At 58.1% G+C, this 55,662-nt stretch carries 60 protein-coding genes (1 of these 60 only partly in view); 26 read left to right on the forward strand and 34 right to left on the reverse strand.

Annotation, left to right across the window (positions count from 1 at the left end):
* Nucleotides 1-334 precede the first annotated feature (334 nt).
* The 5 genes from D9K61_RS09070 to D9K61_RS09090 form a co-directional block, all read right to left on the reverse strand.
* A complete protein-coding gene (locus tag D9K61_RS09070; protein ID WP_120632937.1) occupies nt 335-1,381 on the reverse strand; it encodes a methyltransferase domain-containing protein in 1,047 nt (348 codons plus the stop codon).
* A 105-nt stretch (nt 1,382-1,486) separates the two neighbouring features.
* Nucleotides 1,487-2,599, reverse strand: a complete 1,113-nt coding sequence (locus tag D9K61_RS09075) for a hypothetical protein (RefSeq protein ID WP_120632938.1) — start codon at nt 2,597-2,599, stop codon at nt 1,487-1,489.
* A gap of 2 nt (nt 2,600-2,601) precedes the next feature.
* Nucleotides 2,602-3,381: an SDR family oxidoreductase gene (locus D9K61_RS09080; protein ID WP_120632939.1), complete on the reverse strand. Its 780-nt coding sequence runs from the start codon at nt 3,379-3,381 to the stop codon at nt 2,602-2,604.
* Nucleotides 3,382-3,430: 49 nt separating this feature from the next.
* Nucleotides 3,431-4,273: a hypothetical protein gene (locus D9K61_RS09085; protein WP_120632940.1), complete on the reverse strand. Its 843-nt coding sequence runs from the start codon at nt 4,271-4,273 to the stop codon at nt 3,431-3,433.
* Nucleotides 4,274-4,344: 71 nt separating this feature from the next.
* Complete coding sequence (locus D9K61_RS09090) at nt 4,345-4,710, reverse strand: nuclear transport factor 2 family protein (RefSeq protein ID WP_120632941.1); 366 nt, start codon at nt 4,708-4,710, stop codon at nt 4,345-4,347.
* Between the two features lie 109 nt (nt 4,711-4,819).
* On the opposite strand from D9K61_RS09090, the gene D9K61_RS09095 reads away from it, so the two are divergent.
* The 4 genes from D9K61_RS09095 to D9K61_RS09110 all read left to right on the forward strand — a co-directional run bounded on the left by D9K61_RS09095 (nt 4,820) and on the right by D9K61_RS09110 (nt 9,711).
* A complete protein-coding gene (locus D9K61_RS09095) occupies nt 4,820-6,427 on the forward strand; it encodes a peptide chain release factor 3 (RefSeq protein WP_120632942.1) in 1,608 nt (535 codons plus the stop codon).
* A gap of 49 nt (nt 6,428-6,476) precedes the next feature.
* Nucleotides 6,477-7,232 carry a hypothetical protein gene (locus D9K61_RS09100; RefSeq protein WP_120632943.1) on the forward strand — a complete coding sequence of 252 codons (756 nt, stop codon included), beginning with the start codon at nt 6,477-6,479 and terminating at the stop codon, nt 7,230-7,232.
* Nucleotides 7,229-8,158 carry a glycosyltransferase family 2 protein gene (locus D9K61_RS09105; protein ID WP_254055732.1) on the forward strand — a complete coding sequence of 310 codons (930 nt, stop codon included), beginning with the start codon at nt 7,229-7,231 and terminating at the stop codon, nt 8,156-8,158. The genes D9K61_RS09100 and D9K61_RS09105 overlap by 4 nt, the downstream gene beginning before the upstream one ends.
* Nucleotides 8,159-8,343: 185 nt before the next feature.
* Complete coding sequence (locus D9K61_RS09110; protein ID WP_174235088.1) at nt 8,344-9,711, forward strand: DEAD/DEAH box helicase; 1,368 nt, start codon at nt 8,344-8,346, stop codon at nt 9,709-9,711.
* Nucleotides 9,712-9,743: 32 nt separating this feature from the next.
* Here D9K61_RS09110 and D9K61_RS09115 read toward each other — a convergent pair whose 3' ends face one another.
* The 3 genes from D9K61_RS09115 to D9K61_RS09125 are packed head-to-tail and all read right to left on the reverse strand — an operon-like array spanning nt 9,744 to nt 11,766.
* The gene (locus D9K61_RS09115) at nt 9,744-10,646 is read right to left on the reverse strand and encodes an EamA family transporter (RefSeq protein WP_120632944.1); all 903 of its coding nucleotides are present in this window, start codon (nt 10,644-10,646) and stop codon (nt 9,744-9,746) included.
* A 21-nt stretch (nt 10,647-10,667) separates the two neighbouring features.
* Nucleotides 10,668-11,570, reverse strand: coding sequence for a fatty acid desaturase (locus tag D9K61_RS09120; protein WP_120632945.1), 903 nt, complete (start codon nt 11,568-11,570; stop codon nt 10,668-10,670).
* Nucleotides 11,563-11,766 (reverse strand): DUF2061 domain-containing protein, encoded by a 204-nt coding sequence (locus D9K61_RS09125; RefSeq protein ID WP_120632946.1) that lies wholly within the window; start codon nt 11,764-11,766, stop codon nt 11,563-11,565. Before D9K61_RS09125 ends, D9K61_RS09120 begins: the two co-directional genes overlap by 8 nt.
* Nucleotides 11,767-11,873: 107 nt before the next feature.
* Here D9K61_RS09125 and D9K61_RS09130 point away from each other — a divergent pair, with 107 nt between their 5' ends.
* Together D9K61_RS09130 and D9K61_RS09135 are read left to right on the forward strand one after the other, a co-directional pair.
* Nucleotides 11,874-12,752: a helix-turn-helix domain-containing protein gene (locus tag D9K61_RS09130; protein WP_120632947.1), complete on the forward strand. Its 879-nt coding sequence runs from the start codon at nt 11,874-11,876 to the stop codon at nt 12,750-12,752.
* A 79-nt stretch (nt 12,753-12,831) separates the two neighbouring features.
* Nucleotides 12,832-13,014 (forward strand): hypothetical protein, encoded by a 183-nt coding sequence (locus D9K61_RS09135; RefSeq protein WP_120632948.1) that lies wholly within the window; start codon nt 12,832-12,834, stop codon nt 13,012-13,014.
* A gap of 6 nt (nt 13,015-13,020) precedes the next feature.
* On the opposite strand, the gene D9K61_RS09140 is transcribed toward D9K61_RS09135, so the two are convergent.
* The 4 genes from D9K61_RS09140 to D9K61_RS09155 form a co-directional block, all read right to left on the reverse strand.
* Entirely contained in the window at nt 13,021-13,782 is a 762-nt protein-coding gene (locus tag D9K61_RS09140) for an SDR family oxidoreductase (protein WP_120632949.1), read from the reverse strand.
* Complete coding sequence (locus D9K61_RS09145) at nt 13,779-15,245, reverse strand: carnitine 3-dehydrogenase (RefSeq protein ID WP_120632950.1); 1,467 nt, start codon at nt 15,243-15,245, stop codon at nt 13,779-13,781. Before D9K61_RS09145 ends, D9K61_RS09140 begins: the two co-directional genes overlap by 4 nt.
* Nucleotides 15,246-15,253: 8 nt before the next feature.
* Nucleotides 15,254-15,583 carry a hypothetical protein gene (locus D9K61_RS09150; RefSeq protein ID WP_120632951.1) on the reverse strand — a complete coding sequence of 110 codons (330 nt, stop codon included), beginning with the start codon at nt 15,581-15,583 and terminating at the stop codon, nt 15,254-15,256.
* Between the two features lie 61 nt (nt 15,584-15,644).
* Nucleotides 15,645-16,559: a 3-keto-5-aminohexanoate cleavage protein gene (locus D9K61_RS09155; RefSeq protein WP_120632952.1), complete on the reverse strand. Its 915-nt coding sequence runs from the start codon at nt 16,557-16,559 to the stop codon at nt 15,645-15,647.
* 132 nt (nt 16,560-16,691) lie between these two features.
* On the opposite strand from D9K61_RS09155, the gene D9K61_RS09160 reads away from it, so the two are divergent.
* Complete coding sequence (locus D9K61_RS09160; RefSeq protein WP_120632953.1) at nt 16,692-17,678, forward strand: GlxA family transcriptional regulator; 987 nt, start codon at nt 16,692-16,694, stop codon at nt 17,676-17,678.
* 72 nt (nt 17,679-17,750) lie between these two features.
* Here D9K61_RS09160 and D9K61_RS09165 read toward each other — a convergent pair whose 3' ends face one another.
* The 3 genes from D9K61_RS09165 to D9K61_RS09175 are packed head-to-tail and all read right to left on the reverse strand — an operon-like array spanning nt 17,751 to nt 20,776.
* Entirely contained in the window at nt 17,751-18,797 is a 1,047-nt protein-coding gene (locus D9K61_RS09165; protein WP_120632954.1) for an aldo/keto reductase, read from the reverse strand.
* Between the two features lie 37 nt (nt 18,798-18,834).
* Complete coding sequence (locus D9K61_RS09170) at nt 18,835-19,293, reverse strand: DNA polymerase III subunit chi (protein ID WP_120632955.1); 459 nt, start codon at nt 19,291-19,293, stop codon at nt 18,835-18,837.
* 4 nt (nt 19,294-19,297) lie between these two features.
* Nucleotides 19,298-20,776, reverse strand: a complete 1,479-nt coding sequence (locus D9K61_RS09175; RefSeq protein WP_120632956.1) for a leucyl aminopeptidase — start codon at nt 20,774-20,776, stop codon at nt 19,298-19,300.
* Nucleotides 20,777-21,005: 229 nt separating this feature from the next.
* Here D9K61_RS09175 and lptG point away from each other — a divergent pair, with 229 nt between their 5' ends.
* From lptG to rsmA, 5 genes are all read left to right on the forward strand, one after another.
* Nucleotides 21,006-22,106, forward strand: a complete 1,101-nt coding sequence (gene lptG, locus D9K61_RS09180) for an LPS export ABC transporter permease LptG (RefSeq protein WP_120632957.1) — start codon at nt 21,006-21,008, stop codon at nt 22,104-22,106.
* Nucleotides 22,106-24,262: an LPS-assembly protein LptD gene (locus tag D9K61_RS09185; protein WP_120632958.1), complete on the forward strand. Its 2,157-nt coding sequence runs from the start codon at nt 22,106-22,108 to the stop codon at nt 24,260-24,262. Before lptG ends, D9K61_RS09185 begins: the two co-directional genes overlap by 1 nt.
* Nucleotides 24,253-25,506, forward strand: coding sequence for a peptidylprolyl isomerase (locus D9K61_RS09190; RefSeq protein WP_120632959.1), 1,254 nt, complete (start codon nt 24,253-24,255; stop codon nt 25,504-25,506). The genes D9K61_RS09185 and D9K61_RS09190 overlap by 10 nt, the downstream gene beginning before the upstream one ends.
* Nucleotides 25,503-26,468: a 4-hydroxythreonine-4-phosphate dehydrogenase PdxA gene (gene pdxA / locus D9K61_RS09195; RefSeq protein ID WP_120632960.1), complete on the forward strand. Its 966-nt coding sequence runs from the start codon at nt 25,503-25,505 to the stop codon at nt 26,466-26,468. The genes D9K61_RS09190 and pdxA overlap by 4 nt, the downstream gene beginning before the upstream one ends.
* Nucleotides 26,469-26,552: 84 nt before the next feature.
* A complete protein-coding gene (rsmA, locus tag D9K61_RS09200) occupies nt 26,553-27,395 on the forward strand; it encodes a 16S rRNA (adenine(1518)-N(6)/adenine(1519)-N(6))-dimethyltransferase RsmA (RefSeq protein ID WP_120632961.1) in 843 nt (280 codons plus the stop codon).
* A gap of 65 nt (nt 27,396-27,460) precedes the next feature.
* Here rsmA and D9K61_RS09205 read toward each other — a convergent pair whose 3' ends face one another.
* The 3 genes from D9K61_RS09205 to prfA all read right to left on the reverse strand — a co-directional run bounded on the left by D9K61_RS09205 (nt 27,461) and on the right by prfA (nt 30,184).
* Nucleotides 27,461-28,048 carry a DUF4167 domain-containing protein gene (locus D9K61_RS09205; protein WP_120632962.1) on the reverse strand — a complete coding sequence of 196 codons (588 nt, stop codon included), beginning with the start codon at nt 28,046-28,048 and terminating at the stop codon, nt 27,461-27,463.
* Nucleotides 28,049-28,286: 238 nt separating this feature from the next.
* Complete coding sequence (gene prmC, locus D9K61_RS09210) at nt 28,287-29,132, reverse strand: peptide chain release factor N(5)-glutamine methyltransferase (protein WP_120632963.1); 846 nt, start codon at nt 29,130-29,132, stop codon at nt 28,287-28,289.
* On the reverse strand, nt 29,129-30,184 hold the full coding sequence (gene prfA / locus D9K61_RS09215) for a peptide chain release factor 1 (protein ID WP_120632964.1): 1,056 nt from the start codon (nt 30,182-30,184) through the stop codon (nt 29,129-29,131). The genes prmC and prfA overlap by 4 nt, the downstream gene beginning before the upstream one ends.
* Nucleotides 30,185-30,246: 62 nt before the next feature.
* Between prfA and D9K61_RS09220 the strand changes: the two genes are divergently transcribed.
* Nucleotides 30,247-30,549 carry a hypothetical protein gene (locus D9K61_RS09220; protein WP_120632965.1) on the forward strand — a complete coding sequence of 101 codons (303 nt, stop codon included), beginning with the start codon at nt 30,247-30,249 and terminating at the stop codon, nt 30,547-30,549.
* Here the strand turns inward: D9K61_RS09220 and D9K61_RS09225 are convergent.
* The 4 genes from D9K61_RS09225 to D9K61_RS09240 all read right to left on the reverse strand — a co-directional run bounded on the left by D9K61_RS09225 (nt 30,481) and on the right by D9K61_RS09240 (nt 34,118).
* Nucleotides 30,481-30,879, reverse strand: a complete 399-nt coding sequence (locus tag D9K61_RS09225) for a DUF1499 domain-containing protein (protein ID WP_120632966.1) — start codon at nt 30,877-30,879, stop codon at nt 30,481-30,483. The two genes, D9K61_RS09220 and D9K61_RS09225, sit on opposite strands and share 69 nt — an antisense overlap.
* A gap of 68 nt (nt 30,880-30,947) precedes the next feature.
* Nucleotides 30,948-31,895, reverse strand: coding sequence for an agmatinase (gene speB / locus D9K61_RS09230; protein ID WP_120633001.1), 948 nt, complete (start codon nt 31,893-31,895; stop codon nt 30,948-30,950).
* Nucleotides 31,896-31,965: 70 nt separating this feature from the next.
* Nucleotides 31,966-32,928 (reverse strand): agmatinase, encoded by a 963-nt coding sequence (speB, locus tag D9K61_RS09235; RefSeq protein ID WP_120632967.1) that lies wholly within the window; start codon nt 32,926-32,928, stop codon nt 31,966-31,968.
* A 26-nt stretch (nt 32,929-32,954) separates the two neighbouring features.
* Entirely contained in the window at nt 32,955-34,118 is a 1,164-nt protein-coding gene (locus D9K61_RS09240; RefSeq protein WP_120632968.1) for a M20 aminoacylase family protein, read from the reverse strand.
* Between the two features lie 66 nt (nt 34,119-34,184).
* Between D9K61_RS09240 and mazG the strand changes: the two genes are divergently transcribed.
* The 4 genes from mazG to D9K61_RS09260 all read left to right on the forward strand — a co-directional run bounded on the left by mazG (nt 34,185) and on the right by D9K61_RS09260 (nt 36,947).
* Complete coding sequence (mazG, locus tag D9K61_RS09245) at nt 34,185-35,042, forward strand: nucleoside triphosphate pyrophosphohydrolase (protein ID WP_120632969.1); 858 nt, start codon at nt 34,185-34,187, stop codon at nt 35,040-35,042.
* Between the two features lie 63 nt (nt 35,043-35,105).
* Nucleotides 35,106-36,047 carry a nucleoside hydrolase gene (locus tag D9K61_RS09250; RefSeq protein WP_120632970.1) on the forward strand — a complete coding sequence of 314 codons (942 nt, stop codon included), beginning with the start codon at nt 35,106-35,108 and terminating at the stop codon, nt 36,045-36,047.
* On the forward strand, nt 36,044-36,493 hold the full coding sequence (locus tag D9K61_RS09255) for a GNAT family N-acetyltransferase (RefSeq protein WP_120632971.1): 450 nt from the start codon (nt 36,044-36,046) through the stop codon (nt 36,491-36,493). Before D9K61_RS09250 ends, D9K61_RS09255 begins: the two co-directional genes overlap by 4 nt.
* Before the next feature lie 169 nt (nt 36,494-36,662).
* Complete coding sequence (locus tag D9K61_RS09260) at nt 36,663-36,947, forward strand: hypothetical protein (RefSeq protein ID WP_120632972.1); 285 nt, start codon at nt 36,663-36,665, stop codon at nt 36,945-36,947.
* A gap of 47 nt (nt 36,948-36,994) precedes the next feature.
* Here the strand turns inward: D9K61_RS09260 and D9K61_RS09265 are convergent, their stop codons facing one another.
* The 7 genes from D9K61_RS09265 to D9K61_RS09295 form a co-directional block, all read right to left on the reverse strand.
* Nucleotides 36,995-37,513, reverse strand: coding sequence for a GNAT family N-acetyltransferase (locus D9K61_RS09265; RefSeq protein WP_120633002.1), 519 nt, complete (start codon nt 37,511-37,513; stop codon nt 36,995-36,997).
* A gap of 45 nt (nt 37,514-37,558) precedes the next feature.
* Nucleotides 37,559-38,833 (reverse strand): phosphopyruvate hydratase, encoded by a 1,275-nt coding sequence (gene eno, locus D9K61_RS09270; RefSeq protein WP_120633003.1) that lies wholly within the window; start codon nt 38,831-38,833, stop codon nt 37,559-37,561.
* A 136-nt stretch (nt 38,834-38,969) separates the two neighbouring features.
* The gene (locus tag D9K61_RS09275) at nt 38,970-39,854 is read right to left on the reverse strand and encodes a DMT family transporter (protein ID WP_120633004.1); all 885 of its coding nucleotides are present in this window, start codon (nt 39,852-39,854) and stop codon (nt 38,970-38,972) included.
* A 137-nt stretch (nt 39,855-39,991) separates the two neighbouring features.
* On the reverse strand, nt 39,992-40,405 hold the full coding sequence (locus D9K61_RS09280) for a Fur family transcriptional regulator (RefSeq protein ID WP_120632973.1): 414 nt from the start codon (nt 40,403-40,405) through the stop codon (nt 39,992-39,994).
* Between the two features lie 84 nt (nt 40,406-40,489).
* Entirely contained in the window at nt 40,490-41,194 is a 705-nt protein-coding gene (locus tag D9K61_RS09285) for an endonuclease/exonuclease/phosphatase family protein (RefSeq protein WP_120632974.1), read from the reverse strand.
* Nucleotides 41,195-41,550: 356 nt separating this feature from the next.
* Entirely contained in the window at nt 41,551-42,450 is a 900-nt protein-coding gene (locus D9K61_RS09290) for a type IV pili methyl-accepting chemotaxis transducer N-terminal domain-containing protein (RefSeq protein ID WP_162946820.1), read from the reverse strand.
* A 300-nt stretch (nt 42,451-42,750) separates the two neighbouring features.
* Entirely contained in the window at nt 42,751-44,169 is a 1,419-nt protein-coding gene (locus D9K61_RS09295; RefSeq protein WP_120633005.1) for a YdiU family protein, read from the reverse strand.
* A gap of 83 nt (nt 44,170-44,252) precedes the next feature.
* On the opposite strand from D9K61_RS09295, the gene D9K61_RS09300 reads away from it, so the two are divergent.
* From D9K61_RS09300 to D9K61_RS09310, 3 genes are all read left to right on the forward strand, one after another.
* Nucleotides 44,253-44,681: a cupin domain-containing protein gene (locus tag D9K61_RS09300; protein WP_120632976.1), complete on the forward strand. Its 429-nt coding sequence runs from the start codon at nt 44,253-44,255 to the stop codon at nt 44,679-44,681.
* Between the two features lie 22 nt (nt 44,682-44,703).
* Entirely contained in the window at nt 44,704-45,375 is a 672-nt protein-coding gene (locus tag D9K61_RS09305) for a class I SAM-dependent methyltransferase (protein ID WP_120632977.1), read from the forward strand.
* 97 nt (nt 45,376-45,472) lie between these two features.
* The gene (locus D9K61_RS09310; protein ID WP_120632978.1) at nt 45,473-46,363 is read left to right on the forward strand and encodes a fatty acid desaturase; all 891 of its coding nucleotides are present in this window, start codon (nt 45,473-45,475) and stop codon (nt 46,361-46,363) included.
* A gap of 67 nt (nt 46,364-46,430) precedes the next feature.
* Here the strand turns inward: D9K61_RS09310 and D9K61_RS09315 are convergent, their stop codons facing one another.
* Entirely contained in the window at nt 46,431-47,558 is a 1,128-nt protein-coding gene (locus D9K61_RS09315; protein WP_120633006.1) for an anhydro-N-acetylmuramic acid kinase, read from the reverse strand.
* Between the two features lie 63 nt (nt 47,559-47,621).
* Between D9K61_RS09315 and tyrS the strand changes: the two genes are divergently transcribed.
* Complete coding sequence (gene tyrS, locus D9K61_RS09320; RefSeq protein WP_120632979.1) at nt 47,622-48,872, forward strand: tyrosine--tRNA ligase; 1,251 nt, start codon at nt 47,622-47,624, stop codon at nt 48,870-48,872.
* Nucleotides 48,873-48,958: 86 nt separating this feature from the next.
* On the opposite strand, the gene D9K61_RS09325 is transcribed toward tyrS, so the two are convergent.
* Nucleotides 48,959-49,762, reverse strand: a complete 804-nt coding sequence (locus D9K61_RS09325) for a hypothetical protein (RefSeq protein ID WP_162946821.1) — start codon at nt 49,760-49,762, stop codon at nt 48,959-48,961.
* Between the two features lie 189 nt (nt 49,763-49,951).
* On the opposite strand from D9K61_RS09325, the gene D9K61_RS09330 reads away from it, so the two are divergent.
* Together D9K61_RS09330 and D9K61_RS09335 are read left to right on the forward strand one after the other, a co-directional pair.
* Nucleotides 49,952-50,707: a 3-hydroxyacyl-CoA dehydrogenase gene (locus D9K61_RS09330; protein ID WP_120632981.1), complete on the forward strand. Its 756-nt coding sequence runs from the start codon at nt 49,952-49,954 to the stop codon at nt 50,705-50,707.
* 9 nt (nt 50,708-50,716) lie between these two features.
* Nucleotides 50,717-51,262, forward strand: a complete 546-nt coding sequence (locus tag D9K61_RS09335) for a sugar O-acetyltransferase (protein ID WP_120632982.1) — start codon at nt 50,717-50,719, stop codon at nt 51,260-51,262.
* Nucleotides 51,263-51,335: 73 nt separating this feature from the next.
* Here D9K61_RS09335 and D9K61_RS09340 read toward each other — a convergent pair whose 3' ends face one another.
* The 3 genes from D9K61_RS09340 to D9K61_RS09350 form a co-directional block, all read right to left on the reverse strand.
* Entirely contained in the window at nt 51,336-53,144 is a 1,809-nt protein-coding gene (locus D9K61_RS09340; protein ID WP_120632983.1) for an ABC-F family ATP-binding cassette domain-containing protein, read from the reverse strand.
* A gap of 68 nt (nt 53,145-53,212) precedes the next feature.
* Nucleotides 53,213-53,953 (reverse strand): GNAT family N-acyltransferase, encoded by a 741-nt coding sequence (locus D9K61_RS09345; protein WP_120632984.1) that lies wholly within the window; start codon nt 53,951-53,953, stop codon nt 53,213-53,215.
* A gap of 99 nt (nt 53,954-54,052) precedes the next feature.
* Nucleotides 54,053-54,526 carry an outer membrane protein assembly factor BamE gene (locus D9K61_RS09350; protein WP_120632985.1) on the reverse strand — a complete coding sequence of 158 codons (474 nt, stop codon included), beginning with the start codon at nt 54,524-54,526 and terminating at the stop codon, nt 54,053-54,055.
* Nucleotides 54,527-54,610: 84 nt separating this feature from the next.
* On the opposite strand from D9K61_RS09350, the gene D9K61_RS09355 reads away from it, so the two are divergent.
* The 3 genes from D9K61_RS09355 to plsX form a co-directional block, all read left to right on the forward strand.
* A complete protein-coding gene (locus tag D9K61_RS09355; RefSeq protein ID WP_120632986.1) occupies nt 54,611-55,147 on the forward strand; it encodes a DUF177 domain-containing protein in 537 nt (178 codons plus the stop codon).
* 205 nt (nt 55,148-55,352) lie between these two features.
* Nucleotides 55,353-55,559 carry a 50S ribosomal protein L32 gene (gene rpmF / locus D9K61_RS09360; protein ID WP_037316137.1) on the forward strand — a complete coding sequence of 69 codons (207 nt, stop codon included), beginning with the start codon at nt 55,353-55,355 and terminating at the stop codon, nt 55,557-55,559.
* Nucleotides 55,560-55,583: 24 nt separating this feature from the next.
* On the forward strand, nt 55,584-55,662 hold the 5' end (the start) of the coding sequence (gene plsX / locus D9K61_RS09365) for a phosphate acyltransferase PlsX (RefSeq protein ID WP_120632987.1). 1,010 nt of this gene lie beyond the right edge of the window; only the first 79 of its 1,089 coding nucleotides appear in the window; it begins with the start codon at nt 55,584-55,586; the stop codon falls past the right edge of the window.

Below are 55,662 nucleotides of genomic sequence, written 5' to 3' on the forward strand. Positions count from 1 at the left end.
CGCATCGCCCGCAGGTACATCGTCTGCGTCTTGGGCTGCAGCCCCTTGATCCGCATGTCTTCGAGAAAACGCTGGCGCAGCGCAGGCACATACTGGTCCGTCATCGGAACCTCCTGTCATCAGATTGAGAAGGTCCCAATCGTCAGACAGGCGCGCCCATCTACAAAATCGTAGCGTCCATTTAGTGTGCATCACTCGCCACAAGCGCCAATACCGCGAGAGCGGTTTCGTCCAAGTCCCGCAAAGCGGACACTATGTCAAAAGAACCTGCCAACCTAGTTCGACAGGTCTACCGAAATGCTTCCAGATCGCGCCCTATTAGGTCCGAACAACCTCAGCAACAGCCGCCGGAAGCAACCTCGCCGTTGGCTTCAAACGGGCTTTCCCCGCCGCAGCCTTCGAATATGCCATAATGGGTCGAGAAATCGCCGATGAACTCAAAATGCCGGGCAAAGCGTGTGTCTTTCAACATCATCCATGTATTACCGCAGACCGGAAAGACCTTGCCGGCCTCGATTGCGTGATGATCGTCCAACGCAAACTCATGTGGCGCGTGTGGCGCGGTGCCCTTGTAGATCACGGCTTGGCCATAATCTTCACAGGCCGGTTCCAGCTGGGGCAGTTTGAACAAACGATACGTAGCTGACAGGAAGTTCAAAGGGGCCACGCGCTGTTCCAAAACCGGATTTTCGATTGTCAGCGGACGGTGCGTCACCCGGCGTGGGTCGCCAAAGCCGACAGCGCGCGACATGGACAGGAAGTCGTTCCAATACAGCGCGCCGGATAGACACTCGCCATACAGCACCTCATCTTCGGCCATCGCCTTTGGCACGCGGCGATCGGCATACACATCCGAGAAATACATCTCGCCACCGTCTTTCAACAGGCGGTGCGCGCCCCGCAGAACCGCCTCTTTATCGGTGGCCAGATTGATCACGCAGTTTGACACGATGATATCAAAGGAACCGGGCGCAAGGTCCAACTCTTCCAGCTTTTCGATAAAGCCGTGATGGAACTCCACGTTGCTGCTCGCATGACCAAAGGCCTGCGCGTGATAGTCTTGATGCGCGCGCGCCACGTCCAGCTGTTCGGGGGTCATGTCGACGCCAACAACCCGACCGTTTTCGCCCGCCATCGCGGACAGAGCGTAAACGTCCCGCCCTGCGCCGCATCCGAGATCAAGGATGTGCATCCCTTCAAGATCCAGCGGCGCGATCAATCCGCATCCATAGTAACGGGTCAGAACATCATCATGAATTTGCGACAGAATTGTCTTAAGGTGATCCGGCATGTCATCCGGTGCGCAGCAGGCATTGGTTTGCAGATCGGCACTGCCTTGCAGCACTTCACCATAGTAGTTCTGTACGGATTCATGCTTCATCGTGGGGTTCCTCTGTTCCCGAATGTCTTTCAGCTAATGCAGGTTCGGGTGCCGCGCAATCCGCCGGGACCCGTTTTGACGAAAGCGTGAGGGGCCGGGCTTGGTTTACCCCAGTAATTCGAAATTGACACCTGCACAGATCTTGCCATTCACCTGAACCTCTAACCTGTGGGCGCCGGGCACCAGTTTGAATGTGGTGGCGTCCGCCTTCAGCTTGTGGCGTTTAGTCAGTAATAGCTGCCCGTCCTTCAAGACCGCCTGCTTTAGCTTGTGCACCTTTGCAGTTGTTTTCCCGCCGGGGCGTTGAAAATGAACGATATAGTCAACCAGAACCGGCTGCCCTTCGGCGCCAGTTAAATCGACCGAGAACTCAAGCGCGTCACCAATCCGGGCGAGGCCCTTCACATGAACGCCCACCGCAATCTCAGCATCCGGGTCATAGCCCAACATTTTCATTGCCTGAGGGTGCCCGGATTTCACCAGCCCGCGCAGCGTGTGTGCGGTCATCCAATCCAACTCATCCCGGCGCTGCTGATCCTGTTGCTGCCAAGTCTGTAAGCGGTCCAGAACAAGTTCGGGGTCTTTCTTAGTAATGTCGTTCAGGTGGTTCGCCACCGACCGCGTGACATAGCGCGTGTTGTCCCCATGCAGCCGGTCCAGCAATGGCAGCGGATCGTTCAAACCAAGACCAATCGCCTGCCCCCAGGGCAAACGCGGTCGTGTGCCTTCGCTGACCAGACGGCGCACATGGTAACTGTCATGCAAGCACCACCGTTCCATCCGGTCCATAACCTGTTCGGGATGGTGGTTGAGGAACGGGCGAATGGCCCATTCCATCGAAAAGCGCTGTGTCAGTTCTTCGATCACATCCAGCGCCAGTTCGGGATGATCCAACCCGACCAAAACCACCCAGTCGCCCAAAGGCGCAAAGATGAAATCGCCGAAATCATCATCCGTTTTGGACGGGTCCAACGGCGGCGGCAAAGCGTCCAGAATGATCGGTGCGACATCCGGTAAATCACCAGGAACGGCGTGCTGCAAACACTCGGCGATCCACGCCATACGCTCTTTCAATTCAAGCTCAGGCAGCCGGGACATGACCCGCGTCTCGAACGCATCCGCGTCAAAGGACGGGCCCGCATCAGCGAATAGACCTGCAAGATAGCGAGTCTTTTCGGCGTTAAACAACTGATCCTTCAGTGAAAAACCCTGTGCCATAACTACATCGTCAAATTGGTTGCGCCGCCATCCAGCAGAATGTTCTGCCCGACGACAAACCCAGCATGTTGCGAACACAGGAAGGCACAGGTCGCGCCAAACTCCTGCCGTGTCCCATACCTGCGGGCCGGGATCGTGGCGGCACGTTCAGCGCGCGCCGCGTCCATCGAGATGCCCTTTTGTGCGGCCACCCCACCGTCCAGCGAATTCGCCCGGTCGGTGGCGTGAATCCCCGGCAACAAATTGTTGATCGTCACACCATGCGGCGCGACCTGCCGCGCCGTTCCAGCAACATACCCGGTCAGCCCCGTCCGCGCCGCATTGGACAGCCCCAGAACCGCAATTGGCGCGCGCACCGATTGAGAGGTGATGTTGACCACCCTGCCCCAGCCTTTGTCCATCATGCCCGGCAACAGGGCTTTCATGAAGGCAATCGGCGTCAGCATGTTGGCATCCAGCGCCTTGATGAAATCGTCCCGATCCCAATCCGACCACAAGCCCGGAGGCGGCCCGCCCGCATTGGTCACCAGAATATCCACCCCTTGCGCAGCCTCGATCACCTGCGCCTGTCCTTCGGGGCTGGTCACATCACAAGCACCGGTTTCAACAGACACACCGTGATCCGTGCGAATGCGCGTGGCCTCAGCTTCCAGCGTTTCGGCCCCGCGTGCGTTCATCACCAGATCAACGCCAGCACCCGCCAAAGCCTCGGCACAGCCCAAACCAAGCCCTTTGCTGCTGGCGCAAACCAGCGCGCGTTTTCCCCGAATTCCAAGATCCATTCTGGTTTTCCTGCCTATGTTGCCAATCGTTATTCAGAGTCTCATTGCACTACGTCCCGTGAAACTCACGATACTGATTGATGATACTATCGAGGTCACCTATCGCTTGTTCAAGGGCCCATAGGATCGTCGACTGCGACGGGTCATCCTCACGATGGCGCCGGATAAGTGATTTCTCTTTCTGCCCAAAATAATAGCGAACACCGAACTTTGCCGTGGTATCATCGCTTTCATCGTACGAAACGCTCGTATAAAGACTGGTGTTCCGAGAGCTGCCGTTTTCCACCGCCCACTCTGCTTCAACAGAAACAGAGTGCGTCTCGACCAAATATCGGTGCCCGACAGATAACCCCAGGTTATCAATCGGATAATAAATCAAAAACACCGATGAAAAGAAATTTGTCCCTAGGTCAAATTCGCCGATCTCAGAACTTACAAACCGGCCATCTTCAACACCGATCAAAGCGGTCAGTGTAATCCGATCAAGATAGGCCTCAGCTTCAAGCCCAATCGCACGAAAATTCGCACTCTCCGTCAGGTCAGTTGACGCATAATGCCCATATAGCCCCAACAAACCCCTGTCGGGATCGCGCCAGAATACATGTGCACCTGCACCATAGGCCACAGCGTTTCCCAGTGCTTCTGTATCCAACTGCGAAACAAGACCATCCAACTGAAAGCCGAAACGATGCCCCAACGGTAGCGAAACGCTGCCATCAACGCCGTAGAAGCGACCGAAACCACTGGTATTTCCGAAACCGGATACCTTGCCATTCAGACCATCCACCGCAGCGGCCTGATGGTCACGCCGATCCTCTGACGACGCTGCGACAGAGGCCAAAGCCACCAATGCTCCGGTCAGGCACAATGCTGTGAACCGATTCAAGCCCATTCTGGTCCTCCTTAGCCTTGCCAAACACTTAGCACCGGCCAGACAGCGAAGACCAGAACAGCAATGGTGACTCAGTAAAAGAACTCCTCGCGCACGATTTTGCCATTAGCGACGTGATAAACCGCCACTTCGCGCATCTCAAAGTTCTCGCCGCTTTCTTTCACCTTGCCCTGCACTTCAAAGATCACAGCGAAACGATCCTCGCCATGCGCAAACGGGTCACTGACCGATGCGCCAGAGACGTCATGCGCGCCTTCCCACCACTCGTGCTTGCCGCGGATCGCATCCACGCCATGTGCCTCGCGCCCCATCGTGCCGCTAGCGTCAACCGCCTCGACCGAGACGGCATCAGCAGCATAGAGCTTGTCTAGATTTTCCTTAGCTCGACCCTCACGACACCCAGCCACCAGTTCTTGCGCGATTTCCTTCAAATTCATTGGTCCACTCCATTATTTGTTCACTATATGTTCTTATTGCCATATCGATCCGATTCGGAACAAGCCCTTTGTCTTGCCTCGGCAGGTTTCCCCGCCTATACGCGCGCTCATGCTTGATACCGCCACGAACCAACCTGTATTGCCGCCCGAGATCGCCCGGCGCCGGACATTCGCCATCATTTCGCATCCGGATGCGGGCAAGACGACCCTGACGGAAAAGTTCCTGCTGTACGGGGGCGCGATCCAGATGGCGGGTCAGGTGCGCGCTAAAGGTGAAGCACGCCGGACCCGGTCTGACTTCATGCAGATGGAGAAGGATCGCGGGATTTCCGTTTCCGCCTCGGCCATGTCGTTTGATTATGGCAACTTCCGGTTCAATCTCGTGGACACGCCCGGCCACTCGGACTTTTCAGAAGACACCTATCGCACATTGACTGCTGTGGATGCCGCGGTGATGGTGATCGACGGCGCGAAGGGTGTGGAAAGCCAGACACAGAAACTGTTCGAAGTCTGCCGCCTGCGCGATCTGCCAATCCTGACCTTCTGTAACAAAATGGACCGTGAAAGCCGCGACACGTTCGAGATCATCGACGAAATCCAGGAAATGCTGGCCATTGATGTCGCGCCCGCATCGTGGCCCATCGGCGTGGGTCGCGATTTCATCGGCTGCTATGACATGCTGCGTGACCGGCTGGAACTGATGGACCGTGCCGACCGTAACAAGATTGCAGAGAGCATTGAAATCAACGGCCTGGACGATCCGAAACTGGCCGAGCATGTCCCGGCAGAGTTACTGGAGCAATTGCTGGAAGAGGTTGAGATGGCGCGCGAATTGCTGCCCAAGCTCGACCCTCAAGCGATTCTTGAAGGGCATATGACCCCGATCTGGTTCGGTTCGGCCATCAACTCGTTCGGCGTTAAGGAGTTGATGGAAGGCATCGGTGCTTACGGCCCGCAGCCACAGGTGCAATCGGCAGAACCGCGCCAGATCGCACCCGAAGAGAAGAAGGTCTCAGGATTTGTCTTCAAGGTACAGGCCAATATGGACCCCAAGCATCGCGACCGTGTTGCTTTTGTCCGCATGGCGAGTGGTCATTTCAAACGTGGTATGAAGCTGACCCATGTGCGATCAAAGAAACCCATGGCAATCTCGAACCCGGTGCTGTTTCTGGCCTCGGACCGGGAATTGGCTGAAGAGGCCTGGGCCGGCGATATCATCGGCATCCCCAACCATGGCCAGCTGCGCATCGGTGACACTTTGACCGAAGGCGAAGCGATCCGCGTCACTGGCATCCCTTCGTTCGCGCCGGAGCTGTTGCAAACCGTTCGCCCTGGTGACCCGATGAAGGCCAAACATCTCGAGAAAGCCCTGATGCAATTCGCCGAGGAAGGTGCGGCCAAGGTGTTCAAACCTTCCATCGGCTCGGGCTTTATCGTCGGCGTGGTCGGCGCGCTGCAATTCGAAGTTTTGGCCAGCCGGATTGAGATGGAATACGGCCTGCCCGTGCGTTTTGAAGTCTCGCAATTCACCTCGGCCCGCTGGGTCAGCGGCGACAAAGCCGAGGTCGAAAAATTCGTCAACGCCAACAAACAACATATCGCCCATGATCATGATGGCGACATCGTCTATCTGACCCGCTTGCAGTGGGACATTGACCGGGTTGTTCGCGATTATCCCGAGCTTACCCTGACGGCGACGAAAGAGATGATGACGTGACGCAACTGGCTGATTGCACAGTCGAGTCTGGCTGTGCAATCCTGCGTGCATGAGCGAGGATGATCTGACTTTCCCGGGTGGCCTGCCCGACATGCTGGACAGCTATGAAAACCGACGTAGCCCATTTGAGTTTGGTTTTGAAACGCTGCCGCCATTGGATGCGGACCTTGCATCAATGGCTCAGCAGATCGTGCCCGAAAGCGCCACGGTTCTGCCTGAACCAGATTTAAGAACCTCATGGAATCGCAAGCGCGCAAAAATCGCCACCGAGTTTGTCGGTAGTTCCGAGCTTGCCTTTCTAAACGCGCAGCTTGTGTCAAACCTGCGGAAACGCTCTTACCCGCGTCACGCCCCCGCCCTGTTCTGCCGTCTTTGGGGCGAACACCCCGATCACCTGATATCTGCGTTAAATCTGCGGTGGTTGGTCTCGTCGGTTCAAACCTTTGCAAATCACGGGGAAACCGCAACGCAGCGCGAGGTTGGTCAGGCCCTGCGCATGTTGTTCGGCATGATGAAGCTCTATGAGTTCGAGCGACTGTTTTCCGGCGTGGCCCCCGATACGCCGCACCGGATGCGTGGCAAAAGCGAGGCCTCGCTGCCCTATGAAATGAAGTCTTTTTCCCTTGAAAAAGGTGGGTTGGACGTCAACCTTATTGCGCCCATCTGGACCAGGGCGTTGCAGGATACCACCATCGCACCGTTGGTCGATCACCTGATGACCGAATTGAATAAAGACCCCGGCGGCGTTTTTCGCAGGCTAAAGCTGATGCGCGACACGCGCCTGTCCCGGCAAGCCCGCGCATGACCACCTGGGGGATCGTTTCCATGGTCCGGGGCCAGACGGATACCATTCTTGGTTTTGCCGCCCATCACCTCGATCTGGGGGCGGACTTTATGTACATCTACATGGATGAACCTAACCCGGGCGCGTTTGAGGCATTGTCCCGTCACCCGAAGATCCGGGTCCGCAACTGCAATGACGCATTCTGGCAGGAACGGCGGCGCAATCGCCCCGAAAAGCACCAGATCCGCCAGACTATGCATGCAACATTCGCCTATCGCTACACCAAGCTTGATTGGCTGACCCATATCGATGTGGACGAATTCCTTTGGTCGCAGGAACCAATTACAGACCTTCTAAATTCAGTGCCTGATGGTAAACCGGCCGTGCGTGTTCGACCTATCGAAGCCATCGGCGGCAGCGAAGATCTGTACAAGGCGCATATCCCAAACTCAGCCGACCGGGAATCCATCGTCGAGGAGATCTACCCCAATTACGGCGCTTTTGTTCTGGGCGGCTTCCTAAGCCATGTGCAGGGCAAGCTGTTCGTCCGATCCGGTATGGAGCACCTGAATTTTCGCATCCACAACCTGTTTCAGAACAAAAAACTGCTGCCTTGTAAGTTTGAGTTGCCACAAATCGAACTGTGTCACCGCCATGCCCCGGACTGGGAACATTGGATCGCACATTACCAGTTTCGAATGGATCGCGGTTCGTACCAACCCGGTATGTCCCCGAATGTTCCACGCGATCAAGGCGGCTTGAACAAGAACGAGCTGCTCAGTTGGATCGAGGCTGAACAGGGACCCGATGGCCTGCGCGCATTCTACTCAGAGATGAGCGGCGCCGACCCAGATGTACGTGCCAGACTGGAAGCGCATGGCATGATCAAGCACCGCCCACTGGATTTGGACAAAAAAGTAGCGAAACACTTTCCCGGAAGTGACTGAATTGTTGCAAAAAACCTTGGACAAACGCCACATCCCGCTGGTCCACAGGTCTTTGTTTGACCCTGACCCACGTTTTTGTTATGTCCGCCCTCAAGCCGAAACAGCGCACAAGGCGCATGGCCATCCGGGCCCGGCACATTTCAGACGCGCGGGCCAGGTCAAGTGTCCGCATGAACCGGACATACATGACAAAGTTTAACGAACTGAACCTGAACCCGAAGGTCCTCAAAGCCATTGAGGAAGCTGGATACGAAACCCCTACCCCGATTCAAGAAGGCGCTATTCCTGCCGCGCTTGAGGGGCGCGATGTTTTGGGCATTGCCCAAACGGGGACCGGCAAGACCGCAAGTTTCACGCTGCCGATGATCACCCTGCTGGCACGCGGCCGGGCACGGGCGCGGATGCCGCGTTCGCTGGTGCTGTGCCCGACGCGGGAACTGGCTGCACAGGTGGCAGAAAATTTCGACACCTACGCCAAACATCTCAAGCTGACCAAAGCGCTGTTGATCGGTGGTGTCAGTTTCAAGGAACAAGACGCACTGATCGACCGGGGTGTCGACGTGTTGATCGCCACTCCGGGCCGTCTGCTGGACCATTTCGAACGTGGCAAACTGCTGCTGACCGGCGTTCAGATCATGGTGGTGGACGAAGCCGACCGGATGCTCGACATGGGCTTTATCCCCGACATCGAACGCATCTTTTCGCTGACACCCTTCACCCGGCAGACGCTGTTCTTCTCGGCCACTATGGCGTCGGAGATCGAGCGGATCACCGACACGTTCCTGTCCGCCCCGACACGGGTCGAGGTTGCCCGTCAGGCCACCGCATCCGAGACGATCGAGCAGGGCGTGGTCATGTTCAAAGGCGGTCGCCGGGATCGCGAAGCCAGCCAGAAACGCAACGTATTGCGGGCGTTGATCGATGCTGAAGGTGAAAAATGCACCAACGCGATCATCTTTTGCAACCGTAAGACCGATGTGGATATCTGCGCCAAGTCGCTGAAAAAACACGGGTATGATGCCGCCGCCATCCACGGTGATCTGGATCAATCCCAACGCACGAAAACGCTGGACGGATTCCGCGATGGAACCCTGCGCCTGCTGGTCGCCTCAGACGTGGCTGCACGCGGATTGGATGTGCCTTCAGTCAGCCATGTGATCAATTTCGACGTCCCCGGCCACCCCGAGGATTACGTCCACCGCATTGGCCGCACGGGCCGAGCCGGGCGCGAAGGCAAGGCGATCACGATTTGCTCCTCTCGCGATGAAAAAGCGTTGGCAGCCGTCGAGAAGTTGATTCAGAAAGACATTCCGCGCCTCGACAACCCGATCCAAGCGGAAGAGCCAAAAGCCGAGGCGCCAAAGCCCGAGCGGAAACCCAGGGCAGCAGCCCCGAAAAAGACCGAAGAGAAGAAAATCGAACCCCGCAAAGACCCGGAGCCCAAAGGGCGCGGTCGTGGCCGCCGAAATGATCGCGGACCGGACGTAGTAGGTATGGGTGATCACCTGCCCAGCTTCATCGCGCTGAGCTTTGACGAGCGCCGCGCGGGTTAAACCCGGTTGACGGCCGGACCTCTGGTCCGACCCTAAATGGCCAGGACCAGCGCCAGAATCGACAGCCCCAACAACGCAATCCCGGCGATCTCTCGCCGGGTAATCGTTTCCTTAAAGAACAACGTCGAGGCCAGCAGGCTCAGGATCAGTTCCACCTGCCCCAGCGCCTTGACATAGGCCGCGTTCTGCAAGCTGAACGCCCAGAACCAGCAGAATGACCCGCACAGACTGGTCAAACCGACGAAGATGCCGGTACGTCTCGTCTCCCAGACCGCACGCAATTCGGCCCGGTCTCGCCACATCAGCCAGAGCCACATGCTCAGGAACTGAAACGACACGACGGTTGCAAGTGTGATCAGGGCGCGAAACCATGCTTCGATCTCACCCAGTTCAAGTGAGGCTCCGCGATAGCTGACTGCGGAAAACGCGAACAACACGCCGGATCCAAGACCCAGTTGTGATGCGCGATTGGTCAGATGGCGCCACCATGTTCCATCACCGCCGGGTGTCTTGGACAGCAACAAAACAGCCATAAGTCCCAGTAGAATGGCCACAAACGCCCCGGCCGATATGCCATCTCCAAGAACAACAAACCCGACAATGGCCGTCTGGATCACTTCGGTCTTCTTGAAGGTAATCCCGACCGCAAAGTTGCGCTGTTTGAACAGGGCGACCACACAGATCGTCGCAAGGATCTGCGCGGTGCCCCCGATGACGACAAACATCCAGAACCGGACCGTTAGCTGCGGCAGCTCTGCGCCGGAGGTCTGGATCACGACGATCAGAGCCAAGATCGCCAGCGGCATCGAATAGGCAAACCGCGCGAATGTCGCCCCGGCGGCGGACAGTTTCACGCTGCTCAGCGATTTCTGCAACATGAAGCGCACGGTTTGAAACGTGGCCGCAGCAATGGCGACGGGAATCCATAAACTCATGGCGTCCCTTGTGTCGCTTAATCAGGACTTTGGCCAGAGAGGATGCGCCACCGGATCTTTGGCATTCCAGAAATACTCTCGGAAGATCTGCCAATAGGATCCATACACATAAGCCTCGTTACAGGCCTGATACCGCTCTTTCCCTGCCCGATAGAGCGCGGGCAATCGATACCAGGGTGCGGCTGGGTTCATGTGATGAACAACGTGCAGGTTATTGTTCAGAAATAGAAATGCCAACAATCCACGATCTTCGACAATAACCGATCGCGCCCGGGATCTTTCGTGCGCACGGTGCTCAAGGAAGGTGCGGATTTTAACCAGTCCCAAGCCGATATAGGCAGCGGCGACAAAGGCCCCAACCGGCATAGCCGACTGCGTCACGATCCAAAGAACCACCACTATTCCGGGCAAATGTAGCGCCCAGGCCAGCAAGACGGCCTTATCGCCTCGTACAGCACCGCGCCACTCATCCCGCAGGAACGCGACCTGCCCAATGGCCGGGCCCAGAACAACACGGCCCAGCAATGTGTTGTTGGCTGTGTACAGACGCTTTTGCCATGCGAACAAACCGCTCCAGACCTGCGGGTCCAGATAGTTGGATTCTGGATCATCGTAAGGGTCCGTCAGGTTGGCATCCTGATGATGTGCCAGATGCAAATCCCGGAATCGGTTGAATGGTATGAACAGCGTCAGTGGCAACGCCATCAGTGCTTCATTCAGCCATGTGGCGCGGAACGGATGCCCATGCAGCGCCTCATGCGTTAGCGACGAATGCAGCGCCGCGACCAACCCCATCGCTGGAATGGCCAGCCACAGCGACCAGCTTGCAAGCCAGAACACAACCGACAGCCATGCTGCATAGCAGGCAACGATCAGGACAAATGTTCCCCACTCGGGGGAATTGGGCCGCGTCGGTTCAGCCATTGCGGCCCCACGAAATCCCCGCCCAGACGCGTTCGTAGACCACGTACATCGTCAGACCGATGGCTGTATTGACCAAGGCGACGGCGCCGCCAACAGCGGCAGAGCCTGTGGCGATCAGGCCAACAGCCGTCATGACGGCCAAGCCCATCGCATTCCAAACAACTGCCTTCACGACAGATCTTCGTCGCGTCTCCATTCCAGACCCCATTTTTATTGTTCTGCAAAAGCGTTACAGACCACGCCTCATGTGGGGAATTCTGAATATGATTAACAAAACTAATCGTTCATGATATTTATCACCACATGCCTGATAAAATCGACAAACGAGATCGTGCCGCTCAATTCCGCCTCCGGCTGGCCCGCGCCATGGAAGACCGGCAGATGAGTCAAAGCGCGCTGGCGCGCAGCATTGGCGTGGATCGGTCCACCGTCTCGCAACTTCTCACAGATGCAGGGGCGCGCCTTCCCAATGCCCATGTGGTGGGCAGTTGCGCCTCGGCCCTTGGTGTGTCCGCTGATTGGTTGCTGAGCCTGTCGAACCGACCCGAAAGTGCGGCAGAACTGCTGGCAAGCTCGCTTAGCATGGCAGAAGCGCCGCGTGCGCTGGTCGATGAACGCATCTTTGAATGGCATCAGGAGGCTGCGGGTTACAAAATTCGCTATGTCCCGGCCACCCTGCCCGACATGTTGAAAACCCGCGCGGTGCTGGAATGGGAATACGCACCGCATCTGGGTCGGACCGCCGACCAGGCCATCGGCGCGTCTGAGGACCGTTTGAAATGGATGCGCAGCGCGCAGTCGGACTATGAAATTGCGATGCCGCTCTATGAAATTCACAGCTTTGCTTATGCTGCCGGGTATTATGAAGGTCTGCCGCTGCACGTCCGGTTGGACCAGATCGACCATCTGCTGGATCTGTGTGAACAGCTTTACCCGCGCATGCGAATCTATCTGTTTGATGCCAAACGGCTTTATTCCGCCCCTGTAACGATCTTTGGCCCATTGCTGTGCGTGTTCTATGCCGGAAGCCACTACATGGCCTTCCGCGACCGCGACCGGATCGAGATTTTCACCCGTCATTTTGACACGCTTGTGCGCGAGGCCGATCTGACAGCACGGGACTTTCCGACGCATCTGCGGAGCCTGCGAACGGCGATTTCCGGCCAATCAAAGACGAGGTGATGCAGCAGCGTGCAACCTGTGGTATTGTCACCCGGCGCGAACCTTCGGGTGATCCAACCAAAGACGGAGGATATCAGGAATGGACGCACTCAAAACCGCTCAATACGCACGTGCCTTGTACACCGCCCATGGCGACCGGGCCGAGGCGGAAGCTGCGCAAAAGATGCGCGAATGCGAAGCCGCCGGAAACCGCCAACAAGCGCAGGATTGGCAAGCTGTCCGCCAGTCAATCCGCCAGAGTCGCGGCCCAAATCAAGGCTGACGGCGCCTAAAGCTTCGGGTCAGGATTGACCGTGTGACCATCCACCGCGATCACCTGACCCGACACCAGCCGCGCAGCGTCTGAGGCTAGGAAAACGGCCATATTGGCAATGTCCTGCGCCTCGACAAACCGGCCCATCGACGTACCAGAGGCATACCCCGCATATACCTGATCCCGGGTCATGCCCTTGGCGGCGGCTTCACGCTGCAAGACACCTTCCATGCGGGGGCCTTCGACCGAACCCGGGCAGATCACGTTGCATCGCACGCCGTGCGGCCCAAGCTCCATAGCCAAAGTTTTTCCTAAACCCACCATGCCCCATTTCGCTGCCGCATACGGCGCGCGATTGGGATATCCGTACTGACCTGCGGTCGACGCAGTGATCAGTACAGCTCCACTGCCTTGTCTCTTCAACATCGGGGTGGCGTGTTTAGTGCACAAAAATGCGCCCTCAAGATTGACAGAAAGGCATGTTTGCCAATCCTTTAACGTCACATCTTCAACCATCGCTGTTGGCCCTGCGATACCCGCATTCGCGCACAAGGCATCCAACCCACCCCATTTGGCATCAATCGCTTCAAACACTCCGGCAACGGCACCTTCATCCGACACATCAACCTCTGCCGTCATCCAGTGAGAGGGGCAATCGCCGAGCGCTTTTGGATCCACATCCGCCACCCAGACCTGCCATCCAGCCGCGTCGAACGCCTCGGCCATCGCCCGTCCAACGCCCGAGGCGCCTGCGGTGATCAGAACACGGCCGCTCATGCGGGCTTCCGGATCGCGGCCCCGGCCCCTTCGGGATAAGGCAACCCAACTTGTGCCTTGGCAACGCGGGCCATTGCAGCCTCGATCTCTGCCGATGGCGCACTCGGGCGGCGGGTTTCTAGGCTGACATGCAGCAGAAAGCTTTCACCCGTCGCCAACAGTTTGTCGCCCTCAAACATGCTGTGGAACACATGCAGTTTCTTGCCGGCTCCCAGCAGCATCTGGGTCCGCACTTCGATCTTCGCGCCAGCCCGGACCTCATCGACATAGCGGATATGGTTTTCTGCGGTGAAATAGCTGCCGCCCGAGGTAATATAGTCGGCGTCGCAGCCGAGTATCTCCATGAACCGGTCTGTCGCGGCGGCAAACGCCTCAAGATACCGCGCCTCGTTCATATGGCCGTTGTAATCCGTCCAATCCAGCGGCACGGCGCGCGCCAGAGTCAGGATCGGCTGACTCAGATCCGCTTGCTCCAGCGTCGGCAACGCCCCGGGTTTCAGCGCCAGATCATGCTGGTTCAGCACCGCACCTGCGCCCCAGTTCTGCGCCTTGAGCGCCCGCATCATGCCGACAAGGTTGTTGTCGCGGATACGTTCCAATTCGCGGATCGAATGCATCCCCGATTGCGCGTCGGATTGATCGGCGATCATATCGACCAACTCATCGGTGAACTCGGGCACATCCATCAGCTTGGTCCAGGGCCATTTCAGCGCCGGGCCAAACTGCGCCATAAAATGCCGCATCCCAGCCTCTCCGCCGGCGACACGGTAGGTCTCGAACAGGCCCATCTGCGCCCAGCGGATGCCAAAGCCCATGCGGATCGCCTCGTCAATCTCTTCGGTCGTGGCTACACCGTCTTTGACCAACCACAGCGCCTCACGCCACACAGCCTCAAGAAACCGGTCGGCAATATGCGCGTCGATTTCTTTCTTCACATGCAACGGGAAGAACCCGACGGAGGTCAGTAGGTCTTTGGCTCGCTCAATCATCTCGGGCGGGTTTGCTTCAGTCGGCACCAATTCAATCAAGGGCAGCAGGTAAACCGGGTTGAACGGATGCGTGACCACAATCTGTTCGGGTCGCAGCGCGCCCTCCTGCAGTTCCGACGGTTTGAACCCGCTGGTCGAAGAACCGATGATCGCGGTCGGTTCACACGCGTCCTGCAACCCTTTGTAGACTTTCAATTTCAAGTCCAACCGTTCCGGCACGCTTTCCTGAATCCACTTAGCGCCAGGCACAGCCTCAGCCATGTCGTCATGAAAGGTCAGCGCGCCCTCAGGCGGCAATGGCACGTCGCTGAGCCCGGGCAAAGACCGGCGCGCATTGTCCAGAACCTCGCCAATCTTCCGGGCAGCTTCCGGATCCGGGTCGAACACCCGCACATCCCAGCCGTTCAGGAGAAACCGGGCGGCCCATCCGCCCCCGATCACGCCACCACCAATGATTGCTGCTGTATTTGTCATGCTGTCCTCTAATCGATACAGATCGTTTGCAGGCGACCCACCCGGTCCAGATGCGAAATACATCCGAATTGCGGGGTGACCGCGCTGCATTGTTTTGTGTCTGACAGGCAAAACCCGACACATTCAGATGCCGTTTCGCAAGTCTTGCCCGCGTCCGGCAGCGGCAGGATACAGACATGGCTGCGCGCCCGACCGGCAACTTCATAGGTACCGCCCTTTGCTTCGCAGACCTGTTTGCCCGACGCATTGGGCTTGTCCGCACCCGGTTGAATGTCGGTCTGACAGCTTGCCTGAATCGCGAAACTCAAAAAGAGCATCGTCGCAGTGATCAACCGCATGTTCAGCTCCTTGTTCCAGCGCACCTGCCCGCCAACGGTCCGCTCAGTGCCTCGGACCCCTTCAACTTTTGGGTGCCCGCTTGGTCAGACCCAGTTTCTCACGTACTTCTTGCGGTCCGATCACCCGCGCACCCATGTTTTCGATGATGTTTGCGGCCCGCTCGACCAATTGCCAGTTCTCGGCCAGCACGCCTTTTTCCAGCCACAAGTTGTCTTCCAGACCAACCCGTACATTGCCACCGGCCAGGACCGAGGCTGCCACATAGGCCATCTCATTGCGCCCCAGCGAAAACGCACTGAACGTCCAGTCGTCGGGCACGTTGTTCACCATCGCCATGAAGGTGTTCAGATCATCCGGCGCGCCCCATGGCACACCCATGCACAGCTGCACCAAAGCGTTGGGTTCCAGAACACCTTCTTTCACCAATTGTTTGGCAAACCAAAGATGGCCCGTGTCAAAGGCCTCGATCTCGGGCTTCACACCCAGATCAGTCATCAGTTGCCCCATGGCCCGCAAAGCGCCCGGCGTGTTGGTCATTACATAATCGGCCTCGGCAAAGTTCATGGTGCCGCAATCCAGCGTGCAGATCTCGGGCAGGCATTCGGCCACGTGGGCCACACGCTCGGTCGCACCAACCAGATCGGTTCCCGCCTCAGCCAACGGCAGCGGGATTTCCACCCCCCCGAACACCATATCGCCGCCCATGCCCGCCGTCAGGTTCAGCACAGCATCGACATCGGCGTCGCGAATACGATCCGTCACCTCGCGGTACAGCGCCAAATCACGCGAGGGGGCCCCGGTTTCAGGATCACGCACATGGCAATGCACAATGGCGGCGCCCGCCTTGGCTGCAGCAATCGCGCTATCGGCAATTTGCGCCGGTGAGCGCGGTACATGAGGGCTGCGATCCTGTGTCCCGCCCGAGCCTGTGACAGCGCAAGTGATGAAGACGTCGTGGTTCATTTCCAACGGCATGATGTTTTCCCCAAGTTATACCGAGGTCTGCCATGAGTTTTCCCCAGACTTCTCCCCGGATTCCGATTTGCGTCAGTGTCAACTCTGGCGCAGCCTTAGCGGAACAACTTGGCAATATGCGAATCAGACTTGATGAAATCCGCAAAAAACATACTGCAGCCCGAACATCGCGCCCTAAAAACGGCCGTGCTGGTACTGGATGAATGCAACACACTTAGCTTTGCTTCGGCGGTGGACCCGATGCGCGCCGCAAATCGACTGGCGGGTCGACCTGCCTTTGACTGGGATTATGTGACGGCCACAACGGAACCGGCGATGCTGACCAGCGCGCTCAGCGTTCCGGGTATTCCACTGGCCCGCCTGCAAGGCTGCGATCTGATGATCGTTGTCGCCGGTTTCCAACTGGCCCGCCACGCAACCCCCAGCCTGTTGGCCGGGCTGCGCCGCATCGCCGGAACCGGTGCTACCATGGCCGGGATAGATGGTGGCCCCTGGCTGCTTGCAGAAGCCGGTCTGCTGGACGGTCACCCTGCCACAACCCATTGGGAAGATCTGGACAATTTCGCCACCCGATTCCCCGAGGTCGACGTGCGCCCGGACCGCTTCACTGTCTCCGAAGGGCGCCTGACCTCTGGCGGCGCGATTCCGGCCGTCGAGATGATGTTGCATATCATCGCGGCCCGCCATGGCGCAGGTTTCGCGGCCCGCGTCTCGGGTCTATTCTTGTACGAAGGCGCGCCCGAGCCTTCAAAACCCCAAAGCCGTACTGGTCTGCCACATCGTCATACGGCCCTGACCGCCCGTGCCAACACGTTGATGGAATCCTCGCTCGATGACCCACTGGCACTGGCCGATATCGCGTCGACCCTCGGCACCAGCCCGCGTACCCTGCAGCAGCAATTCCGCCTGCGCCTGAACACCACACCGCAGGATCACTACCTACAACTTCGCCTGGCCGAGGCGCGCCGGCTGGTCACTGACACGAATTTGTCCCTGATGGATGTTGCGCTGGCCACCGGTTTTGCCTCTCAATCCAGCTTCGCCCGCGCTTTCCGCACTGCCCACGGCCTATCGGCCCGCGACCTGAGGCAGGACCGCGCGGAACCGACCCGTCACTAAAGGGGCCTATTCATCTGGCCAAAAATATCCCGGGGGAGTCACCGCAGGTGACGGGGGCAGAGCCCCCGTACCTCAATACGGCATCGGATGCGATTTATGGGCCGCACTGATCTCGGCCAGAACGTCATCTGACAACTCCAGATCAACCCCGTCCAGAATATGCTCCAATTGTTGCACAGTCGTGGCCCCAAAAATCGCGGACATCATGAAGGGTCGCGACCGGCACCAAGCCAGCGCCATGTGCGTCGGGTCCAGCCCATGTCGCGCAGCAATCTCAAGATACGCCGCGACCGCCCCAAAGACGCGTTCGTATTTGCGCCCGCCCATCTCCGGGACCAGCGACATGCGCGATCTTTCGGGCACTGCACCACCCTGATATTTACCCGTCAAAAAACCGGCCCCAAGCGGGGAAAACGCCAGCAACCCCACATCCTCATGCATGCTCAGCTCGGCCATATCCGTGTCGTAGAGCCGACAGAGCAGAGAGTATTCATTCTGAACCGATGCCACACGCGGCGCGCCGGTTTCGTCTGCCAGTCGCAGCCATTGCGCGGTGCCCCAGGCGCTTTCGTTCGACAGGCCAAAGGCGCGAATGTTTCCCTTGTCAACCTGCGCCTGCAGGGCCTGGAGACACTCCTGCATATTGTCGACAACTTCGTCGGTATTGTGGCCGGTTGGTGCATAGCTCCAGTTCTGCCGAAACATATAGCTGCCGCGATTGGGCCAATGAAACTGATACAGATCGATGCAATCTGTCTGCAGTCGCCGCAGAGACCCTTCAATCGCCTCGGGGATCGTCTGACCCGAAATCGCCGCCCCATCCCGGGCATGCGAAAACCCGGCCCCCGAATGCTTGGTGGCCAGAACATAGCTGCCCCGCCGCGCCGAATTGGCGGCGTTCCAGTTTCCAAGGATCTCTTCGGTGCGTCCAACCGTCTCTTTCGAGATCGGGTTCACCGGATACATTTCGGCCGCATCGACAAAGTTGATCCCGGCGTCAAGCGCCATGCCCATTTGTTTATGCGCGTCTACCTCGGACGTTTGGGTGCCAAACGTCATGGTTCCAAGGCACAGATCCGATACCATGATCCCAGTGCGACCCAACGGCTTCATTTCCATCTGTCATTCTCCTGAAAATACGTTCGAAGACAAAACCTTATGCCTCGGCCTTTTTCTCCCACCGCCCCGATTCCTCGGACCAGTATTGCGCGGAACAGCCTGCACCGGTCAGGTTCTTCCACTGACCGCGTGCCTGTTGGACAGCCTGGTCATCATTGCCGTCGAACAAAATGCAAACCCGCTCAAGCGCGCCAACTTCACTGGCATCAACCACGGCGCCATCGACCGCCATGACACAGGCCGGATCATTGGCGGCTTCGGCTTCGGTCGTCAGCAGGATCGGCTGAGCTTGGTCATGCGGTCCACCGGCGCGGCCGTGTGGCAGAAACCCGTCTTCGGGTCCCAGCCACAGTTTTTCGTCCAGCCAGTCCAACCATGCAGGATTGGTGCCCCGCACGGCAATCCGCCACCCTGCCTGCCGCGCCTTGTCCAGCAAGACCGGCAAGGTCCGCTCCAACGGCTGACGGGTCAGGTGATAGAAATAGACGGCCCCCATGAGATTACTCTTCAGCGGTCTCGAAATTGTCCTGGACGAAGCGGCTTAGCGCACGCACGCCCCAGCCAGTGGCCCCTTTGGGCGCATAAGAAGTTTCTGAGGTCACCGAGGCGACACCGGCAATGTCCAGATGAATCCAGGGGGTCTCTTCTTTGACAAAGCGCTGCAGGAACTGCGCGGCTGTGATTGACCCCGCCGGGCGGCCACCGACGTTCTTCATATCAGCAATCCGCGACTTCAACAGTTTGTCGTACCCGGCACCCAGCGGTAGCCGCCACGCGCCTTCATCCTCGGCTTTGGCGGATTTCAGGAAAGCATCGCAGAACGTATCGTTGTTCGAAAACACACCGGCATTCTCGTGCCCCAGTCCGATGATAACCGCACCGGTCAAGGTCGCCAGATCAATCATGCCAACCGGTTCGAACCGCTCCTGCGCGTACCACATGACATCACACAGAACCAAACGACCTTCGGCGTCGGTGTTGATGACCTCGACGGTGTCGCCCTTCATCGACGTCACCACATCGCCCGGACGTGTTGCATTGCCTGAGGGCATGTTTTCTACCAGCCCGACGAGTCCGACTACATTGGCTTTGGCCTTGCGCTTGGCCAGCGCCCGCATAGTGCCAGCCACAACGCCCGCACCGCCCATATCCATGGTCATGTCTTCCATGCCGCCTGAAGGCTTCAGCGAGATGCCACCGGTATCGAACACGACGCCCTTGCCGACCAGCGCCAGCGGCGCGTCGTCTTTGTCTCCGCCTCTCCAGTGCATGACAACAACTTTAGACGGGCTGACCGAGCCCTGCCCGACGCATAGTAGCGTGCGCATGCCAAGCTCTGTCAGTTTGTCTTCTTCCAGAACTTCCACCTCGAGGCCCAGATCTTTCATCTCGGCCAGGCGATCTGCGAATTCAGTGGTGGTCAGAACATTCGCAGGCTCGTTGGTCAGGTCCCGCGTCATCCGCACCCCGTCCGCGATCGCATATAGAGGCGCGAATGCAGCCTCGGCCTCATCATGTTTCGAATGGCCGATGATCACCGCCCCGGCACCGTCGCTTTCCTTGGTCTTGTGTGCGTCGAAATCATAACTGCGCAGGGCAATCCCCATGGCAAGGTGTTCGACGTGCACCTGATTTCCCGCCATTACCAGCACGTCTTTGCCGCCCGCCAGTTTGGCCACTGCGGCACCGGCTTTGCGCGCTTCGTCATGGTCGGGGCGGCGCGGCAAAACCAGAACGTCCAGCGCCTCGGCCGCCATGCCCGCGGGCCAGGCCAGAGAGATCACGTCGCCTGATTTGGCCTTGCCGAACTTTTCGCTTTCCACCAGCCGGGCAACGGCACCTTTGGTCAGCCGGTTCGCACGACGCGCAGCCGGGCTCATTTTACCTTCCGACGGAATAATGATCACGACACGCCCTTCGGCCTGGGCCATAGCGTCCACGTCAAAGGCCTGAAAACGGATCGGTACCAGACTGCTCATTGCAAACTCCTCAAAATCTGTTCCCCAAGACCTAGCCTGCGCTGCCCAACTTGACCAGATAGCAGTTTTCCCCGCCTCTCAATTGCATTAAGGTCCCGAAAAAATAACCGGCAGGCTCGGGGGAGAATGAAGTGGCATCAAACGGCAGGCATAGGCCGTCGCGCATTGTTACATGCGTGGACGAATCCGGTCTGAATCCCCACTTCACAAGCTTAGCGGGGGCACATCCGTGATCCTCGATCGTTACTTCGGCCGCAGATTTCTGCAGAGCTTTCTGGTCATAGGCGCCATTTTTCTGACCCTGATGATTCTGATCGACCTGATTGAACAGGTACGCCGTTTCAACGATGTTGATCTGTCCTTTGGTCGTGTGCTGCACCTGACCCTGTTGAACACACCCGCCGCAATCAGCGAAATGCTGCCTCTGCTGGTCATTCTGTCGACAATCGCCCTGTTTGTTGGGCTGGCCCGCACATCCGAATTGGTGGTGACGCGCGCCACGGGCCGATCCGGCATCCGCGCGCTGGTGGCTCCTGTCCTGCTGGCACTAACCATCGGCGCGCTGGCGGTGGCATTGCTGAACCCAATCGCCGCTGCCACTTCTGAGGAGTTTCAGCGCCTGTCGGATTCCTACCGCAACAATGGCAGTTCAGCTCTGTCGATCAGCAGCGAGGGTCTTTGGCTGCGGCAAGGTGCTGAAAACGGTCAGGCCGTGATCCATGCGCGCGGCACCTCAAACGAAGAGACCCTGGGGCTGAACGACGTGACCATCATTACTTTTGCCCCCGATGGTAAACCAACCCAACAGATCATCGCCGACCGGGCCGAGCTGCAGGATGGGAAATGGGTATTGTCGCACGCCAAAATCTGGAAACTGCAGGATGGGCAGAACCCGGAATTCAATTCTGTGTCACATGACCGGCTCGAGCTGCCAACATCACTGACACGCGAACGGATTCTCGACACTCTCGGCCAGCAAGACTCGGTCTCGGTCTATGACCTCCCACAGCTGATATCGGATCTGCGCGAGGCCGGGTTTTCGACCAAACAATACGAGGTTTGGCTGCAGGTCCAACTGGCGCGCCCCTTCTTTCTGGTCGCCATGGTCCTGATCGGAGCGGCCTTCACCATGCGCCACGTCCGTTTTGGCGGCACAGGAATTGCCGTACTGACGGCGGTTCTGTTGGGCTTTGGCATCTATTTCATCCGCAACTTTGCGCAAATTCTCGGGGAAAACGGACAATTGCCCATCTATGTCGCCGCATGGGCTCCACCCTTTGCCGCAATTCTGCTGGCGCTCGGCTTGCTCTTACATGCGGAGGATGGCTGATGCGGCACATTGTCCCCCTGTTGCTGACAAGCGCACTTGCCTTGTCTGTTCCCGCAGGCCTAGTTGCGCAAACAACAACGCCGCAGGCGCAAGGATCGCAGGAAGAGCAGGAACCAGCCCTTCTGGTCGCCGACAAGGTGTTTATCACCTCAGATCGCAGCCTTGTGGCCGAAGGTAATGTCGAAGCGTTCCAAGGCGACGTCAAATTGTCCGCGCGACGTGTTGTCTACAACCGGGAAACCGGCGAGTTGACGCTGGAAGGCCCCATTCGCATCGATCAGGATGGACGGTCCACGGTCCTTGCTGATTCAGCACAGCTGGACAGCGGTCTTCAAAACGGGTTGCTGATCGGCGCCCGGATGGTTTTTGACCAGCAGGTTCAGATCGCGTCGGTGCAAGCCAAGCGGGCATCGGGCCGCTATACGCAATTCAGCAAAGTTTCGGCAACGTCCTGTCATGTCTGCGACGATGGGAAACCACCGCTTTGGCAAATTCGGGCTCGTAAGGTCACACACGATCAGCTGGAACGGCAACTTTATTTTGAAGGCGCGCAACTTAGGGTGCTGGATTACCCGGTGTTCTATTTCCCCTACCTGCGCCTGCCAGATCCAACCCTGGACCGTGCAACTGGGTTTCTGGTTCCATCTATCCGCACGACATCGCAATTGGGCACGGGCGTGCAAGTCCCGTATTTCTTCAAACTGGGCGACCACAAGGATCTGACGCTGACGCCCTACCTTTCGGCCAAAACCACAACACTGGGCTATCGGTACCGTCAGGCGTTTGTGAACGGCCGCATCCAGATCGAAGGGGCCTATACGCGGGATGATGTGCAACAGGGCCAGGACCGCGGCTATCTGTTTGCCAACGGCTGGTTCGGTCTGAAGAACGACTACCGCTTTACCTTCAACCTTCAGACCGCGTCGGACGATGCATACCTAGCCGATTACGGTCTGCCCGATCTGGATCGCTTGCGCAGCGAGATTGCGTTGGAGCGGATCAAGCGCGACACAGCCTTTAGAACCAGTTTCATTCACTACAAAACCCTGCGCGACAGCGAAAATCAGGACAACATCCCGTCGCGCGTGTTCGATCTGAACTACCAGAAACGCTTTTTCCCAAGCGCAGTGGGCGGCGAGGTTCGGCTCAGCTTTGTTGGCCATGCCCATGAACGCACCAGCGACGAGGATATCATCGGGCGGGACATTGCCCGGGCGACATTTGACGCAGAATGGTTGCGCAGCTGGACCTTTGCCTCAGGGCTGCGGGCCGATGCCCGGTTTGGCGCGTCGATCGATACGTTCAACATTCGGCACGACAGCAACTTTCCAACGGACGTCACCCGTTCAACCCCGCGAGCGGCGCTCACCCTGCGCTATCCGATGACTCGACGCGAAAGATCTGGTGCGACCCAGTTCATTGAACCGATTGTGCAATTTGGCTGGACAGATGTCTCTGACACCGACGTCCCCAACGACGAAAGCACCTTCCAGGACTTCGATCAGGGCAACCTGCTGTCGCTGTCGCGGTTCCCGGCAGAAGACCAACGAGAAGATGGTGCAACCGCGGTCGTGGGGCTCAACTGGGCCCGGTATGGCGCAAACGGCTGGCAGGCCCTGGCCACGGTTGGTCAGGTTTTTCGGGCTGATGCCGACCCCAATTTCAACCTGACATCCGGTTTGCAGGGCACGTCTTCGGACCTTTTGCTGGCGGGACAGATCAAAACAGCGAACGGCTGGTCGCTTGCCGGACGAGGCTTGTTGAACGGTGACCTAAGCTTCGTCAAAGCCGAGGTTCGCGGCGCGTGGCAGAAAGACGGGGCTGGCGTGTCGGGCAGCTATATCTGGCAGGAAAAAGATCCTGCCGAAAATGCCACTGCCGAAATCTCTGAGATTTGGCTCCGGGGACGTTATCCAATCGATCAAAACTGGCTAACCCGAGCCGAGGCACGCTATGATTTCGCCGAGTCCGAACCCATCCGCCTTGGCCTGGGAGTGACATATCAGAACGAATGTGTTCAGGTTAACATGTCCGTAGCGCGGCGCTTTACTTCAACATCAACTATTGAGCCTTCGACCGAATTCGGCTTTACCCTGTCGCTGACAGGTTACGCCCTCGAAGGCGGTGGCAACACATACAAGAGAAAATGCAGTTGATATCAGGTTTCTTCAGGTTTCTTCGTTCCGGTTGGCATAAACCGGTTGCACCGGCGCTGATTGCCGCATCGCTCATCGTTGTTGCGCCGCGTGTCAGCGCTCAAGGTTTGTTCTCGCCTGCGATACGCGTCAATCAAGACATCGTCACGTGGTACGAGCTGGACCAACGACTTCAGTTTCTGACCGTGCTGGGCATACCGGGCGACTCGGAAAAGGATGTCCGTCAGGCGTTGATCGATGACCGGCTGCGCAAACAAGCGATGAGCGCGGCCGGAATTCAGGTCGCCCCAGAAGATGTGCAGCTGGGAATCGATGAGTTCGCAGCACGCGGACAACTGTCGACTGAACAATTCCTGCAACTGCTTGGTGAGTCGGGCGTTGATCCTGAAACCGTTCGGGATTTCGTGGCAGATCAGTTGTCCTGGCGCGACTACATCAGTTCCCGGTTCCTGTCTCAGGCTCGCCCGACACAGGACGAAATCAACCGTGCACTGGGACAGGCCGGCGGTGGCGGGCTTCAGGTCTTGTTGTCCGAAGTCATTATTCCAGTGACCCCCCAAACTCTCGCACAGACCGAGCTTTTGGCGGAAGAGATTGCTCAGTTGCAGGGGTTTGACGCCTTTTCCGCAGCAGCTGCGCAGTATTCAGCGGCATCCACCCGCGAAAATGGCGGCCGTCTGGATTGGCTCAATATCTCCAACCTGCCGCCCGCGCTGCAACCCGTGATTCTGGGCCTGCAAAATGGCGAGATTACCGATCCGATCTCGCTGCCCAATGCTGTCGCCCTGTTCCAGCTGCGCGGTTTGCGCGAAGTTGCAACAGGCGCACCCAGATTCTCCAAAATCGACTACGCCATTTACTACCTTCCCGGCGGCCGCATCTCTGATACCCTGGCAACCGCAGCGCGTTTGAAAGAAGAGATCGATACATGTGACGACCTCTACGGCATCGCCAAAGATCAGCCCCGCGAGGTTTTGGATCGCATCGATGCTGCCCCGTCAGAGATTCCACGTGATGTGGCTGTCGAACTGGCCAAGCTTGACCGGAACGAAGTGTCGACAACACTAACACGCAACAATGGTCAAACGCTGATGTTCCTGATGCTCTGCAATCGGACCCGCGACTTGGGTGAGGACACGTCCCGCGAAGATGTGGCCAACGCCTTGACCCAGCAGCGTCTGCAAGCCTTTGCCGATAGTCTGATTGAACAGCTGCGGGCCGACGCAACTATCATCGAGCAATGATGGCCCCTATCGTGCTCAGCTGCGGTGACCCGGCTGGAATCGGCCCAGAAGTCGCAGCGAAAGCGTGGGACCACCTGCGTGACACCTGTCCGTTTGTCTATATCGGAGATGTCGCGCACCTGCCGGATGAAACACCTACGCAAGTGATCAAAGACCCGTCGCAAGCGTCGCGGATCAGTGCAACCGCCTTACCGGTTCTGCAACTGGAATTCCCGGCCACAAACCGGCCCGGCGATCCAGACCCGGCAAACGCGCCGTCGGTCATTGACGCCATCGAACAGGGGGTTGCGTTGGTGCAATCCGGCGCTGCTTCGGCTCTGTGCACGGCTCCGATCCATAAAAAGGCACTGATCGACGGAGCCGGGTTTGCCTATCCCGGCCATACCGAGTTTCTCGCCGCATTGGCGGGTCGCAAGCGGGTGGTGATGATGCTCGCCAGCGACCAACTACGTGTGGTTCCGGCGACCATCCACATTCCCCTGTCGCGCGTTCCTCATGAACTGACCCCGGATGTGCTGCGCGATACAATCGAAATCACTGCGCAAGGTCTGCGCCAACATTTCGGCATCCCCCACCCACGTCTCGCCGTCGCCGGTTTGAACCCCCATGCAGGCGAAGGCGGCAAAATGGGCACGGAAGAGCTGGACTGGATATCACCGCTGCTATCGGACCTTACCAGCGACCACTACACAGTAACGGGTCCGCTACCGGCGGACACCATGTTTCACGGCGCCGCCCGCACCCGCTATGACGCGGCGATTGCCATGTATCACGATCAGGCCCTGATCCCGATCAAAACGCTGGATTTCGACCGCGGTGTCAATGTGACGCTGGGTCTGCCCTTCATACGCACCTCACCTGACCACGGCACTGCACTGGATATCGCGGGAAAAAACATCGCCAATCCCACCAGCCTGATCGAAGCTTTGAAACTCGCCCAACGGATGGCACAGACCCCTTGATGCTTCATCTGGCCAAAAATATCCCCGCCGGAGGCAAAAAACCTCTGGCACCACGCCGCCTTTCCGCGCCACGGTAGTCGGATCATGAGCGCCATCGACACACTTCCCCCATTGCGCGAGGTTATCGCGTCGCACCAGCTGTCCGCCCGCAAGTCGCTGGGTCAGAACTTTTTGCTGGACCTCAACCTGACTGCCAAGATCGCGCGCCAGGCCGGTGATTTGCGAGAATGCGATGTTCTGGAAATCGGCCCCGGCCCCGGTGGTCTGACGCGCGGCTTGTTGTCCGAAGGCGCGCGCAAAGTTGTCGCCGTTGAAAAAGACACCCGTTGCATCGCCGCACTGAATGACATCGCTGCGGCCTATCCCGGCAAGCTCGAGGTGATCAACGGCGATGCGCTTGAAATCGACCCTCTGGCGCATCTGACACCGCCGATCCGGGTCGCGGCCAACCTGCCCTATAATGTCGGAACCGAGCTTCTGGTGCGTTGGTTGACGCCGCCGGAATGGCCCCCGTTCTGGCAAAGCCTGACGCTGATGTTCCAGCGCGAAGTGGCCGAGCGCATTGTTGCCCAACCCGGCAGCAAAACCTACGGGCGTCTGGCCATCCTTGCGCAGTGGCGGGCCGAGGCACGTATTGCGATGTCTCTGCCTCCGGGAGCGTTCACTCCGCCGCCCAAAGTCTCCAGCGCGGTTGTTCATCTAATCGCCCTGCCCGAACCGCGTTATCCGGCGGATGCTGCCACTTTGTCCCGCACCGTCGCCGCCGCCTTCAACCAGCGTCGTAAGATGCTACGTGCTTCGCTGAAGGGCGTCGCGCCAGATATCGAGGACCGTTTGCGTGCCGCCGGTATCAAGCCCACAGACCGGGCCGAGCAGATCCCGCTCGAAGCGTTCTGCGCATTGGCCCGCGAAATTCAAAAACCCTGACACTGCAAAAAGAAAAACCCCGGCGCATAAACCGGGGTTTCTTAATTCAGATCCTATCGGCCTGACTATTCAGCAGCCTCAGGCGTATCGCCATTGTCACCGGTCGTTTCAGGTTTGGGTGCCGGTTTCGGCTTGCGGGCGCGGGGTTTGCGTGCCGGCTTTTCCTTGCGCTCCGGCGCCTCGGAACCCTCTTCAGGTGCATTTCCCTGGCTTTCCGGGGTTTCGACCAGACCGCTTTCAGGCGCAGCTGCCTCGGAGCCGAAATCCATGACGTCAGGCTGCGGCGTCGCGGCCGGATCAGACTGACGGGCCGCTTCGCGTTCCTGACGCTCGGCGCGTTCACGATCACGTTCCGCCTGGCGTTCGCGATTCTGGCGCTCCTGCTCTTCGCGGCGTGCGTCCATTTCTTTCTGCGCTTCGCTGAGCAATCGCAAGTAATGCTCGGCATGTTGCTGAAAATTTTCGGCCGCAACACGGTCATTTGCCAGTTGGGCATCGCGCGCCAACTGATTGTACTTATCTATGATTTGCTGCGGTGTGCCACGCACCTTTCCTTCCGGACCCGAGCTGTCAAAAACACGGTTTACGACGTTGCCGCCAGAAGGACGATTGCGGTTATTCTTGGCCCGCGAGCGGGATTTGGAAGATCTCATCTACTTTACGTCAGCCTTGTCATTCGCTGTCGATCAACCCGTACCTTACGCTGCTCAGAGGCTTGTGCCGTAACGCGTCATCGACTTTTTGGGCTTGGCGTCAGGGGCGCGCTGAAACAGCGTCTACCTCGCCGACTAATCCTGAGTAAACATGTCCTGCGCGTACAGACAAGAGGATTCTCGGGATTTTCTCAGCTTTTTTACCGGGATCGGCGTTTTTCGGCCTCAGTTTTGCATTTCATCCGGGCATTCTGGCACCAACCACGCGATCGCGGCCATCCAGGTCGGGGATTATTCGAATGTCGGCCAGACCCGATGCATCCAACAAGGCGGATACTTGAGCTGCCTGTGTGGGGCCAATTTCGACCAGTATGCGCCCACCGGGCATCAAAAAGTCAGGCGCACCTGCGGCAATGTGCCGATACGCACCCAACCCATCACCCTCATCCGTCAATGCCAACCGAGGTTCATGCTCGCGGACTTCCGGCGACAGCCCCCTCATCTCGGTAAGCGATATATAGGGTGGGTTGGACACGATCAGATCATAGGCGTCGTCGACACCATCAAACCAGTTGGATTTGCGGATATCGATCCTGTCCTGAACACCATGTTTCACCGCGTTTGCGCTGGCCTGCAGGCAGGCAGCCTCACTGACATCAACGCCCATCCCGGTTGCGCTGGTGCGCTCGGCCAGTAAGGTCACCAGGATACAGCCTGACCCTGTTCCCAGATCCAATACATGATCAAATGGCTGGCTTAGTGCCGCCTCGACCAACGCCTCGGTCTCGGGGCGTGGATCCAGCACATCACTGCTGACCCGGAACCCGCGCCCATAGAATTCTCGTTCGCCCAGCAGATGCGAGACCGGCACGCGAATGGCGCGCAGTGAAATCAACTGATCATAGCGCTCAGAGATATCGGGCGACAATTCCTCGGGCGCGATCAGTGTGACACGGCTGGCTTCTATCCGGGCGGCATGGGCTAGCAACACGCGCGCATCCCGCGCCGGATCATCCACACCGGCCGCACGCAGGCGCGCCGTTGCAGCGACCATCGCCTGCGCAGCTGTCTGTACCCCCGTCATTGTGACATCTCAGCCAGCAAACGGGCCTGATCGTCGGCCGTTAGCGCATCGATCACCTCGTCCAGATCACCGTGCATCACCTGATCAAGCTTATAAAGCGTCAGGTTGATGCGGTGATCGGTCATGCGGCCTTGCGGGAAATTGTAAGTCCTGATGCGCTCTGACCGATCGCCGGATCCCACCTGACTGGCCCGATCGGCCGAGCGTTCGCTGTCGATCCGCTGGCGTTCATGATCATACAAGCGCGTTTTCAACACCTGCATTGCAATCTCACGGTTGCGGTGCTGCGATTTCTCGGAACTGGTCACCACCAAGCCACTGGGCAGGTGTGTGATCCGCACCGCCGAATCGGTGGTGTTCACATGCTGCCCGCCCGCGCCTGACGATCGCATCGTATCGATCCGGATGTCATTGGCGTCGATCTGGATGTCTACGTCTTCCGCCTCGGGCAGGACCGCAACTGTTGCGGCCGAGGTATGAATGCGCCCACCGCTTTCGGTTTCGGGCACCCGCTGCACACGGTGCACACCGGATTCATATTTCATCCGGGCAAAGACGTTTTCGCCCTTGATATGGGCCACAACCTCTTTGATGCCACCCAGATCAGAGGCCTGTTCTTCGATGATCTCGAATTTCCAGCCGCGCGCTTCGGAATAGCGCTGATACATCCGCAGCAGATCTCCGGCAAACAAAGCGGCCTCATCCCCGCCTGTTCCAGGCCGGATTTCCAGCATCGCAGGGCGCGCATCCGCAGCGTCTTTGGGCAACAGCGACAGTTGCAGCGCATGTTCCGCCTCGGGGATACGCGACTGCAGCGCGGGAACTTCTTCCTCGGCGAGTTCCTTCATATCCGGGTCGGTCAGCATAGCCTCGGCATCGGCCAGATCGGTGACCAACTGACGCCAGGCCATAATCTGATCGACCACGGGTTTCAGATCGGAATATTCCTTCGCCAGCGTCGCAATATCACCGCCCGAGGCACCATCGGCCATGGCTGCTTCGAGGTATTGAAACCGCTGGGTTATCTGTTCAAGTCGTTCTTCGGGGATCATCCGGGCGGTGTCTATCAATCCGGGGCTTTGGTCAAGGCCCCGCCTTATGCTAACCTGATCATATGAAACGGCTCATTCTTGTCTTGATCCTGTGCACGCCACCTGCATTGGCCGATGTAATCGGCCCCGGAGGTAAGGTGCAGGATTGCTACTGCACCGACAAATCCGGCAGCCGGATTGAACTGGGTGAGATGATCTGCCTGCAGGTCGATGGGCGCATGTTCACAGCGCAATGCCAGATGTCCCTGAACGTCCCCATGTGGCGCGAGGTGCAGGAAGGGTGTTTGTCTTCAGGATTACAGCAAAGCAAGCCACCCGTCGACCCGGTGTCGATTGACGTCAAAATCCTTTCGGCCAAAACGTAAACGGCCATAGATACGTAGAATATCACCGTCCTGCTGCACCGTTGTGTAGTCGGGAAAGCCGATCCATTTTGTACGCGTGACGTAAGTGATCATCCCCTCATCTACTGAACCGGCCAGAACCGAGGTGCGCGGTGAAACGCGCGCAATCTCGTCCAACTGTCCCAATCCGTCAGGGCCCGTTTCGACCATACGGTAGACGCCACCCTTCATGTCCCGGTTTACGTCGCCGGTCGGGGGCACATGCCAAAGATCGGGATCAGTTGGGGCAAGGCGGATATACCCACCAACCAAAATGACCAACGCAACCAGCAGCCAGATCATGTATCTCATTGCCCCATACCCTCTTTGGCGCAAAGCCTAACTGCCACAGTCAACCGGACAAGCCATTCCGGTCTCCCCTACCGTGACGTCACGCCGGGAAGAATGCATAACAGCTCGAACAACAGGTTTGCGGCCGTCAGCGCCGTATTTCCCGACGGATCATAAGGCGGAGACACTTCGACCAAATCGCAGCCCACCACATTGACCCCACCCAACGCATGGATCAGTTGCAAGGCCTGCGGCGTTGTCAGGCCGCCAATCTCGGGTGTGCCGGTACCCGGGGCAAAAGACGGGTCCAGACTGTCAATGTCATAGGTGATGTAAACCGGGTGATCGCCAATCGTCTTGCGGATCGTCGAGCCGATCTGGGTCAGGTTCTGCTGCCACAACTCCCACGCCGGGTATTGGCGAAATCCCCAACCCTTGGCCTCGGTAAAGTCAGACGCCGCATATCCCGACCCCCGGATGCCGATCTGAAAGGTCTTGTCAGGGACAATCAATTGCTCTTCGTAAGCGCGGCGAAACACGGTGCCGTGGGTCTCACGCTCGCCGAACATCTCGTCGTTCACATCTGCATGGGCATCGACATGGACTAGCGCCACGGGTCCGTGTTTCGCGGCTATCGCCCGCAGGATTGGCAGGGTGATCGAATGATCGCCCCCCATGGCGACCGGCGTGACGCCCTTCGCCAGAATGGCGTCATAGCTTTCCTTGATGATCTTCAGACTGTCCGACAACGAAAAGGTGTTGATTGCCAGATCACCGATATCGGCAATCTGAAGCTTATCGAATGGTGCTGCGGTTGTGGCCATGTTGTACGGCCGGATCATCGCGCTTTCGGATCTGATCTGCTTTGGCCCAAACCGCGTTCCGGACCGCCACGAGGTACCGATATCCATAGGGATTCCCAGAACCGCGACATCCAGCCCTTCAAGAGAGGCCACCTGAGGCAAACGCATAAAGGTATTCGGCCCCGAGAAGCGGGCCAGATCATTGCCGCTGATCGGTTGGTTGAAATCTGTCATGCCTGTTGTCTCTCCCATCCGGCCACATGGTTAAGCACATACCGGAAGTATGGCTAATCAATAGTTAACGTCAGACCAGCTTGTTCCATCCCAACAGGCAAATGATCTGAGTTGCGACATGTGCGCCAGCAATGGCCGTCGCACCGGAGGTGTCAAACGGAGGCGATACCTCGACCACATCCCCGCCCTTGATGTTGATCCCGGCAATATCGCGCAGGATGATTTGCGCCTGAATCGACGAAAGCCCACCCCAAACGGGCGTGCCGGTACCGGGGGCAAAGGCCGGGTCCAGCCCGTCAATGTCAAAGCTCAGGTAAACCGGACTGTCGCCCACGATATCCTTGATCTTTTGCGCCACAGCGGCTGGACCGGCCTCATACACTTCGCGCGCGTCGATGATGTTGACGCCCAGCGTGTCTTCGTTGGTTGTCCGTATCCCCACCTGAACCGACCGCTTGGGATCCACGATCCCCGATTTCACGGCCTTGTAGAACATGGTCCCGTGATCCACCCGGGACATGTCGTCATCGGCCCATGTGTCGGTGTGGGCATCGAATTGCACCAGGGACATCGGCCCATATTTCTCGGCATAGGCTTTGAGGATGGGAAAGCTGATATAGTGATCCCCGCCCAGCGTGACCGAGGCGACATCCGCCGCCAATATAGTCCGGATATGATCGGTCAGCGTATCGGGAAAGGCAGGAATATTGGCATAGTCAAAGGCCATGTCGCCATAGTCCACGATGGCCAACTCGCCTAACGCGTCAAAGGGCCAGCCGTAAGGTTCGTCCGGGGATTGAAGTGTACTGGCCTCTCGGATCGCACGTGGCCCAAGACGCGTACCGGGACGGTTGGTGACCGCCTGATCGAACGGCACCCCTGTCACCGCAATATCCACACCCGTCAGATTTTTTGTGTAAAGACGTCGCAGAAAAGACGTTGCCCCGCCAAACGTGTTCTCATGAGAAACCCCTTTCAATTCGGGGTTTGTGAACGCCTCATCCACGAAGTTCTTTGAATCTTCCAAAGCCATTGCTTCCGCTCCCTCCTCAGTGTTTTTCAGCTCAGCGGCAGCGCTTTTTCTACAATCCGCGCAAAGAAAGATGCGCCAACGGGCGCGATCTCATCATTGAAGTTGTACTTTGGGTGGTGCAGTCCCGCTCCGTCGCCCTGCCCCAAAAACAAATAGGCCCCGGGCCGTGCCTGCAGCATATAAGAAAAATCCTCGGCTCCCATGTCGCGGCCCATCGAATCCACAACGCGGTTGTCGCCCGAAACCTCCCGCGCGACTTCGGCCGCAAAGGCGCATTTGTCGGTATCGTTGATGGTCGCAGGATAGCCGACCTCATAGTCCAGCTCAGCCTCAACCCCGTATGAGGCCGCCTGCCCTTTTACGATCTGCTCCATCCGTTCCATCACCATCTTCTGAACCGCAGGGTCGAAGGTTCGGACGGTTCCGTTCAGGTAAGCGGTATCCGGGATCACATTGTTGACCGTCCCGGTATGGATCTGCGTAACCGAGACCACGAGATCTTCGACCGCGTAATGATTGCGACTGACAATGGTCTGAATGGCTTGGGCAATCCCGCAAGCCGCCATCACCGGGTCACGGGTCTGATGCGGCATCGCCCCGTGCCCACCGACCCCCTGAATATGGATGTGGAACGTATCCACCGCCGCCATGATCGGCCCCGGTGTGGTATAGAACGCGCCTTCGGGATTACCGGGGTCGTTATGCAACGCGTAAACCTCTGAAATATCGAATTTATCCATGATGCCTTCGTCAACCATCACGCCTGCGCCGCCGCCTTCTTCTTCGGCCGGCTGAAAGATCAGCGCGACGCGGCCTTTGAAGTTGCGCGTTTCTGCCAGATAACGCGCCGCGCCCAGCAACATTGTCGTGTGCCCGTCATGCCCGCAGGCATGCATCTTGCCGGGGTTTGTTGAGGCATAGTCCAACCCCGATTCCTCGGGGATCGGCAGCGCATCCATGTCGGCGCGCAGGCCGATCGTCGGCCCTTCCCCCTGACCGTTGATGATCGCGACGATGCCTGTCTTGGCGATGCCCTCGTGCAACTCATCTACGCCGAACTCGCGCAGACGCTCCGTCACAAATGCCGCCGTTTCATAGCATTCGAACTCCAGTTCGGGGATGGTATGCAGATGTTGGCGCCATGTCGCCATGTCAGCGGCATAGTCGGCAATACGGTTCACAACGGGCATATGGGGTGGACTCCTGATCCAAGCTGCGGGATGTCTGCATCAGACACTGGAACAAGGGGCTTCGCAATGGCTGAAAATCCACTGATCCACGACCCGGACGCAGGGATCGAGCGCTTGCTGGAAATCATGCGCCGCCTGCGCGATCCGCAATCCGGCTGCCCCTGGGATATCGAACAGGATTTCGGCACGATCGCTCCCTACACAATCGAAGAAGCCTATGAGGTCGCAGACGCCATCGAACGGCAGGCCTGGGATGAATTGAAGGGTGAGCTGGGCGACCTGCTGTTCCAGTCGGTGTTTCACGCGCAGATGGCCGAAGAAGCCGGCCATTTCGCCTTTCAGGATGTCGTGCGCACCATGTCCGACAAGATGGTGTCCCGCCACCCGCATGTCTTTGGCGATGAATCCCGCGACAAATCGGCCGAACAGCAAACGCTGGATTGGGAAACGGTCAAAGCCGCCGAACGCGCAGGCAAAGAGCAAAAAGGTGCGTTGGACGGCGTTGCGGCCAACCTGCCCGCCCTGGTGCGAGCGCATAAATTACAAAAACGCGCCGCGCGCGTGGGGTTTGACTGGCCTGATGCCAGCCATGTCCTTGCCAAGATCACCGAAGAAGCCGCTGAGCTGGAAGAGGCGCGCGACCAAAAGGATGCTGATGCACTGGAAGATGAATTCGGCGATCTTCTGTTCGTGATGGTCAACCTTGGGCGTCATCTGGGCATTGAACCCGAAGCCGCGCTGCGCCGCACCAACGCCAAGTTCACACGCCGCTTTGCACAGGTCGAGGCGCGGCTTGCTGACCGCGGCAAAACCCCCTCGGAAAGCGACCTGGAGGAGATGGATGCGCTATGGGATGAGGTGAAGATTGCAGAGCATCGCGCCAACGGCAAACTCCCGCCTGTGGAGGCTGCAACCAACGGCTGAAACTGCTGGACAAGTCCGGCGACACTTGCCAGTGTCCGCCCTTCACGACCCCGGAGGCCTGCAATGACAGCGCGCAAGATCATCATCGATACCGACCCCGGACAGGACGACGCCGTCGCCATCCTGTTGGCACTGGCCAGCCCGGAAGAGATCGATGTGCTGGGCATTACAGCCGTTGCGGGCAACGTTCCGCTGGCGCTGACCGCCAAGAATGCGCGTATCGTCTGTGAACTGGCTGGCCACACCGAAGTACCGGTTTATGCCGGGTGCGACCGCCCGCTGACGCGCCCTTTGATCACCGCTGAACATGTGCATGGCAAAACCGGTCTGGACGGCCCAGACCTGCCCGACCCGCAGATGCAGCTGACCGGCGGGCACGCGGTTGATTTCATCATCGACACTCTGCGCGCGCACGACCCCGGCACCGTCACACTCTGCCCTCTGGGTCCGCTGACCAATATCGCCACTGCGTTCCAGAAAGCCCCCGATATCGTTGAACGCGTTCAGGAAATCGTCCTGATGGGTGGTGCGTATTTCGAAGTTGGAAACATCACGCCTACGGCGGAATTCAACATTCATGTCGATCCAGAAGCCGCTGATGTTGTTTTTAAATCCGGAAGACCGATTGTGGTCATGTCTTTGGACGTCACTCACAAGGCGCTGGTCACCAAACCCCGCAACGATGCGTTCCGCGCTCTGGGCAACAAAGCTGGCATTGCCACCGCCCAGATGACGGATTTCTTCGAACGGTTCGACAAGAACAAATATGGCAGCGAGGGCGCGCCGCTGCACGATCCCTGCGTCACGGCTTACCTGATCCGGCCCGAGCTGTTCTCGGGTCGTCACGTCAATGTGGAAATTGAAACGACATCAGAACTGACTTTGGGCATGACCGTCGCCGATTGGTGGGGCGTCACCGACAGAAAACCCAACGCGCTGTTTGTCGGCGACCTAGATGCCGATGGATTCTTCGCCCTGCTCACCGAACGGCTGGCCCGGTTATGAGCGCCGCGCTTCGCCTTGCCCGCCCCGAAGACCTTGACCGCCTGATGGGCCTTGTCGCGGCTTTCCACGCCGAGGCAGGCATAGAACAAGACGCCGATCAGCAACGCGATGCACTGTTGCCGCTGCTCGAAGGTATCCCGCACGGGTGTATCTACCTGATCGGACCGGGACGTGCACCGCTGGGCTACATCATCCTCACCTTCGGCTGGTCGGTCGAGTTCGGCGGCATGGACGGATTTGTCGACGAAATTTACATCCGCCCCGCTGTTCGGGGTCGTGGTATCGCGACCGAGGTCCTGCTGGACCTGCCCAAGGCCTTGGCGGGCGCCGGTCTGACGGCCCTGCATCTGGAAGTTGACCGCACCAATGAGGCAACACAAAAACTGTACATGCGCACCGGGTTCAAAGCCCGGGAACGTTACATGCTGATGAGCCGAAAGCTCTGATCTGAAATACGTCAATAAAGGGCGTGATTTTTGAAATTAACCAATTGTTTTTAAAATAATTTATCAAAAAACGGGCATTTTTACCGCAACTTTCCCCGTGACCACCCGGCGGGTCAGTTCCTAGGTATTATGGCACAAACAAAAAACAGAAAATTCCAGGGGTACGTAAATGGAACAATTGATCGGGCAACTTGTCGGTGGTGCACTCGGTGGCACCGGTGGCGGAAAACTCGTCAAAGGCTCGGACATGGGCAGTCTGGGTAACATGCTTGTGGGCGCCGTGGGTGGTGTTGGCGGCGGGCAGATCCTGAGCGGGCTGTTGGGCGCGGGTGGCGCTGCAGCAGCAGGCGGCATGGATCTCGGCGCGCTGGCGGCAAATGTCGTCGGCGGTGGGGTCGCCGGACTGGTCGTTCAGGTCGTTGTTGGCATGATCGTCAAAAAGATCAAAGGCTGAACACCTTGAGCGTATCAGAGAAAACGGGGGCCATCGGTCCCCGTTTTTTAATGCTCGGCTTCAAGGTTCATTTCAAAAAAGACCAAGCCGTCCAAAACTGACTTTGGTAACGCGCTATAGGGTCCACGGGGCATAAACCCCAGCGACTGGTATAGCTTCTGCGCCGCCGTCATTGCGCTTCCCGTGTCCATCAAAATCCGCTTGAACCCGAGCGCTTGGCAATCAGCGATCAAAGCCTCCATCAGGGCGCGCCCGGCCCCGGTTCCACGCGCGGCGTCGCGCACGAAAACGCGCTTAATCTCGGCCGTGCCTTCATCAATGCGTTGGAACATGCCGCACCCAACCGCTGATCCATTCACCAGGGCAATCCGAATGCCTCCATCGGGCGGCACATGCTGGGCCTCCAACGATTGCATCAATGTTTCGAATTTGTCCTGCGGGTAGGCATACAACACGACCTCGGCATCCTGACCACCTAAGCTTACCAGAAAATCCCGATACTCCCAACACAGAGCTCTAACGGTATCAAATTGTTCGGATGTTTTCGGCCTAACAATCGTCAGCATGGTCATCCCCTAGTCCAGCGAATGACCATACCATGTTCAAAAACCTTAGCGAAGGATCGACGCCCCGGCATATTCCGCCACTTCACCCAGCGTTTCTTCGATGCGAATCAACTGGTTGTATTTGGCCAACCGGTCCGAACGCGCCAGCGAACCGGTTTTGATCTGCCCGCAATTGGTCGCAACTGCCAGATCGGCAATCGTTGCGTCCTCAGTCTCACCCGAACGGTGGGACATCACATTGGTGTACCGCGCCCGATGGGCCATATCGACGGCACGCAGGGTTTCGGTCAGCGACCCGATCTGGTTCACCTTGACCAGCATCGAGTTGGCGCAGCCACGCTCGATCCCCTCGGCCAGACGTACAGGGTTGGTCACAAACAGGTCGTCCCCTACCAGCTGTACCTTGTCGCCAATGGCATCGGTCAGGGCTTTCCAGCCATCCCAGTCATCCTCGGACATGCCGTCTTCGATCGAGATGATCGGGTAGTCGTTGACCAGTGCCGCCAGATAGGCCGCGTTTTCATCCGATGTCAGGGTCTTACCCTCACCGGACAGAACGTATTTGCCGTCCTTGTAATACTCGGTCGCGGCGCAATCCAGCGCCAGGTGGATTTCCTCACCCGGTTTGTAGCCTGCCTTTTCGATCGATTTCAGGACGAAATCTAGTGCCTCGCGGGTCGAGGCGATGTTGGGGGCAAAGCCGCCCTCATCCCCGATCCCAGTGCTAAGGCCCGCGGCGGAAAGCTCTTTCTTCAGCGTATGGAACACTTCGGACCCCATGCGCACCGCCTCACGGATGTTCGCGGCAGACACCGGCATGATCATGAATTCCTGAATGTCGATGGGGTTGTCCGCATGCTCACCCCCGTTGATGATGTTCATCATCGGCACTGGAAGAACACGGGCCGAGGTACCGCCTACGTACCGATAAAGCGGCTGTGTGGTGAAATCCGCCGCTGCCTTGGCTGTCGCCAGCGAAACACCCAGAATGGCGTTCGCGCCCAGACGACCTTTGTTTTCTGTCCCGTCCAGTTCGATCATCGCGCCGTCGATGGCCACCTGCTCGGTCGCGTCAAAGCCGACCAGCTCTTCGGCGATCTCGCCATTGACCGCCGCTACCGCCTCAAGCACGCCTTTGCCCAGATAGCGCGCCTTGTCGCCATCGCGCTTTTCGACCGCCTCGTAGGCACCTGTTGATGCGCCCGAGGGCACAGCCGCGCGGCCCATTGTGCCGTCTTCGAGGATCACGTCCACCTCGACTGTCGGGTTTCCCCGGCTGTCCAGGATTTCGCGTGCGTGAATGTCGATGATGGTGCTCATGATACCGGTCCCTAAAGATGCCTTCGGTTGCATGCCTCATAGCAGCACGCGACGAAAAGTAAACCAGTTCCGTTATCGCTAACACACACATTTTCGGGCGTTTAGGGCTAACAGTCTCCTGTTTGCGCCAACATGTTCAGGCTGCGGCCAAAGCCATGTCGCGGGCCAATCTGCGTTCACGGAGAAAAGTGTACAATCCGGATCCAATGATCAACGATGCACCGGCCAGTGTCATCAGGTCCGGACGCTCTCCGAACACCAGACCGCCAGCCAGAATCGAGAACAACAGCCGCGTGTACCGGAACGGTGTCACTGCCGACGCCTCGCCCACGCGCATTGCCGTGACGATCCCGTAATAACCCAGAACGCCAAAGAAAATCGCGCCAGCATAGGGGCCGATCTGCCCGGTTTCCACCGATTGGATCGGATGTCCACCCAGTATCATCAAAACCGTCCCCCCCAGCGCCAGCGCAAGATACGCCTGTGAGGACACCACGGCCGAGGAGATTTTGGAATTCAGCCGCCGCGTAATCAAATCGCGCGCCGCAACGCCGATGACGGCGACAACTACAAACAGAGATTCGGGGCGGAACCCTTCAAAGCCTGGGCGGATGATCATCAGAACACCGATGAAACCAACACCGATGGCGCTCCAACGTCGCCACCCCACCTGTTCGCCCAGAAACAGGGCCGCGCCCATGGTCACCACCAATGGCATGGCCTGAAACACTGCGGCCACGGTTGACAGTTCGACAGCGGCCAGCGCGGTCACGAACGCCACCGCCGAAACCGCTTCGGCCATGGCGCGGACCATGGGCAACGTTTGCCACGCTTCCGCGATAAAGATGCGCTGACGCGAGAAAAACGCCATGCACAGGAAAATCACCGCGCACGTAAGGCCCAGCACGATCAAAATCTGACCCGGCGCGACTGACGCCGTTAACTGCTTGATGAACATATCCTCAAGCGTGAACGCAGCCATAGCCGCAATGACCAGCAAAATGCCATTAACGTTGTTCATATCCATGTCCGTAGAAACTGGCGGCGCCACTTGCCGCTGTTAGCTTCAGCAAAAGCCGATGTTCTGCGCCGTGGCAAGCACTATCACCCTACGATTGATGAAATGATTTGCGGGACCCAATCGCGTTTCGTGATGGGTCAGTCCTTATCCAAGGGAACGCCGTACAGCTCCAACCGATGCCCGATGAGCTTAAAGCCCAGTTTGGCCGCTATTTTTTCCTGCAGTGCTTCGATCTCGGGATCGACAAATTCGATCACCTCACCAGACTGCATGTCGATCAGATGGTCATGGTGATCGCGTTCGGCATCTTCATAACGCGCGCGCCCGTCGCCAAACTCCAACCGCTCCAGAATCCCGGCCTCTTCGAACAGCTTCACGGTGCGATACACGGTGGCAATCGAAATCCCCGAATCCAACGCCGAGGCGCGTGTATACAGTTCCTCGACATCCGGATGGTCTTCGCTCTGCTCCAGCACATGCGCAATGGTGCGGCGCTGACCGGTCATGCGCAGGCCTTTGCCTTCGCACCGCGAGATGATCGTGTCCGACATGATGCCTCTCAGGAATTGCTCGGGTTTCTGTCTTAATATGTCCGCGCGCCCAGCGCCACAGGGATTCGTTGGCCGGTGCAGGTTTCAGACCATGCGTCGCAGATCTGCCCAGATCGGTAGATGGTCCGAGGCGATATGCGCCGGACGCTCTCCATGCACGCCGTGATCCGCCGCCTCAATGCCGTACCCCAGCGCAATCCTGTCCAGCGCGCCCAAGGGCTGCGCTGCCGGATAGCTTGGCACTGGCGGTAAAAACTGCATTTCCGGGGCCAGATTGTCCAACACGGGTTGCCGCGACCATTCGTTGAAATCACCTGCCCAAACCGTTGGCATCTGTTCAAGCGACGCGTCGCAATGCCGAATATGGGTGATCTGCTGTCGCCTGGATGCGGGCAGCAATCCCAGATGCACCCCCATCACCCGCAACGGGCCGATCTGCGTGTCAAATTCCACACGAACCGCCCCCCGAGGCTCCAGCCCCGGCAGGTCATGATGTCCGGTCTGCCGGACCTTGATGTGATCACCGCGCCAGATCACGGCGTTGCCATGCCAGCCCAGGCTGCCCGCGCCGCCCAGATCGACAATTTGCCATCCGGCTTCGTCCAGCATGAAATGCGGCAGCGCAGCTGGCCGGGGAGGCAACCGCTTGTCGGCTTCCTGCAGAACCACAATCTCAGCGCGCATGCCATGCAGTACCTGCATGATGCGTTGCGGCTGTCGCCGGAAATCCAGCCCGACGCATTTCTGGATATTGTAGCTGCCAAGGCGCAGGGTCGAAGGTTTTGTCATGACACTCCGGGGTTTAAACTTGTCTAAGGATCACCTTGCTTGACCCCGGGTGCAAGCCCGTGTCGTGACCAGACCTGAGATAACCTTACCCTGTTGAACAGGTGCCGCGTCTTGCGGCACCTATCCTGTGCATTCTCAGGTGTTGGATCAGATATCTAATTTGCAAAGACAGAGTGAGTGTTCTCGTCGGCGCAACCAAAATGACCGACAGAAGTTGCGCTGAGCAGGCAATCCGAACATCAGACGACTAGCATCTGATGCCCGGATTAAATCAAACACATGGCTTTGCGAGACGCTAAGTCGGGTGAGAGCACCTGACGTTCTGCGCAACCGAAGACATGGTATTCAATTCACAACTAGGAGATTGCCTTGATTGCTTCTTCGTAAGCCAGGACGGCTTTTTCGGACTCGACTTCCAGGACATCCATTTCCGCGCAGAAATGCACAACATCATCAAGGCTAGGCACCTCTACGCTGTCCAGAGCTGCAACGGTTGGCTGAAGTTCTGCCCAATGACCCTGAACTTGCTTCAGCGCCTTAACCGCAGCGTTGCTCGGAGGTTTGGCCATTGTAATATACTCATTGCCGCCGCTGATCAGCGCATCGACGATCTTGCCAAATTTTGCGGTGTTCTTCTTGAACTTCTCGTGGTGTTCCTGCGCTTCGTTGCCGGTCGCCGCTAGGGCAATTTCTTTACAGACCTTCTGGGTGATCATCCGTTGGCGACCCGCAAAGTCCAAAGCCAGGGCCAAAGACGCATCAATATCGACTTCTCCGTAAGCTTGTTCCAATCTACGGACGACGACTTGGCAGGCCTTTTCAAGCACTTCGTCATTGCCCACAATCATGTGCAGATGCGCATCATCTACTGACTTGGCTGCAATGATTTCTTCAACGGCGGTCCGGTATGGCGCCCAAAGACCTGCGACGTCTTTGAGGGCGGTATTGACCGCGTAAAACCTTTCACGATCGACGCCAGACGACCCCTTACCTTCTTTAAAGCCAAGAAGGATGTCATCGAATTCGTCATGGGCTTCCTGAAGCTCAACCAGGTCCCTTTCGATCTCTGCGTTCATGCTCAGAAGAACGGCAGCTTTTGCCGCCTTTTCGGTAAGGAAGCTGAGCTTACCGGCCGCCAGAATTCGATGCGTGACCTGACCGGGAGCCATGGCAAGCGCATGACCACCGACAGGCATGAATGCCGCCAAAGCAATTCCCGAAGCTCCGGTGACGAAAAAACGACGATTAATTTTCATTGCTGACATCCTTACCCTTGCTACTTTTAACTAACCATTTTGGATTCAAGGCAAAGTAAGTGGCCCATTGTGGTACGCCAAAGATGAAAATGTGGTGTTTTTTGGACTTGCAAGAGATCAATTCGATCGGTGATCGGTATGTATGGCACTAGATACCGCGCCAACTGCAAGGTGGTTTTTTTCGCATTCCATCGCAAACGACTGATCAAAAATAGTGCAAACTCCATCAAGCTGGGTTCAAAGCGGCCAACCCTACTTCAACCGCCTCCTCACCCGCTAACAACAACACCCAAATCGAAATCACGTGCCGCAGAATGTTGCCTGCACCACTTCGCTCTCCAAAGGGGGGCGGGTCAGGTCTGCATTCTCTGGCTGATCCGAAAAGGGCTGCGCCAGAACGGTGTTGAGACGATGAAAGGGGCTGTAGTCACCCTGCACCGCCGCCTCGATCATCTGTTCGACCCGATGGTTACGCGGGATGAAGGCCGGGTTGGCCGCTTGCATTACCTCTGTCGGGGCCTCTTCATGTGACAAACGCGCTTGCCAACCCACAGCCCATTCATCAAACGCCAGTGGATCGGTGAACTGATCCCGCGCTTTGTCCGTACCCAGCGCACGGAAGGTGTTGGTGAAATCCGCCTGGTTCTGCGCCATGCGCACCAGCAGGTCCGAGATCAATTCCTGATCTCCATCGCGGGTCGTTGTCAAACCGATCTTGGCTTGAAAGCGTGCCAACCAGTTCTGCTGCAACAAGTCGGGCATCGCGTGTACAATCTCGGTCGCTTCTTCAACGGCCGCTTCCTTATCTTCCATCTGCTGGATCAATGCGGTGGCCAATTGCGCCACATTCCAGACCGCAATGTCCGGCTGATTGGAATAGGCATAGCGCCCTGCCCGGTCGATCGAGCTGTAGACCGTGTTGGGATGATAGCTGTCTAAAAAGGCGCAGGGCCCATAGTCAATCGTCTCACCAGCAACCGAGCAATTGTCTGTGTTCATCACTCCGTGGATGAACCCCACGCTCATCCAACTGGCAATCAACTGCGCCTGCGCGTCGCGCACAGCGCGCAACAGACCCATCGGCCCCTCGGCCTGCGGATAATGGCGCGCGATGGCGTATTCCGTCAGGCGGCGCAAACTGTCGATCTGCCCCCTTGCCGCAAAGACCTGAAACGTCCCGACCCGTAGATGGCTGCGCGCCACGCGCGTCAACACCGCACCGGGCATGGGCCCTTCACGCAGGACGATCTCTCCGGTCTCGACCGCCGCCAAAGCGCGGGTGGTCTGTATGCCCAGCGCGTGCATCGCCTCAGACACCACATATTCCCTCAGAACAGGCCCCAGCCAAGCGCGCCCGTCGCCTTGCCGAGAGAACAGCGTAGGACCAGAACCTTTCAACTGAATGTCCCGACGCACACCATCGGTGCCCACGGTTTCCCCCAACAAGACCGCGCGCCCATCCCCCAGCTGCGGGTTGTAATTGCCGAACTGGTGTCCGGAATACAGTTGCGCCAGCGGCTCGGCACCAGCGGGTAAGGCATTGCCGGCAAAGGTCTCGGCCAGCTCGTGCACATCCCCCGGTGCGATATCCAAAAGCCGCGCGAGATCTGCGTTGAACGCAATCAGTTGCGGTGCGCGAACAGGGACCGGCGCCTGACGCGCATAAAACGCATCTGGCAGGCGGGCATACGAGTTATCAAACGGGATTTTCAGTGTCATGCGGCAAACATATGACCTGCGCGCATGATTGCCATAGCGGATCGCGCCATCCCGTGCATAATCCGTCAAAACACGAGGCACCGATGACCGGACAAGACATTATCGACCACCTGCAACTGCAGCGACACCCTGAAGGTGGCTGGTTCAAAGAGACCTGGCGCGCCGACAATGCGGGCCGCGCCACCGGCACCTGCATCTACTTCTTGCTGCAAGCCGGGGAAAGCAGCCACTGGCACCGGGTCGATGCGACCGAGATCTGGCTCTATCATGCCGGCGCACCTTTGATCCTGTCGCTCAGCGAGACGGATCAGGGGCCCGCAAAAGAATACCAGCTGTCCCCGGACCTGACAAAAGGGACACCTCAAGTGATCGTCCCCAAGGGCCATTGGCAAGCCGCCCGCAGCACCGGAGACTACACGTTGGTCAGCTGTACCGTCTCGCCAGGGTTCGAGTTTTCGGGATTTGAACTTGCGGACCCGGGGTTCGATATACCAATAGCGCGACGTAAGTGATTAAGAGTTTGAGGCAGAGCAGATGCGTGAAGACCTGAAAAAAGCGTTCGAGAACCATGATTGGTCGGGGAAAAGAGGCAAAGCACCGCGTTCCGGTCCCGGATCGACGTTGGCTGCCACCGAGAGGCTGCGCGCGGCGCTGCCGCAGATTTTCGAACAGCTCAAAGTTCGACGGTTTCTGGACGCACCCTGTGGCGATTGGACTTGGATGCAGACTGTCGATCTGTCGCCGCTCGAAACCTACCATGGCACGGACATTTCGACTTCTGTCATACAAAGCGTTTCCGAAGAGTTCGCCTCCGAAAAAGTATCGTTTTCTGTCTTGGATGTATGTTCTGACCCTTTGCCTGCTGCCGATCTGATAATGTGCCGCGAGTGTTTGTTTCATCTCAAACACGAAGCAAAATGGGCGTTCTTCCAGAACTTCCTGGCGGCAAACATTCCGTTCGCACTGATTTCAATTGATCATGTTCGCGTCAATCAAGACCTCAACAAGCAGGGGGGATTTCAACGCTTCAATCCTATGCTTGACCCGTTTAACTTCCCGCTGCCGCTATACTATGTGCACGAGACATCGAACCAGGACACGTTCGATTTGTACGATCCAGATCTGGGCCATCGACAGCATCGCTCCATGGGGATTTGGACGCGCGAGATGATTGCCAACGCAATGCCAAAGCCCCCTCAAACCTAGAACAGGCGACCTGCCTCATCGGACATCCAGCGCTGCACCACGATCGAGATCGCTCACCAACTTGCCAGCAGCGCCTCTCCGGGCCACTCTGTTTTCTATGGATCACCGCTCGCTCATCGCGTCTATCCCGCCCGAGACCAAAGACCGTCTCCAACATCGCTCCGACTCGGCCGGGCTCCGGCATCTGGTGCTGTATCTTCTGGCACTGACGGTTACCTCGACAGGACTGATCGTGCAGGCTTCGTTCTGGCCAATGCTGATCCTGCCGCAGGGCATCCTGCTGGTGTTCCTGTTCACCCTCAGCCACGAATGCACCCACAAAACACCGTTCAAAACCAGCTGGCTCAACGATGCGGTTGGGCATCTGGTCTCGGTTCCGATTGCCCTGCCCTTTACGTGGTTTCGTTACTTCCACTTGGCGCATCACAAATGGACCAATCACCCGGATAACGACCCCGAACTCGACGGCAAACCGCGCCCTGACAACTGGCGCAGCCTGATCGTCTACCTCAGCGGCTGGCCATACTGGTCAGCAATGGCTCAGGTGCTTATGCGCAACGCCCTGGGACGGATCGATGCCCCCTACCTGCCTGAGCGCCAACATCGCGCCATCAAAATCGAGGCGCGCGTCCTGTTGGCCGTCTACGGCTTCGCAGCCCTCAGCCTGTTTTTCACACCTGCCTTGGTCTGGCTCTGGCTGTTACCAGTGCTCATTGGACAACCCTTCCTACGCCTTTATCTTCTGGCAGAACATGGGCTCTGCCCGCCAGTAGCCAATATGCTGGAAAACTCGCGCACAACATTCACCAACCGTATCGTCCGGTTCGTGGCCTGGAACATGCCCTACCACGCAGAACATCACGCCTTTCCGAACGTTCCGTTCCACCAACTGCCTGCGTTTCACGCCTGGACCCGAGCCCATTTGAAATCCACATCAAACGGCTACACAGAATTCGCAGTGGATTACGCAAAAGATCTACCCCGCTAGGGTTCACCCTTCATCTGGCTGAAAACATCCCGGGGGAGTCGCGCTGGCGCGACCGGGGGCAGCGCCCCTACGCCTTGACCGCCTGACCGCGATGCGGAGCCGAAAGAACGCCACCACCAACCAGCGCCTTCACACCTGTGGTTCCCGGGCAGGAGGTTGACAACCCACGCGCCACCCGCACGGCCAGATAGGCAAAGGCCTGTGCTTCCAGCATGTCTCCGTCCAGACCAAACGCCTCGACCGGCTCGACAGGACAATCCAGCGCTACACGCAGCATCTCCATCAACACCGGATTGTGCCGCCCTCCACCGGTCACCAGCATACGCGAGGGTGGTTTCGGGCAATACTCCATCCCTTGCACAACCCCCGCCGCGCACATCCCGGTGAGTGTGGCGACTGCGTCCGCATCCGGCAAATCGCGTACCAGCCCGATCATTTCCGCAAAGTCGTTCCGGTCCAGCGATTTTGGCGGCATACGGGCAAAGAAAGGCTCGCTCAGGAATAGCTCCAAGGCGCCTGTCTCAACCGTTCCCTCGCGGGCAACGGCGCCATCCTTGTCCATGGGCAACCCAAAGCGGCCCTGCATCAGATCATCGACCGGTGCATTGGCGGGGCCGGTATCAAAGGCCACAAGCGCGCCGGGGATTTCAGGCCGTTCAAAAGACGGATCAATATAGGTCAGGTTTCCGACCCCGCCGAGGTTCAGAAAACACAGAGGCTCCTCTGCCTCGATCCACTTGGCGCAGGCAAAATGGAAAAACGGGGCCAAGGGCGCCCCTTCACCCCCCATCACCACATCATCACTGCGAAAGTCCCAAACCACCGGCACGCCCAGCGCCTGCGACAGGCCTATCCCGTCGCCAACCTGCAAGGTTCCCCGCCCGCGCGGCTCATGCGCCAGGGTCTGACCGTGGAACCCAATCAGGTCGATATCTTCAAACTCGGACAACGCCTCGCAATGGGCGCGGGTCACCACCTCGGCGGCAGCATCAACCTCGTCCCCGTGCCAGTGCCCCATTCCGGCCCGTAAAACCGCACGCTCCTTATCCGAGTAAGCGCGATATCCACTTTCGCCAAAGCCAAAAATCGCGACACCGTCGGTTTCGATCACCGCCGCGTCCACCCCATCCATCGATGTTCCTGACATCGCCCCAAGCGCGCGCAGGGCCCCGCGTTTTGCTACGGCCTTATTCATGGCCTTTTCCTTCTGCCACTCGACGCCTATAAGGTGCCCCGCATTACAACCCTGAGGCAAGACATGACCTACCATCCCAAATCGGATTTCATCGCAACGATGATGGAGCGTGGCTTTTTGGCCGATTGCACCGATTATCAGGGCCTTGACGAGGCGCTGATCAGCGGGGTGCAGACGGCTTATATCGGCTATGACGCAACGGCGCAGTCGCTGCATGTGGGTCATCTGATGAACATCATGGTCCTGCGTTGGCTGCAAAAAACAGGGCACAAACCCATCACCCTGATGGGCGGCGGCACCACCAAGGTGGGCGATCCATCGTTCCGCTCGGATGAACGCCCGTTGCTTGGCCCTGAACAGATCGACGCGAACATTGCCGGTATGCAGAAGGTGTTCTCAAAATACCTGTCCTACGATGACAGCCACAGTGGCGCGAAGATGCTGAACAATGCCGAATGGCTGGACAGTCTGAACTACCTGGATTTCCTACGCGACATCGGGCGGCATTTCTCGGTCAACCGGATGCTGTCCTTTGAATCGGTGAAATCGCGACTGGACCGCGAGCAATCGCTGTCCTTCCTCGAATTCAACTACATGATCCTGCAGGCCTATGACTTTCTGGAACTGAACCGCCGCTATGGCTGTGTATTGCAGATGGGTGGGTCGGACCAATGGGGCAATATCGTCAACGGGATCGACCTGACCCGCCGCGTGCTGGATCATGAGATCTATGGCCTGACCACCCCATTGCTGACCACCAGTGACGGGCGCAAAATGGGTAAATCTCAAGGCGGCGCGATCTGGCTGAATGACGAGATGCTGTCGCCCTACGAATTCTGGCAGTTCTGGCGCAACACCACAGACGCGGATGTGGGTCGGTTTCTGAAGATCTTTACAGAACTTCCGGTCGACGAGTGCGAGCGCATGGGCGCGCTTGCCGGATCTGAGATCAACGAAGCCAAAATCCGTCTGGCCAACGAGGTGACAACGTTACTGCACGGGGCTGATGCGGCGACAACTGCTGAAGCAACCGCGCGAGAAGTCTTTGAAAAAGGCGGCGTAGGTGGCGATTTGCCTACCCTGACCCTCAGCGCGGCGGATCTGGGCGATGGCATGTCTATCGTACAGCTGATCGTCAAATCCGGTCTGGCCAAATCCGGCAAAGAGGCGAAGCGCCTGATTGCCGAGAACGGTGCCAAGATGGACGACGCGCCGCTGACGGATGCCGGTTTGATGATAGACGCCGGTGCCCTGTCGTCCCCCATCAAGCTGAGCGCTGGTAAAAAGCGCCACGCGCTGGTGCAGCTGGGCTAACACCTCGACCAATTCGAAAACAAAACCGGCCACCCAAATCGGGTGGCCGAGCTCTTTATGTCAACGACTCTGATTGGCCTTTGGCGTTACCGTTTTCCTTTACCCCCGCCCTTGCCACCATTTTTACCGTCGCCGCCGCCGCCGTTTCCGGAACCATTGCCCTGACCGTTGTTGTTACCGCCATTGCCGGTACCCGGTTCGGAGCCATTGTTGTTTCCGCCCCCGTTTCCGGGGTTTCCGGCGTTCCCGTTACCGTTGCCCGGGCCGTCGCCGCCTTTGCCGCCGCCTTTACCGGGGCCGTCACCTCCTTTGCCGGGGCCATTGCCACCGCCTTTACCGGGGCCGTCACCGCCTTTGCCGGGGCCATTGCCACCGCCTTTACCGGGGCCGTCACCGCCTTTGCCGGGGCCGCCGCCACCACCATTGCCGGGATTGTCGCTCCCACCGTCACCTGGGCTATTGCCGCCACCGTTGCCCGGCCCGGAGCTACCGCCGCCGTTACCCGGACCGCTGCCAACACCATTGCCCGGATTAGCTGGGCTGGCTTGCGCAGTTCGATCAGAATCCCGATCTTCACCTCGGCTGTCACCAACTGCCGTGCCAATAGACGCGGTCGACACATCAGTCAGCAAAGACGCCAAACCGGGGCACATTGCGCCGGTATTTTGCAACGTTGTAGAAAAATCCGACCGGTTCTGAAGGCGTTGCAGGAAGCTGGGGGTGACATGCGTGCATTCACACATCGTCGTGTAATCCCCACTATTCGCTGCATCCCGCGCTGTTTTCCAGTTGCAAACCTCGGGTGCCGCCGCTGCACTGCCAGCCGCCAAAACCCCAAAGATGGGTGCGGCAACCCATGCAGCCATCCCTACTCTTTTACTCTTATGCATTGCGCATCACTCCTCTCACCACGTCGCCTGATCGCGACATTGCTTCCATAGCTGATGTGGGAGGCCAACATTAAAACTAGATTAGGACCACCTGAGCTTGTCTTGATAAAGCACGGCGCAGATGTGGACACGCCCGGCAACATCCGCTTAAATGAACACTTGTTCAAATCACCCCAGGGGGAGCCCGCCATGCAATTATCCACAACTGCCGCCATCGTCACCGGCGGCGCATCGGGTCTGGGCGAGGCCACGGCCCGTCATTTTGCCGCGCAGGGCGCTCAGATCACAATTCTGGACCGGGATGCAGATCGCGGAATGCTGGTTGCCGCCGAAATTGGCGGACACTTTGCGCGAACCGACGTGACCGACGAGGCGTCAGTTGCCAGCGCCATCGCAACCGCGACGGACAAAATGGGCCGAATCACTGCGGCGGTGAACTGTGCGGGCATCGCTTATGGCATCAAGACAGTGGGCAAGGATGGCCCCCACCCCCTGGATGCGTTCCAGCGGACCATCGACATCAACCTGGTCGGCACCTTCAACGTATCGCGCCTGGCCGCCGTCGAAATGGCCAAGAATGAGCCGGAACCGGATGGCGGGCGCGGTGTGATCATCAATACAGCCTCGATCGCGGCCTTTGACGGCCAGAAAGGACAAGCCGCCTATGCAGCCTCAAAGGGCGGTGTGGTTGGCATGACCCTGCCCATGGCCCGCGATCTGGCCTCAACCGGTATCCGGGTGATGACCATAGCGCCCGGTATCTTCATGACCCCAATGCTGGCCGGATTGCCAGAAGAGGTGCAACAGCAGCTCGCCGCCGATGTTCCCAACCCTGCCCGCTTGGGCGATCCGCACGAATACGGACGACTGGCCGGGTTCATCGTCGAGATGGGTTATCTGAACGGAGAGGTCATCCGCATCGACGGCGCATTGCGGATGCGCTAGGCGTTAATCATGACCGAGCGGGACAAGATGGAAGCTGGCAGTTGGTATTGCTGCCTGGACCCGGAACTTGACGCGCTGCGTGCCCAAGCGCGCCGCGCGGTGCATGCGCATAACAGCTGTGACCCCGATACAAGAGGTGCGATGGCACCGGCCCTGCACGCCTTGTTCGCGCGCGCTGGCGCTGATTGCTTTGTCGAAGCGCCATTTCATTGCGCATATGGCGTGAACATCCACCTTGGGGACCGGGTCTATTTCAACACCGGTTGCGTCATTCTGGATACGGCCCGCGTGCAAATTGGCGACGAGACGATGTTCGGGCCCAACAGCCAGATCTATTGCGCGCAGCATGCGAAAGACCCGGTCGAACGCGCCAAAGGGCTAGAGATCGCACTGCCCGTCACAATCGGCAGCAATGTCTGGGTTGGTGGGGGGGGCATCATCCTGCCTGGTGTCACCATTGGCGATAACGCAATAATCGGTGCAGGCAGCGTGGTAACCAAAGATGTGGCACCGGGTCAGACCGTTGTCGGGAACCCTGCGCGCGCTATCGACTAAACAGTCGAGTTGCAGCCGTCAGAATGTTGTACAACTCGAAAGATCCGGGTCTTCCAGAACGTACAGGTCATCCCTATTGCCCTTCGGCCTTCTCTTCCAGCGTTAGCCATTCCTCTTCGCTGGCCGATAGTTTTTCATGCCGCTCGACCAGTGCGTCTGTGGCTTTCTGAAATTTGACCGGCTCGCGGGTAAACAGCTCAGGGTCCGACATCAGCTCTTCAAGCTTAGCGATCTCGGCTTCCAGGCGGGAGATCTCGGATGGCAGTTTCTCAAGCCGATGCTTTTCTGAGAATGACAGGCCTGTTTTGGGCTTGGCATCTTGCTTTATCTTTGGCTTTGAACTTCTTGTTTTTTCTTCTTTTAATTCTACATGATCACCGCGCTGCGCGATGTAATCCGACCACCCACCAGCATACACCGTCGCGCGACCATGCCCCTCCATCGCGATGGTTGTCGTCGCAACACGGTCCAGAAAATCACGATCATGGCTCACCAGAAGGACGGTACCGGCATAATCGTCCAGCAGTTCCTGCAACAGGTCCAAAGTCTCGACATCCAGATCGTTGGTCGGTTCGTCCAGCACCAGCATGTTCGAGGGTTTTGCCATCAACTTTGCCAGCAAAAGTCGTGCTTTTTCCCCTCCGGACAAGGACTTAACGGCTGCTCTTGCCTGCTGTTCGTCGAACAGGAATTCTTTCAGATAGCCCACAACATGCTTGGGCTGACCACCTACCATCACCTGATCAGCCTTGCCCGAGACCCGCATCTCAGGATCTCCGGTCAGACTGTCCCACAGGGTCATCTCCGGGTCCAGCTGCGCGCGGGTCTGATCAAAAACCGCAACTTCCAGATTGGTTCCCTGGGTAATTGCGCCCTCATCCGGGCTTTCCTGTCCCAGCAGGATTTTCAGCAACGTGGTTTTGCCCACGCCATTCGGACCAACAAAGGCCACGCGATCCCCACGCTGAACCAAAAGGTCAAAGTTACGGACAATCTGATGGTCGTCAAAGGCTTTGGAAACGCCCTTGGCTTCAATCACCTTGCGTCCGGATTTCGGACCCGATTCCAATGCCATGGCGGCGGATCCCTGCCGCTTGATTTGCGATGCCCGCTCGGCCCGCAGCGCCTGCAACGCCCGGACACGCCCTTGATTGCGCTTGCGACGGGCGCTGATGCCTTCGACAGCCCAGCGCGCCTCGGATTTGATCAGGCGATTCAGCTTGTGGCGCTGCTGGTCTTCCTCGTCCCAAACCTTGTCGCGCCAGACCTCGAAAGCCTCAAACCCTTGTTCTTGCCGCCGTACGGCACCCCGGTCGATCCACAGGGTGGCACGGGTCAGAGCACGTAAGAACGCCCGGTCGTGAGAAATCAGAACAAAAGCCGCCCGCGTCGCGCCCAGCTCACGCTCCAACCACGCGATCGCTTCGATATCCAGATGGTTGGTCGGTTCGTCCAACAACATCAAATCGGGCGCCTCGGCCATTAGCTTGGCCAGCGCCGCGCGCCGCCGCTCCCCGCCCGAGGCCGTGTCAACCGGACGGGAAGGATCGAACTTCAATCCCTCACCCGCACGCTCAACCTTATAAAGCTCACCCGGCTCCAATCCGCTGGAGGCATAGTCGCCAAGCGTCGCAAACCCCTCCATGGTTGGGTCCTGCTCCATGTATCCAACCGATTTGCCCGGCGGAATCACGATATCGCCCTGATCCGCTTCAACCAGACCAGCCATCACTTTCATCAAAGTGGATTTGCCAGACCCGTTGCGCCCCACCAAAGCGACGCGATCGCCCGGTTGAACAACAAGGTCCAAGCCGGAAAACACCGGATCACCCCCGAAAGTCAGGGAAATGCCGGACATCTGCAACAAAGGAATTCTCGCCATGCCCGCCAGCTAAACCGGTGGACACAAGGCGTCAACGCCCTGAATTCACCTTTTCAAAAATACTCAGATTATCCAGCGACCGCCCGCAACAATCGTTTCCTGGCGGGCGGAATCGCCCCGATTTCCAAACCCGTGAACACGTGCAACGTATTCATATGCCGGTCCACGACCGCATGATCGCTGACCCAGCCACCCATCATCAGGTAGGTTCGCAGCAACGGTGGCATCCTCAGCATCGCCTTTTTCGCGTCCGGCCTACGGCGCAATCGTGACGCAAACCGAAAAACGTCCGGCGCCTTGACCCGCGGCAACCATCGCTTTGGGCCGAGGTGGCGGTCCCGAAGCATCGCAAATGCATCAAAATATTCGGTGGTTTCGGTTCCCGCAAAGGACGAACAGCCAAACAGCATTTCGACAACGTTCTGATCCACATAGGTGGTCATTGCCCCCCACGCGACCCGCAAGATATCGGGATCTGTCCAGTCAGGGTGAACGCAGAACCGGCCCATTTCCACCATGCAACCGCTGAAATCCGCGAGAGAGGACAAGTCGTAAAACTGGGCCGAATAGCTGCGCCCGATCTCGCGACCATCTGCCATCGTCAACATGCGAAAGCAGCACACCAGTTGGCCATCCGAGCACATGTCCTCGACCAGAATATGGGCGCATAGCGCATCAAAATCGTCCTGGTCGGATTGCTTTGTGCCAAAGGCCAACGTGCGCAGCCCCTGTGCCGCCGCAATATCCCTGGCCGATTGCGCCAAACGGGCCTGATATCGCCCTTTGTTCAACAAAACTGCCGTTGCCATGGTCGCATCCTCCGCGGTTGCTGACCGATCAAGTCCTTGCGCGTTCCGTATCACACGACATGTGACTGCCGTGTGACCATCACAAGATGTTGGCACGAATTAGTTGGATCCAAGGACGTTGCCCGGGTTGAAGTTGCCGATGTTGCCCAGCAGCTGACGCAGGAAGCCTTTGTCCTGAACATTGGAATCAGTCACGCGGCGCTCAAGCGGAATAACAATCCCGTCTTCAAGCCCAAACCGTTCAATGTTTCGAACAACACCGCGCTGATCAAAGCTGATGGCCACAAGTTCACGTGAGACAACTTCCGGCTTTTTCGGGCCGTAGTGGCGGACACGTGACCGGACATAATAAAAGCCGGAATCCTGTACGACCCCCGAAACACCGGGCGCACCGATAGCTTCGGTTACACTGTCACGCGTGTCTTTGCCGACCTGGATTTCCGCCAACTCCTCGGCGGGCGGCACATATCCATGATTCTTGAAGATCGGCGTACATGCGCTGACAATTGCCAGGCAGGCAACAAAGACAAGCGATTTCGTCGCCGGTTTCACCCTATTCACAACCTTCAACATGCACACCCTCTTGCCTTGGCCTCTTGCGGCTTCTATCCGATTACAGAAACCGCTGCCACGGTTCAACACAGGAAAGACTCTCGAATGAGCAACGTGACTTCACTGCGGGTGGCCGATCTGCCGCAAAACGCCCCGACGACCTTCAGTCTGCGCCCCGGTGCAGAAGCGCTGAGCGACATCAAGAACGAGCTTGAACTGCTGGGACTGCGAAAACTCAGCTTTGCAGGCGAGGTCCGCACTCAGGGCAAGCGGGACTGGGCTTTGACCGGTAAACTGGGGGCAACCGTCGTTCAGCCCTGTGTCGTGACGCTTGAGCCGGTGACGACCCGAATCGACATTCCGGTGTCCCGTGTGTTTGTCGCCAACTGGACCAATCCCGACGAACCCGAATACGAAATCCCCGAAGATGATGAGACCGAACCTTTGGGTCCCGAGATTGACCCCAACCAGGTCATGATCGAAGCACTGTCGCTGGCTTTGCCACAATATCCGCGCAAGGATGGCGCTGAATTGGAGTCTGCTGACTATACTGAACCCGGCAAACAACCGATGACAGACGAGGATGTGAAACCCTTTGCCGGATTGGCAGGATTGCGCGACACGCTCAAAAAAGACGAGTGACAGGGGTTTGATTTCCTGTCATAGCAGGCGGTCAGAAAAAGCGCTTGAACATGTCGAGAATCGCAGTATTTTCGCGCGCTCATCGGATTTTGGGTTGGACATTGCGGGGCTCGTCCCCTAAACGCGCGTCGAACCTCGATAAAACGGAATATGAAACCCGGCTGGCAGCGAATCTGCTCGCCCTTAGTAGACAAAGGTTGAGACCATGGCTGTCCAACAGAACAAAGTTTCCAAGTCGCGCCGCAACAACCGCCGCGCGCACGACGCTCTGGTTGCTGCAAACCCGAACGAATGCGCCAACTGCGGTGAACTGAAGCGCCCGCACCACGTGTGCGCGTCCTGCGGCCATTATGACGATCGCGAAGTCGTCGCACAGGCCGACGAAATCGACCTGGACGAAGACGCGGCCTAAGCCTGATTGAACGCAGGCCAGGGAATGACTGAACAGCCCACGCAACCCGATCGGATCACCATCTCGGTTGACGCTATGGGTGGGGACTCTGGTCCTTCGGTCG

The sequence above is a fragment of the Ruegeria sp. EL01 genome (assembly GCF_900313035.1).
Classification (GTDB): Bacteria; Pseudomonadota; Alphaproteobacteria; order Rhodobacterales; family Rhodobacteraceae; genus Ruegeria.

Coding starts and splice junctions, on each gene's coding strand:
- D9K61_RS09070 (WP_120632937.1), bottom strand. CDS start 1,381: ATGAAGCATGAATCCGTACAGAACTACTATGGTGAAGTGCTGCAAGGC.
- D9K61_RS09075 (WP_120632938.1), bottom strand. CDS start 2,599: ATGGCACAGGGTTTTTCACTGAAGGATCAGTTGTTTAACGCCGAAAAG.
- D9K61_RS09080 (WP_120632939.1), bottom strand. CDS start 3,381: ATGGATCTTGGAATTCGGGGAAAACGCGCGCTGGTTTGCGCCAGCAGC.
- D9K61_RS09085 (WP_120632940.1), bottom strand. CDS start 4,273: ATGGGCTTGAATCGGTTCACAGCATTGTGCCTGACCGGAGCATTGGTG.
- D9K61_RS09090 (WP_120632941.1), bottom strand. CDS start 4,710: ATGAATTTGAAGGAAATCGCGCAAGAACTGGTGGCTGGGTGTCGTGAG.
- D9K61_RS09095 (WP_120632942.1), top strand. CDS start 4,820: ATGCTTGATACCGCCACGAACCAACCTGTATTGCCGCCCGAGATCGCC.
- D9K61_RS09100 (WP_120632943.1), top strand. CDS start 6,477: ATGAGCGAGGATGATCTGACTTTCCCGGGTGGCCTGCCCGACATGCTG.
- D9K61_RS09105 (WP_254055732.1), top strand. CDS start 7,229: ATGACCACCTGGGGGATCGTTTCCATGGTCCGGGGCCAGACGGATACC.
- D9K61_RS09110 (WP_174235088.1), top strand. CDS start 8,344: ATGACAAAGTTTAACGAACTGAACCTGAACCCGAAGGTCCTCAAAGCC.
- D9K61_RS09115 (WP_120632944.1), bottom strand. CDS start 10,646: ATGAGTTTATGGATTCCCGTCGCCATTGCTGCGGCCACGTTTCAAACC.
- D9K61_RS09120 (WP_120632945.1), bottom strand. CDS start 11,570: ATGGCTGAACCGACGCGGCCCAATTCCCCCGAGTGGGGAACATTTGTC.
- D9K61_RS09125 (WP_120632946.1), bottom strand. CDS start 11,766: ATGGAGACGCGACGAAGATCTGTCGTGAAGGCAGTTGTTTGGAATGCG.
- D9K61_RS09130 (WP_120632947.1), top strand. CDS start 11,874: ATGCCTGATAAAATCGACAAACGAGATCGTGCCGCTCAATTCCGCCTC.
- D9K61_RS09135 (WP_120632948.1), top strand. CDS start 12,832: ATGGACGCACTCAAAACCGCTCAATACGCACGTGCCTTGTACACCGCC.
- D9K61_RS09140 (WP_120632949.1), bottom strand. CDS start 13,782: ATGAGCGGCCGTGTTCTGATCACCGCAGGCGCCTCGGGCGTTGGACGG.
- D9K61_RS09145 (WP_120632950.1), bottom strand. CDS start 15,245: ATGACAAATACAGCAGCAATCATTGGTGGTGGCGTGATCGGGGGCGGA.
- D9K61_RS09150 (WP_120632951.1), bottom strand. CDS start 15,583: ATGCGGTTGATCACTGCGACGATGCTCTTTTTGAGTTTCGCGATTCAG.
- D9K61_RS09155 (WP_120632952.1), bottom strand. CDS start 16,559: ATGCCGTTGGAAATGAACCACGACGTCTTCATCACTTGCGCTGTCACA.
- D9K61_RS09160 (WP_120632953.1), top strand. CDS start 16,692: ATGAAATCCGCAAAAAACATACTGCAGCCCGAACATCGCGCCCTAAAA.
- D9K61_RS09165 (WP_120632954.1), bottom strand. CDS start 18,797: ATGGAAATGAAGCCGTTGGGTCGCACTGGGATCATGGTATCGGATCTG.
- D9K61_RS09170 (WP_120632955.1), bottom strand. CDS start 19,293: ATGGGGGCCGTCTATTTCTATCACCTGACCCGTCAGCCGTTGGAGCGG.
- D9K61_RS09175 (WP_120632956.1), bottom strand. CDS start 20,776: ATGAGCAGTCTGGTACCGATCCGTTTTCAGGCCTTTGACGTGGACGCT.
- D9K61_RS09185 (WP_120632958.1), top strand. CDS start 22,106: ATGCGGCACATTGTCCCCCTGTTGCTGACAAGCGCACTTGCCTTGTCT.
- D9K61_RS09190 (WP_120632959.1), top strand. CDS start 24,253: ATGCAGTTGATATCAGGTTTCTTCAGGTTTCTTCGTTCCGGTTGGCAT.
- pdxA (WP_120632960.1), top strand. CDS start 25,503: ATGATGGCCCCTATCGTGCTCAGCTGCGGTGACCCGGCTGGAATCGGC.
- rsmA (WP_120632961.1), top strand. CDS start 26,553: ATGAGCGCCATCGACACACTTCCCCCATTGCGCGAGGTTATCGCGTCG.
- D9K61_RS09205 (WP_120632962.1), bottom strand. CDS start 28,048: ATGAGATCTTCCAAATCCCGCTCGCGGGCCAAGAATAACCGCAATCGT.
- prmC (WP_120632963.1), bottom strand. CDS start 29,132: ATGACGGGGGTACAGACAGCTGCGCAGGCGATGGTCGCTGCAACGGCG.
- prfA (WP_120632964.1), bottom strand. CDS start 30,184: ATGATCCCCGAAGAACGACTTGAACAGATAACCCAGCGGTTTCAATAC.
- D9K61_RS09220 (WP_120632965.1), top strand. CDS start 30,247: ATGAAACGGCTCATTCTTGTCTTGATCCTGTGCACGCCACCTGCATTG.
- D9K61_RS09225 (WP_120632966.1), bottom strand. CDS start 30,879: ATGAGATACATGATCTGGCTGCTGGTTGCGTTGGTCATTTTGGTTGGT.
- speB (WP_120633001.1), bottom strand. CDS start 31,895: ATGACAGATTTCAACCAACCGATCAGCGGCAATGATCTGGCCCGCTTC.
- speB (WP_120632967.1), bottom strand. CDS start 32,928: ATGGCTTTGGAAGATTCAAAGAACTTCGTGGATGAGGCGTTCACAAAC.
- D9K61_RS09240 (WP_120632968.1), bottom strand. CDS start 34,118: ATGCCCGTTGTGAACCGTATTGCCGACTATGCCGCTGACATGGCGACA.
- mazG (WP_120632969.1), top strand. CDS start 34,185: ATGGCTGAAAATCCACTGATCCACGACCCGGACGCAGGGATCGAGCGC.
- D9K61_RS09250 (WP_120632970.1), top strand. CDS start 35,106: ATGACAGCGCGCAAGATCATCATCGATACCGACCCCGGACAGGACGAC.
- D9K61_RS09255 (WP_120632971.1), top strand. CDS start 36,044: ATGAGCGCCGCGCTTCGCCTTGCCCGCCCCGAAGACCTTGACCGCCTG.
- D9K61_RS09260 (WP_120632972.1), top strand. CDS start 36,663: ATGGAACAATTGATCGGGCAACTTGTCGGTGGTGCACTCGGTGGCACC.
- D9K61_RS09265 (WP_120633002.1), bottom strand. CDS start 37,513: ATGCTGACGATTGTTAGGCCGAAAACATCCGAACAATTTGATACCGTT.
- eno (WP_120633003.1), bottom strand. CDS start 38,833: ATGAGCACCATCATCGACATTCACGCACGCGAAATCCTGGACAGCCGG.
- D9K61_RS09275 (WP_120633004.1), bottom strand. CDS start 39,854: ATGAACAACGTTAATGGCATTTTGCTGGTCATTGCGGCTATGGCTGCG.
- D9K61_RS09280 (WP_120632973.1), bottom strand. CDS start 40,405: ATGTCGGACACGATCATCTCGCGGTGCGAAGGCAAAGGCCTGCGCATG.
- D9K61_RS09285 (WP_120632974.1), bottom strand. CDS start 41,194: ATGACAAAACCTTCGACCCTGCGCCTTGGCAGCTACAATATCCAGAAA.
- D9K61_RS09290 (WP_162946820.1), bottom strand. CDS start 42,450: ATGAAAATTAATCGTCGTTTTTTCGTCACCGGAGCTTCGGGAATTGCT.
- D9K61_RS09295 (WP_120633005.1), bottom strand. CDS start 44,169: ATGACACTGAAAATCCCGTTTGATAACTCGTATGCCCGCCTGCCAGAT.
- D9K61_RS09300 (WP_120632976.1), top strand. CDS start 44,253: ATGACCGGACAAGACATTATCGACCACCTGCAACTGCAGCGACACCCT.
- D9K61_RS09305 (WP_120632977.1), top strand. CDS start 44,704: ATGCGTGAAGACCTGAAAAAAGCGTTCGAGAACCATGATTGGTCGGGG.
- D9K61_RS09310 (WP_120632978.1), top strand. CDS start 45,473: ATGGATCACCGCTCGCTCATCGCGTCTATCCCGCCCGAGACCAAAGAC.
- D9K61_RS09315 (WP_120633006.1), bottom strand. CDS start 47,558: ATGAATAAGGCCGTAGCAAAACGCGGGGCCCTGCGCGCGCTTGGGGCG.
- tyrS (WP_120632979.1), top strand. CDS start 47,622: ATGACCTACCATCCCAAATCGGATTTCATCGCAACGATGATGGAGCGT.
- D9K61_RS09325 (WP_162946821.1), bottom strand. CDS start 49,762: ATGCATAAGAGTAAAAGAGTAGGGATGGCTGCATGGGTTGCCGCACCC.
- D9K61_RS09330 (WP_120632981.1), top strand. CDS start 49,952: ATGCAATTATCCACAACTGCCGCCATCGTCACCGGCGGCGCATCGGGT.
- D9K61_RS09335 (WP_120632982.1), top strand. CDS start 50,717: ATGACCGAGCGGGACAAGATGGAAGCTGGCAGTTGGTATTGCTGCCTG.
- D9K61_RS09340 (WP_120632983.1), bottom strand. CDS start 53,144: ATGGCGAGAATTCCTTTGTTGCAGATGTCCGGCATTTCCCTGACTTTC.
- D9K61_RS09345 (WP_120632984.1), bottom strand. CDS start 53,953: ATGGCAACGGCAGTTTTGTTGAACAAAGGGCGATATCAGGCCCGTTTG.
- D9K61_RS09350 (WP_120632985.1), bottom strand. CDS start 54,526: ATGTTGAAGGTTGTGAATAGGGTGAAACCGGCGACGAAATCGCTTGTC.
- D9K61_RS09355 (WP_120632986.1), top strand. CDS start 54,611: ATGAGCAACGTGACTTCACTGCGGGTGGCCGATCTGCCGCAAAACGCC.
- rpmF (WP_037316137.1), top strand. CDS start 55,353: ATGGCTGTCCAACAGAACAAAGTTTCCAAGTCGCGCCGCAACAACCGC.